The 57,671-nt window shown below is 64.2% G+C and carries 49 protein-coding genes (1 of these 49 running past the window's edge); 16 read left to right on the top strand and 33 right to left on the bottom strand.

The features are described from left to right. Positions 1-511, bottom strand: partial view of an acyltransferase family protein gene (locus tag NKJ78_RS16005; protein WP_084014270.1) — the 5' end (the start) only. 1,451 nt of this gene lie to the left of the window's left edge; the window shows 511 of its 1,962 coding nt (coding positions 1-511); its start codon is at positions 509-511; its stop codon lies beyond the left edge, outside the window. Positions 512-613: 102 nt separating this feature from the next. Beyond that, positions 614-1,222, bottom strand: a complete 609-nt coding sequence (locus NKJ78_RS16010; protein WP_023737945.1) for a TetR/AcrR family transcriptional regulator — start codon at positions 1,220-1,222, stop codon at positions 614-616. A 107-nt stretch (positions 1,223-1,329) separates the two neighbouring features. On the opposite strand from NKJ78_RS16010, the gene NKJ78_RS16015 reads away from it, so the two are divergent. The 3 genes from NKJ78_RS16015 to NKJ78_RS16025 all read left to right on the top strand — a co-directional run bounded on the left by NKJ78_RS16015 (position 1,330) and on the right by NKJ78_RS16025 (position 5,932). After that, positions 1,330-2,016 (top strand): PspA/IM30 family protein, encoded by a 687-nt coding sequence (locus tag NKJ78_RS16015; protein WP_023737946.1) that lies wholly within the window; start codon positions 1,330-1,332, stop codon positions 2,014-2,016. Between the two features lie 111 nt (positions 2,017-2,127). Then, positions 2,128-2,415 (top strand): YiaA/YiaB family inner membrane protein, encoded by a 288-nt coding sequence (locus NKJ78_RS16020; protein WP_023668598.1) that lies wholly within the window; start codon positions 2,128-2,130, stop codon positions 2,413-2,415. 91 nt (positions 2,416-2,506) lie between these two features. Further along, positions 2,507-5,932, top strand: a complete 3,426-nt coding sequence (locus NKJ78_RS16025; protein ID WP_023737947.1) for an acyl-[ACP]--phospholipid O-acyltransferase — start codon at positions 2,507-2,509, stop codon at positions 5,930-5,932. A gap of 48 nt (positions 5,933-5,980) precedes the next feature. Here the strand turns inward: NKJ78_RS16025 and NKJ78_RS16030 are convergent, their stop codons facing one another. The 12 genes from NKJ78_RS16030 to exbB all read right to left on the bottom strand — a co-directional run bounded on the left by NKJ78_RS16030 (position 5,981) and on the right by exbB (position 18,979). Continuing rightward, positions 5,981-7,192, bottom strand: coding sequence for a hypothetical protein (locus NKJ78_RS16030; RefSeq protein WP_023730197.1), 1,212 nt, complete (start codon positions 7,190-7,192; stop codon positions 5,981-5,983). A 49-nt stretch (positions 7,193-7,241) separates the two neighbouring features. Further along, positions 7,242-8,192: a hypothetical protein gene (locus tag NKJ78_RS16035; RefSeq protein ID WP_027050529.1), complete on the bottom strand. Its 951-nt coding sequence runs from the start codon at positions 8,190-8,192 to the stop codon at positions 7,242-7,244. A 128-nt stretch (positions 8,193-8,320) separates the two neighbouring features. Then, a complete protein-coding gene (locus NKJ78_RS16040) occupies positions 8,321-10,102 on the bottom strand; it encodes an ABC transporter ATP-binding protein (RefSeq protein ID WP_023698727.1) in 1,782 nt (593 codons plus the stop codon). A gap of 187 nt (positions 10,103-10,289) precedes the next feature. Continuing rightward, entirely contained in the window at positions 10,290-11,234 is a 945-nt protein-coding gene (locus NKJ78_RS16045) for an acetamidase/formamidase family protein (RefSeq protein ID WP_352562505.1), read from the bottom strand. Next, positions 11,224-12,819 carry an ABC transporter substrate-binding protein gene (locus NKJ78_RS16050; RefSeq protein WP_444849001.1) on the bottom strand — a complete coding sequence of 532 codons (1,596 nt, stop codon included), beginning with the start codon at positions 12,817-12,819 and terminating at the stop codon, positions 11,224-11,226. The genes NKJ78_RS16045 and NKJ78_RS16050 overlap by 11 nt, the downstream gene beginning before the upstream one ends. Positions 12,820-12,895: 76 nt before the next feature. Further along, positions 12,896-13,816, bottom strand: a complete 921-nt coding sequence (locus NKJ78_RS16055; RefSeq protein ID WP_023698726.1) for an ABC transporter permease — start codon at positions 13,814-13,816, stop codon at positions 12,896-12,898. Between the two features lie 13 nt (positions 13,817-13,829). Next, positions 13,830-14,732, bottom strand: a complete 903-nt coding sequence (locus tag NKJ78_RS16060; RefSeq protein WP_023693235.1) for an ABC transporter permease — start codon at positions 14,730-14,732, stop codon at positions 13,830-13,832. Next, on the bottom strand, positions 14,710-15,309 hold the full coding sequence (locus NKJ78_RS16065) for an ANTAR domain-containing response regulator (RefSeq protein WP_023737949.1): 600 nt from the start codon (positions 15,307-15,309) through the stop codon (positions 14,710-14,712). The genes NKJ78_RS16060 and NKJ78_RS16065 overlap by 23 nt, the downstream gene beginning before the upstream one ends. Next, on the bottom strand, positions 15,306-16,400 hold the full coding sequence (locus NKJ78_RS16070; RefSeq protein WP_023732923.1) for a transporter substrate-binding protein: 1,095 nt from the start codon (positions 16,398-16,400) through the stop codon (positions 15,306-15,308). Before NKJ78_RS16070 ends, NKJ78_RS16065 begins: the two co-directional genes overlap by 4 nt. A 171-nt stretch (positions 16,401-16,571) precedes the next feature. Beyond that, positions 16,572-17,540: an energy transducer TonB gene (locus NKJ78_RS16075; RefSeq protein WP_023737950.1), complete on the bottom strand. Its 969-nt coding sequence runs from the start codon at positions 17,538-17,540 to the stop codon at positions 16,572-16,574. After that, on the bottom strand, positions 17,537-17,995 hold the full coding sequence (gene exbD / locus NKJ78_RS16080) for a TonB system transport protein ExbD (protein ID WP_023737951.1): 459 nt from the start codon (positions 17,993-17,995) through the stop codon (positions 17,537-17,539). The genes NKJ78_RS16075 and exbD overlap by 4 nt, the downstream gene beginning before the upstream one ends. Before the next feature lie 6 nt (positions 17,996-18,001). Further along, positions 18,002-18,979, bottom strand: a complete 978-nt coding sequence (gene exbB / locus NKJ78_RS16085) for a tonB-system energizer ExbB (RefSeq protein ID WP_352460300.1) — start codon at positions 18,977-18,979, stop codon at positions 18,002-18,004. A 344-nt stretch (positions 18,980-19,323) separates the two neighbouring features. On the opposite strand from exbB, the gene NKJ78_RS16090 reads away from it, so the two are divergent. Then, entirely contained in the window at positions 19,324-19,992 is a 669-nt protein-coding gene (locus NKJ78_RS16090; protein WP_023686098.1) for a cysteine hydrolase family protein, read from the top strand. Positions 19,993-20,187: 195 nt separating this feature from the next. On the opposite strand, the gene NKJ78_RS16095 is transcribed toward NKJ78_RS16090, so the two are convergent. Together NKJ78_RS16095 and NKJ78_RS16100 are read right to left on the bottom strand one after the other, a co-directional pair. Then, positions 20,188-21,147 carry an LLM class flavin-dependent oxidoreductase gene (locus tag NKJ78_RS16095; protein ID WP_023732922.1) on the bottom strand — a complete coding sequence of 320 codons (960 nt, stop codon included), beginning with the start codon at positions 21,145-21,147 and terminating at the stop codon, positions 20,188-20,190. Positions 21,148-21,317: 170 nt separating this feature from the next. After that, positions 21,318-21,473, bottom strand: a complete 156-nt coding sequence (locus NKJ78_RS16100; protein WP_023670454.1) for a hypothetical protein — start codon at positions 21,471-21,473, stop codon at positions 21,318-21,320. 232 nt (positions 21,474-21,705) lie between these two features. Here NKJ78_RS16100 and NKJ78_RS16105 point away from each other — a divergent pair, with 232 nt between their 5' ends. Continuing rightward, positions 21,706-22,473, top strand: coding sequence for an SDR family NAD(P)-dependent oxidoreductase (locus tag NKJ78_RS16105; RefSeq protein ID WP_023686096.1), 768 nt, complete (start codon positions 21,706-21,708; stop codon positions 22,471-22,473). Between the two features lie 72 nt (positions 22,474-22,545). On the opposite strand, the gene NKJ78_RS16110 is transcribed toward NKJ78_RS16105, so the two are convergent. From NKJ78_RS16110 to NKJ78_RS16145, 8 genes are all read right to left on the bottom strand, one after another. Beyond that, positions 22,546-23,490, bottom strand: a complete 945-nt coding sequence (locus NKJ78_RS16110) for an ABC transporter permease (protein ID WP_023747355.1) — start codon at positions 23,488-23,490, stop codon at positions 22,546-22,548. After that, positions 23,487-24,542, bottom strand: coding sequence for an ABC transporter permease (locus NKJ78_RS16115; RefSeq protein WP_023683937.1), 1,056 nt, complete (start codon positions 24,540-24,542; stop codon positions 23,487-23,489). Before NKJ78_RS16115 ends, NKJ78_RS16110 begins: the two co-directional genes overlap by 4 nt. A 281-nt stretch (positions 24,543-24,823) precedes the next feature. Continuing rightward, positions 24,824-26,335, bottom strand: a complete 1,512-nt coding sequence (locus NKJ78_RS16120; RefSeq protein ID WP_023747356.1) for an ABC transporter ATP-binding protein — start codon at positions 26,333-26,335, stop codon at positions 24,824-24,826. A gap of 173 nt (positions 26,336-26,508) precedes the next feature. Next, positions 26,509-27,534, bottom strand: coding sequence for a BMP family protein (locus NKJ78_RS16125; RefSeq protein WP_023694458.1), 1,026 nt, complete (start codon positions 27,532-27,534; stop codon positions 26,509-26,511). Positions 27,535-27,662: 128 nt separating this feature from the next. Further along, on the bottom strand, positions 27,663-28,610 hold the full coding sequence (locus NKJ78_RS16130) for an ABC transporter permease (protein WP_352460301.1): 948 nt from the start codon (positions 28,608-28,610) through the stop codon (positions 27,663-27,665). Positions 28,611-28,612: 2 nt separating this feature from the next. Then, the gene (locus NKJ78_RS16135; protein ID WP_352460302.1) at positions 28,613-29,584 is read right to left on the bottom strand and encodes an ABC transporter permease; all 972 of its coding nucleotides are present in this window, start codon (positions 29,582-29,584) and stop codon (positions 28,613-28,615) included. 1 nt (position 29,585) lies between these two features. Continuing rightward, positions 29,586-31,103 carry a sugar ABC transporter ATP-binding protein gene (locus NKJ78_RS16140; RefSeq protein ID WP_023732918.1) on the bottom strand — a complete coding sequence of 506 codons (1,518 nt, stop codon included), beginning with the start codon at positions 31,101-31,103 and terminating at the stop codon, positions 29,586-29,588. Positions 31,104-31,151: 48 nt separating this feature from the next. Next, positions 31,152-32,165 carry an ABC transporter substrate-binding protein gene (locus tag NKJ78_RS16145; protein WP_023670464.1) on the bottom strand — a complete coding sequence of 338 codons (1,014 nt, stop codon included), beginning with the start codon at positions 32,163-32,165 and terminating at the stop codon, positions 31,152-31,154. Positions 32,166-32,369: 204 nt separating this feature from the next. Here NKJ78_RS16145 and NKJ78_RS16150 point away from each other — a divergent pair, with 204 nt between their 5' ends. The 9 genes from NKJ78_RS16150 (at position 32,370) to NKJ78_RS16190 (ending at position 46,039) form a co-directional block, all read left to right on the top strand. Continuing rightward, positions 32,370-34,790 (top strand): glucan 1,4-alpha-glucosidase, encoded by a 2,421-nt coding sequence (locus NKJ78_RS16150; protein WP_031242798.1) that lies wholly within the window; start codon positions 32,370-32,372, stop codon positions 34,788-34,790. A 42-nt stretch (positions 34,791-34,832) separates the two neighbouring features. Continuing rightward, positions 34,833-35,846 carry a phosphogluconate dehydrogenase (NAD(+)-dependent, decarboxylating) gene (gene gnd, locus NKJ78_RS16155; RefSeq protein ID WP_023694463.1) on the top strand — a complete coding sequence of 338 codons (1,014 nt, stop codon included), beginning with the start codon at positions 34,833-34,835 and terminating at the stop codon, positions 35,844-35,846. Between the two features lie 23 nt (positions 35,847-35,869). Next, positions 35,870-37,243, top strand: a complete 1,374-nt coding sequence (zwf, locus tag NKJ78_RS16160; protein ID WP_352562506.1) for a glucose-6-phosphate dehydrogenase — start codon at positions 35,870-35,872, stop codon at positions 37,241-37,243. 117 nt (positions 37,244-37,360) lie between these two features. After that, positions 37,361-38,065, top strand: coding sequence for an ROK family protein (locus tag NKJ78_RS16165; protein WP_023737961.1), 705 nt, complete (start codon positions 37,361-37,363; stop codon positions 38,063-38,065). Positions 38,066-38,279: 214 nt separating this feature from the next. Then, positions 38,280-38,744 (top strand): Ros/MucR family transcriptional regulator, encoded by a 465-nt coding sequence (locus NKJ78_RS16170; RefSeq protein WP_023687743.1) that lies wholly within the window; start codon positions 38,280-38,282, stop codon positions 38,742-38,744. A 133-nt stretch (positions 38,745-38,877) separates the two neighbouring features. After that, the gene (locus NKJ78_RS16175; RefSeq protein ID WP_023736801.1) at positions 38,878-39,978 is read left to right on the top strand and encodes an aminotransferase class I/II-fold pyridoxal phosphate-dependent enzyme; all 1,101 of its coding nucleotides are present in this window, start codon (positions 38,878-38,880) and stop codon (positions 39,976-39,978) included. A gap of 158 nt (positions 39,979-40,136) precedes the next feature. Continuing rightward, on the top strand, positions 40,137-41,378 hold the full coding sequence (locus tag NKJ78_RS16180) for an MFS transporter (protein ID WP_023730214.1): 1,242 nt from the start codon (positions 40,137-40,139) through the stop codon (positions 41,376-41,378). A gap of 354 nt (positions 41,379-41,732) precedes the next feature. Next, the gene (locus NKJ78_RS16185) at positions 41,733-42,839 is read left to right on the top strand and encodes an efflux RND transporter periplasmic adaptor subunit (RefSeq protein WP_352460334.1); all 1,107 of its coding nucleotides are present in this window, start codon (positions 41,733-41,735) and stop codon (positions 42,837-42,839) included. Further along, on the top strand, positions 42,836-46,039 hold the full coding sequence (locus NKJ78_RS16190) for an efflux RND transporter permease subunit (protein WP_023745388.1): 3,204 nt from the start codon (positions 42,836-42,838) through the stop codon (positions 46,037-46,039). The genes NKJ78_RS16185 and NKJ78_RS16190 overlap by 4 nt, the downstream gene beginning before the upstream one ends. Before the next feature lie 30 nt (positions 46,040-46,069). Here the strand turns inward: NKJ78_RS16190 and NKJ78_RS16195 are convergent, their stop codons facing one another. From NKJ78_RS16195 to hemC, 8 genes are all read right to left on the bottom strand, one after another. After that, positions 46,070-46,705: a LolA family protein gene (locus tag NKJ78_RS16195; protein ID WP_023705001.1), complete on the bottom strand. Its 636-nt coding sequence runs from the start codon at positions 46,703-46,705 to the stop codon at positions 46,070-46,072. 57 nt (positions 46,706-46,762) lie between these two features. Beyond that, positions 46,763-47,026, bottom strand: a complete 264-nt coding sequence (locus NKJ78_RS16200) for a YMGG-like glycine zipper-containing protein (protein WP_023670477.1) — start codon at positions 47,024-47,026, stop codon at positions 46,763-46,765. A gap of 187 nt (positions 47,027-47,213) precedes the next feature. After that, positions 47,214-47,930 carry a glutamine amidotransferase gene (locus NKJ78_RS16205; protein WP_352562507.1) on the bottom strand — a complete coding sequence of 239 codons (717 nt, stop codon included), beginning with the start codon at positions 47,928-47,930 and terminating at the stop codon, positions 47,214-47,216. 14 nt (positions 47,931-47,944) lie between these two features. Then, positions 47,945-48,424: a tellurite resistance TerB family protein gene (locus tag NKJ78_RS16210; protein WP_023702389.1), complete on the bottom strand. Its 480-nt coding sequence runs from the start codon at positions 48,422-48,424 to the stop codon at positions 47,945-47,947. 76 nt (positions 48,425-48,500) lie between these two features. Beyond that, on the bottom strand, positions 48,501-50,102 hold the full coding sequence (locus tag NKJ78_RS16215) for a heme biosynthesis protein HemY (protein WP_023705002.1): 1,602 nt from the start codon (positions 50,100-50,102) through the stop codon (positions 48,501-48,503). A 10-nt stretch (positions 50,103-50,112) separates the two neighbouring features. Further along, on the bottom strand, positions 50,113-51,603 hold the full coding sequence (locus tag NKJ78_RS16220; RefSeq protein ID WP_023705003.1) for a COG4223 family protein: 1,491 nt from the start codon (positions 51,601-51,603) through the stop codon (positions 50,113-50,115). A gap of 112 nt (positions 51,604-51,715) precedes the next feature. Further along, positions 51,716-52,429 (bottom strand): uroporphyrinogen-III synthase, encoded by a 714-nt coding sequence (locus tag NKJ78_RS16225; protein ID WP_023705004.1) that lies wholly within the window; start codon positions 52,427-52,429, stop codon positions 51,716-51,718. 1 nt (position 52,430) lies between these two features. Beyond that, positions 52,431-53,354, bottom strand: coding sequence for a hydroxymethylbilane synthase (gene hemC / locus NKJ78_RS16230; protein WP_023705005.1), 924 nt, complete (start codon positions 53,352-53,354; stop codon positions 52,431-52,433). A gap of 120 nt (positions 53,355-53,474) precedes the next feature. On the opposite strand from hemC, the gene tsaD reads away from it, so the two are divergent. Together tsaD and NKJ78_RS16240 are read left to right on the top strand one after the other, a co-directional pair. After that, positions 53,475-54,560, top strand: a complete 1,086-nt coding sequence (tsaD, locus tag NKJ78_RS16235) for a tRNA (adenosine(37)-N6)-threonylcarbamoyltransferase complex transferase subunit TsaD (RefSeq protein ID WP_352460335.1) — start codon at positions 53,475-53,477, stop codon at positions 54,558-54,560. Next, a complete protein-coding gene (locus tag NKJ78_RS16240; RefSeq protein ID WP_023705007.1) occupies positions 54,557-55,573 on the top strand; it encodes an NAD(P)H-dependent glycerol-3-phosphate dehydrogenase in 1,017 nt (338 codons plus the stop codon). Before tsaD ends, NKJ78_RS16240 begins: the two co-directional genes overlap by 4 nt. Here the strand turns inward: NKJ78_RS16240 and NKJ78_RS16245 are convergent. Continuing rightward, on the bottom strand, positions 55,570-57,336 hold the full coding sequence (locus tag NKJ78_RS16245; protein ID WP_352460303.1) for a DUF7056 domain-containing protein: 1,767 nt from the start codon (positions 57,334-57,336) through the stop codon (positions 55,570-55,572). The genes NKJ78_RS16240 and NKJ78_RS16245 overlap by 4 nt on opposite strands. Between the last annotated feature and the right edge of the window lie 335 nt (positions 57,337-57,671).

Below are 57,671 nucleotides of genomic sequence, written 5' to 3' on the forward strand. Positions count from 1 at the left end.
GGTCACGGCGGCGCGCCAGCCAGATCACGCCGATCATCACCAACGGCCAGGCGATGTAGAACTGCTCTTCGATGGAAAGCGACCAGTAGTGTTGCACCGGGCTCGGCAAGGTGTCGGCCTCGAGATAGCTGACCGCAATCGAGGCCAGCCGCCAGTTCTCGACATAAAGAGCGCTCGCCACGATCTGGTTGCCCATTTCCTCCCAGCGCGCCTTTGAGATGAAAAGCAGCGTGCCCAGCAATGCCACCAGCAGCACCAGGGTTGCTGCCGGCAACAACCGTCGCACCCGTCGCGAGTAGAATTCGATCAGTGAAATCCGGCCGCCGCGCAGCGCCATCTGCGCCAGCAGGCCCGTGATCAGATAGCCAGAGATGACGAAAAAGACGTCGACGCCGACATATCCGCCAGGCAGCACATCCGGCCATATGTGATAGACCACGACAAGCGCGACCGCCAAGCCGCGCAGCCCCTGTATTTCGGGTCGAAACCGACGGTTCTGATCGATTGTCACCGGATATCCCCAACAGTCTCAGCCGGCCTGGATCAACCGGCAGTCCGCGCCACGATCTTCATAAGGGCAGAGTGCCGTGAGGCAAGAGCCGATCGCAGCAGTTCATTCCCTTTCCGTCTCCAGTCCGCTCACCAGCGTGTCGACGAAACCCAGCAGCTCACTTTCGAGGTCGGTGGACGCCAGGCCAATGAAACGGTCTTCGAGCGAGATGGCGACGATCCCATGCACGGCGGAGAACAGCGTGCGCGCGCGGGCCAAAAGCTCCGGCGTTGCCGCCGCCGGGAGCAGCTGGGCCAGCGGCTCAACCAGATGCTGGACCAGCACCGCATGTTCGGCCAGATGCCATTCGGGCACCGCCACGCCTGGCGCCATACGGTGCTCGAACAGCGCCTTCCACGCCATGCGGTTGTCGCGGGCGAAGCCGAGATAGGCCTTGGCCAGCGCCTTCAGCCTTGCCCTAGGCTCGGCGACGCCGGTCGCCTCTTGCTGCAGGGCCGCCCCCAGCCTGGCCAATGTGATCGAATTGACGTGCAGGATGAGCTCGTCCAGGTCGGCGAAGGCGGTGTAGAGCGCGCCCAGCGCGCAGCCGGCATCGGCCGTGATGTCGCGCGCACGCAGACCGGCGAGCCCCGAGGACTGGATGCGCGCTTGCGCGGCCTCGATCAGCCTGCCTTTGAGGTCCTCGCGTTTGGCGTCCCGTTTTGCGGTCATTAACCTTCTCTTATGCGCAATCATGAACACCGTTCATTTTCTCCTTGAACGCCGTTCACAATGTGCTACTTTGCCTCATGAACAACGTTCATAGAGGAGAAACGGAAATGTTGAAACAGTTTTTTGCTCTCGTTCGCGGCCGAAGCTACGAAGCCGCCGAGGCGGTCGTCGACCGCAACGCGCTGATAATCCTGCGCCAGCAGATCCGCGATTGCGCCGACGCTATCGCGGCCGCCCGCCGGGCGGTTGCAATTGCCATCGCCCAGAACGAACAGGAAGTCGCGCAGTACAAGAAGCTTGTCCTCCGCATCGACGATTTGGAGAAGCGCACGATCGCCGCGATCGAGCAGGGACAGAATGAACTGGCCCGCGAAGCCGCCGAAACCATCGCCATGCTGGAAGCCGAACGCGACGCCTCCGCCGAGGCGCAGAAAAGCTTCGGCACCGAGATTGAGCGTCTCAAGCGGATTATCCGCGTCTCCGAAATGCGCCTGCGCGAATTGCAGCGCGGCCAGCGCATCGTTGCCGCGGTCGACTCGACCCAGCGCCTGCGAGAAAGCGCGCCCGGCTCCAGCCTGTCGGCGCTCAGGGACGCCGAGGAGACGCTGCTGCGCCTGCGCACCAGGCAAAAGCAGATGGACGACACCGCGGCCGCCATGGCCGAGATGGAACAGTCGGGCGATCCTGCCGCGGTCTCAGAGAAGCTTGCGGCCGCCGGCTGCGGTGCGCCGCTGAGAAGCAGCGCCGACGCCGTGCTCGAACGGCTCACGAAGACCATGACCAAGCCGGCCTGATCGTACCCGGCCTGATTGTTATCCAGTCTGATTGTATCCAGCCTGATTGTATCCAGCCTGAAACAGACCCACGCCCAACCAACCTAACCTTGAAACGAAAGGACCATATCGATGACCCCGAACACCTATTCCCCCAAGGACTCAAGCGCCTGGAAGACCTTCACCATGGCCAGTTTCGCCGTTGCCGCCACAATGATGGCCGGCGGCATCTACTTCATGGAGGCGAGCTTCGCCGCCAAGGGGTTTTATGCCATGGCCGCCATCATGCTCGTGCACACCTCGATCACCATCACCAAGACACTGCGCGACTCGGAAGAGGCAAGCCGCTTCATCAACCGGCTGGAAGACGCCAAGACCGAGAAGTTGCTGATGGAAGTCAGCCGCAGTAACGAAGTGTAACCGGGTTCCCGCTAAACAAGGCTCAACGCGCAAGACCGCTGATCAATCCAGTCAGGATTTTCACCGGTCTTGCCCAATGGAAGTCGCCGCTATGGAAATCGCCCCGATCAATCGTCCCACAGCTCATCTGATGACATCCAGGCGCTTTGCGCCCTTGTTCTGGACGCAGTTCCTGTCCGCCTTCAACGATAATTTCCTCAAGAACACGCTGGTGTTCCTTATTCTGTTCACGCTGGCGGCGGACCAGGCGGCATCACTGGTCACCTTGGCGGGCGCCGTCTTCATGGCTCCCTTCCTGCTCTTGTCGGCGCTCGGCGGCGAGCTCGCCGACCGCTTCGACAAGGCTCTCATAGCCAAGCGTCTGAAATTCGCCGAGATCGCCGCGGCGGGTGTCTCCGTCGTCGGCATCGCCCTGTCGTCCATTCCCGTGCTGATGACGGCGCTGTTGATGTTCGGCATCATCTCGGCGCTGTTCGGACCGATCAAATACGGAATCCTGCCCGATCACCTCGAACGCAAGGAACTGCCCAAGGCCAACGCCTGGATCGAGTCAGCCACGTTTGCCGCGATTCTCGGCGGCACCATAGCCGGCGGCGTCGTTTCCGCCGATGGTATCGGCGTCGCGGTGTTCGGACCGATCATGATGGCGCTCGCCGTCGGTTGCTGGCTCGTCAGCCGCTATATCCCGTCCACCGGTTCGGCGGCGCCCGACCTTGTCATCGACAAGAACATCTTCCGCTCGACCTGGCGCCAGGTCACCGAATTGCGCACCGACACGCGCATCTGGCGCGCCGGCCTGATGACGTCTTGGTTCTGGCTGATCGGCGCCATCGTGCTCTCGCTCCTGCCGGTCCTGATCAAGGATTCGCTCGGCGGCAACGAAATGGCCGTCACCGTCTACCTCGCCGTGTTCGCCGTCTCGATCGCCATCGGTTCGGCCATCGCCGCCTGGATGTCGCAGGGCCGCATCGTGCTGTTGCCGGCACCGGTCGGCACGGCGCTGCTCGCCCTGTTCGGCCTGCATCTCGCCTGGACCATCTCCGGCATGACGCCGTCGCCCCAGGCGGAAACCCTTGGCGCATTCTTCGCCGGCCCAAACACGATCCGCGTCGCCATCGACCTCGCCGGCATGGCCATTGCAGCCGCTTTCCTGGTGGTGCCGACCTTCGCCGCCGTGCAGGCCTGGTCGCCCGAAGCGCGGCGCGCCCGGGTCGTCGCCGCCGTCAGTATCGTCAATGCCGGTTTCATGACTGGCGGCGGCATCATCATGGCCCTGATCCAGACGAAGGTCTCGACCGGCGGCATCCTGTTCGGCCTCGTCGCGGCCAATGCGATTGCCGCCTGGCTGATGCTGAAATATTTGCCGACGAACCCCTTCCGTGACTTCGTCTCCATCCTGTTCCGCGCTTTCCTGCGCCTCGAAGTCGAGGGTATGGAAAACCTCAAGGCGGCCGGCAAGGCGCCGATCCTGGCGCTCAACCATGTCAGCTTCCTCGACGGTCCGCTCGCCTTGACGCTGACCGATGAGGAGCCGGTCTTCGCCATCGACTACACCATTGCCCAGGCCTGGTGGATGAAGCCGTTCATGAAACTTGCCCGCGCTTTGCCGCTCAACCCGGCCAAGCCGATGTCGACCCGCACGCTGATCAAGATCGTGCAGGGCGGCGATCCGCTGGTGATCTTCCCGGAGGGACGCATCACGGTGACCGGCGGCCTGATGAAGGTCTATGACGGCGCCGCCATGGTTGCCGACAAGACCGGCTCGATGGTTGTGCCGGTGCGCATCGACGGGCTGGAGAAGACCTACTTCTCGCGGTTGAGCTCGCAGCATGTGCGCCGCCGCCTGTTCCCGAAGGTCAAAGTGACCATTCTGGAACCGGTCAAGCTCGAGGTGCCGCAAGAGCTGAAGGGCCGCAAGCGCCGCGCCGCGGCGGGTTCCGCGCTCTACCAGGTGATGTCGGATCTCGTTTTCCGCACCCAGGACATCGACAAGACCGTACTGGAAAAGATCATCGAGACGGCGAACGAACGCGGCATGAATCAGCTCGCAGTTCAGGATCCGATCACCGGTTCTCTCAGCTACAGCAAGCTGCTCACGGCTGCCGCCGTGCTTGGTGAGAAGTTCCAGAACCTTTATGCCGACCAGCAGACGCTGGGCATCATGCTGCCCAACGCCAACGGCTCTTGCGCGACGCTGCTCGGCGTCATGTCCGCCGGCAAGGTTCCGGCGATGATGAACTTCACCGCAGGTGCTGCCAATATTCTGTCCGCCTGCAAGGCCGCCGAAGTCCGCACCGTGCTGACGTCCCGCGCGTTCGTCGAACAGGCAAAGCTCGGCGCTGTAGTCGAGGAACTCGGTCGCTCGGTCGACATCGTGTGGCTCGACGATCTCAGAAAGACCATCAGTCTCAAGGATAAGCTGCTCGGCTTGCTGCGCAAGTCGACGCCGCGCGCGAAACGCAAGCCCGGCGATGCGGCGGTGATCTTGTTCACCTCGGGTTCGGAAGGCACGCCGAAGGGCGTCGTTCTGACCCACCGCAACATCCTGGCCAACGCCGCCCAGGCGGCGTCGCGTATCGACTTCCATTCGGGCGACAAGGTGTTCAACGTGCTGCCGATCTTCCACTCCTTCGGCATGACCGCGGGCACGGTGCTGCCGTTGATCTCCGGCGTGCCGGTCTATTTCTACCCCTCGCCGCTGCACTACCGCCTCGTGCCGGAACTGATCTACGGCTCGAACGCGACGATCATCTTCGGCACCGACACCTTCCTCTCCGGCTATGCCCGCACCGCGCACCCCTACGACTTCCGCTCGATACGCTATTGTTTTGCCGGCGCGGAGCCGGTCAAGACAGCGACGCGCATGACCTATATGGAGAAGTTCGGCGTCCGCATACTCGAGGGCTATGGCGTCACCGAGACGGCGCCGGTGATCTCCATCAACACGCCGATGTACAATCGCTCTGGAACCGTCGGCAAGATCATGCCCGGCATGGAATACCGCCTCGATCCGGTCCCCGGCGTCGACGAAGGCGGCCGGCTGTTCGTGCGCGGCCCCAATGTCATGGCCGGTTATCTCCGGGCCGAGAAGCCCGGCGTGCTCGAACCGCTGGAGGACGGCTGGCATGATACGGGCGACGTCGTCGCTATCGACGAAGGCGGCTTCATCACCATTCGCGGCCGCGCCAAGCGCTTCGCCAAGATCGGCGGCGAGATGATCTCGCTCGCCGCTGTCGAAGCGCTGGCCGGCGAATTGTGGAAGGGCTCGCTGTCGGCGGTCGCCACGGTGCCCGACGCGCGCAAGGGCGAAAAGCTGATCCTCATCACTGAGGCATCCGGCGCCACACGAGCGGAATTCCTCGCCTACGCCAAGGCCAACGGCGCCATGGACCTGATGGTCCCGGCCGAAGTGCGGGTGGTCTCAAAGGTACCGGTCCTTGGCTCCGGCAAGCTCGACTTCGCCGCCGTGACAAAAATGGTGCGCGACGAAGAGGCCTTGAAGACCAAGGCCGCCTGACCCGGCTACGGCAACGGGCCGACGCAAGAGCCGGCCCGTTCAGTATGATCAACCCTTCGCATGCCGCTGCGAGATCAGCATCGCCATGCGCTGGACTGCCCGCAGCTCCATTTCCACGCCCGGCGACGATGCCAGCGCCGGCATGTTGAGCGCCACCACGGTCAACGGCTCGAGCGTCGCCAGCAGCACATGGGTCGCCTCAAATTTCTCGAACAGCCAGGCCAGCTGCTCGCGTATATCCTGGTCGACTGGCGCCCCCGGCTGCGTATCGGCGAGCGAGCGCACGGGCTCCTGCTCTAGTGCACGGGCCAGCACCTTCAGGTCGAAATCACCGAGGTCGGCTGCCGGCAGGATCAGCGCACCGTCGACAAGAATATGGCTCTGCAGGCCGCGCAGGAAGCGCGCCGAATCGGTGAGGTCGCCCTCGGCCATATGCTTCAGCAACGAGTCGCGGCGCTTCTCCGCGGTGAGGCTGACGCTGTCATTGTAGATGACTGCCAGCAGCGTCGCCGACAGCACGATCACCACGCCCTGCACACTGCCGCGCCAGCCGAGATCGTCGATGCCGCCCAGCGCCAGCCCGGCGAAAACCGAGCTCAGCGTAATCACGGTAAAGGCGCCGATCGTGTCGCGATGGCCGAGGCTCGCGCGTCCAAGGCCGATCGTCAGCCAACACAGGAACAGGATGGCGATGCCGCCAAGCCGAACCGGCACTTCGAACAGGCCGGGCCGGTAGTCGGTGACCATGAACGGAATGATCAACAGCAGCGACAGCGCCATGCGCTCGACCGTGCGGTTTTCGGCCGCCGACAGGCTGTCGCGATCGCGCGTCATCACCAGCCAGCCGATGGCGAGAAAACCTCCGAACTGGAAGGCAAGTAGTACCGCCATCCGCCATGGCTCGGCAAAGCGTTCCGGGATCGGCGCCAGCAGTAGAAACAGCAGGGCGCCGCCGGCGGCAAAGAACTTTAGCGCAAACGGCGCATGCCGGCGCAACAGCCCCTCGGTCAGCAGCAGTGCGGCCAGCGGCAGCAGGCCCGCCGCCGCGATGGTGACGAAGCGGAAGAGTGCGAGGCCGGTAGTCCAGTCGAGGATGCGGCAGGCGAGCAGAACCGTCAGCACCCGCAAACCGAACAGAAAACGCCGCGACAGCGGATCGCCGGTGTCGCGCCCGCCGACGACCGATATCACGATCAGCAGCCCGAACAGCGCCGCCAGCGAGGTGATGGTGTCGGCCACGAGCGTGTCGTCGAGGTTCATCGGTCAGCGCCCATCAGCTCACACCCAGGCATCATCACGGATGAAGCCATCAGCGTGTCCATGGTCTCAGCACATTCCATTGGCGGCTGCTATCCGCCCAGTGTACCACCGGCAAAACCAGCCGCTGCAGCGTGGCCGCCGCACCTGCTACCGCAAGGGCGGCAAGCGAGCCGCGCGGAACCGCGTCGGCGAGATAGGTGCGCGCCGACTGAAAGCTCATCTGTCCGATCTGCAGCACATCATCGCCGCGCGTGTAGTCGAGTTCCTTGCGGCAGAACTCGTTAAAGGTCTCGACGCGGTGCTTGGCCGCCTCGTCGAAGGTCTTCTTCAGATCGTCCGAGCCGCCCGTATAGGCGTTGGTGATGACGAAGCGCTCTTCGTCGAAACCAGCTTCGGGGCCGACACCGAAGACATGGCGATGGCGCGCCATGATCTGCCGCGCCAGAAGCACATGGGTAAGCGAGCGGCGCGCGCCGGCATGCGGTCCTGGGAACACATTGCTGAACGCCTCCGCGACCATGCCGACGACAGCGGGTACCTGGGTGACATTGGAAATCCAGATCGGCCGCAGTTGATTGCGCAAAAACATCAGGAAGCAGGTCAGGCCGTAGAGGATCCAGCTCAGCCCGCGGCTGCGCTCGTCGGGATCGATCATGACCAGACCGAGGTGCAAGACTTCATAGGGCTTGCCGGCGAGCGATATCTCCATCAGCGCCAGCGAGTTGAAGGCGATCGGCTGCCGGTCGCTGCGCCGGTAGACAATGGTGATGATGGAATGTTCCAGCCGGCTGCGGTCGCCGGAAAACACGCCATAGGTCAGGCTGCCGAACTTCAGTGTCTTGGACGCTACCAGCCGCAGATCGCTGCTCAGCTGCTCCAGTTCGGCAGCCTTCATCCAGCGCCCGGGCCGCTCCACGACGCGCGTCTCGTAGTCGGCGGATACGCGCATGCGCACATCCATGAACCGACCCGGCAGCAGCTGCAGAACCGCCTTGAGCACTATTTTTCCCCTTGGCAAGAACTCCGACCGTATAGTGGCCGCCGTCCACCTAAGACGCGGTAAACCCGAGACGGCAGTTCTTGGTTGTACTCAACAAAGTAAAAGAACAGCTGCCAGCCAGTGCGGGCTCAGCTTTCCGCAGCAACCAGATGGCCGCCGCCGACATCGTTCAGCGCCAGCTTCAGCGGCGCCTCCCCGATCCTGCGGGTGGCGCTCGGGATTTCCTGGTCGAGGCGCGCGAAGCGCGTTCTGCGCTGCGCCGGATCGGGCACCGGCACGGCGTCGATCAGCCGCCTGGTGTAGGGATGGCGCGGGTTGGAAAACACCTGGTCGCGCGTGCCCATCTCGACGATCTGGCCGAGATACATGACGGCAACGCGGTCGGAAATGTTCTCGACCACCGCCATGTCGTGCGAGATGAAGAGATAGGCGACGCCGAATTCGCGCTGCAATTCCTTCAGCAAATCGAGCACACGCGCCTGCACCGAGACGTCGAGCGCGGAGACGCTTTCGTCAGCGATGATCAGTTTTGGTCGTAGCGCCAGCGCTCGGGCGATGCAGACGCGCTGGCGCTGGCCACCGGAGAATTCGTGCGGGTAAAGCTCCATCTGGTCGGCCGACAGGCCGACGCGCTCGAACAGCGCCCCCACCCGTTCGCGGCGCTCGTCCTTGGAGGCGATGCCATGGATCACCAGCGGCTCGGCGACGAGCTCGCCGACGCGCATGCGCGGATCGAGCGAAGCGAAGGGATCCTGGAAAATCATCTGGACGTCACGGCGCACCGCCTTGCGCTCGTCGCGGCCAAGACCGGAGAGATTGCGCCCGCCAATGACGATGTCGCCGCTATACGGCGCCAGTCCGGCCAGCGCCTTGGCGGTCGTCGACTTGCCGCAGCCGGATTCGCCGACCAGAGCAAGCGTTTCGTTGGGCGCGATCGAGAAGCTGACGCCCTCGACGGCGTGGACGCGGCGGGTGACCCGGCCAAAGATGCCGCCACGCAGATCGAAGCGGACATGCAGGTCGTTGACCTCGGCGACATTGGCCGGTTTCAAGACGTCAATCGCATCCCTGGATTTCTGTCGACCGACACCACTGCCGATGCGCGGCACGGCAGCCAGCAGTTCGCGCGTATAGTCGGCCTGCGGGCGGGCAAAAATATCCGATGTCGTGCCTTCTTCGACCATGCGGCCGTCGCGCATGACGATGACCCGGTCGGCCATTTCGGCAACCACGCCCATATCGTGGGTGATCAGGATGACGCTGGTGCCATGCTGGCGCTGCAGGTCGCGCAACAGCTCCAGCACTTCGCCTTGCACGGTGACGTCGAGCGCCGTCGTCGGCTCATCGGCGATCAGCACGTCGGGCTCGAGCGCCAGCGCCATGGCGATCATCACCCGCTGGCGCATGCCGCCGGAGAGTTCGTGCGGAAACTGCTTTAGCCGGCTTTCCGCCTCCGAAATGCGCACCGCCTTCAACGCCTCGATCGCGCGCTGGCGGGCTTGCGCCGACGACAGGCTGGTATGCGCTTCGATGGATTCGGTCAGTTGCCGGCCGATCGACAGCACCGGATTGAGCGAGGTCATCGGCTCCTGGAAGATCATGGCGATGCGGTCGCCGCGAATGCGCCGCATCTGGCGTTCGTCGAGGGTTGCTAGGTCGGTGTCGCCCCGATTCCCATCCCGAAGACGGATCATGCCTGACGATATGCGCGCGGCCGGCTGCGGCAAAAGCTGCATGATCGCCAGCGCGGTCATCGACTTGCCGGAGCCGGATTCGCCGGCAATGCAAAGCGTCTCACCGCGCGCCAGCGTCAGCGACAGGTTGGAGACTACATTGCGCTCGCCGTCCTCGCCGCGCACGCTGACGGAGAGGTTGGCGATGGAGAGGACGGGGGTGTCGGCGAGGGTCATTGTGGGTGGAGCCCTGCGACGGATTGGTTCCGTCGCACCATTCGCACAAACCTTGGCGCTGCCCCCCACCCGGACCTCCGGTCCGACCTCCCCACAAGGGGGAGGTAGGGTGGCAGCGCTTTACCCTCCCCCTTGTGGGGAGGGTCGCTGCGAAGCAGCGGGGTGGGGGTGCGGCGCCGACGTACCGTCATTCAAACACGCAACGCGGAAAATAGAACGACACCACCCAGTTCGGCATGTCGACGATCTCGCTGATGCGCAGGTCCCCGCACACCGAGGCCAGTATATAGGCCTCGACCGGATCGATCTGGTAACGCCCAGCGAGCAGATCGACCATCTGCGCCACCGCCTCCTTCGCGCCCGCCATCAGATCCGGCCCAATCCCCGTCGTCACCTCGTAACCCTTGGCGTCGAGATGGCGCGTCACCGGGCCCGGCGTGGTGAAGCGCGGCGTCTTCAGCCTGGCGTCCTTGACAAGGTCGAGCTTGAGCACGACGTCCATCGGGCTCTCGATCGCCGTGCCGCAGACCTCGCCATCGCCTTGTGCGGCGTGCGTATCGCCGACCGAGAACAGCGCGCCGGCCACCTCAACCGGCAGATAGAGCGTCGTGCCGGCAGCGAGATCGCGGATGTCGAGATTGCCGCCGACCCGCCGTGGCGGCACCACCGAGTGAAGCCCCATCTCAGCCGGCGCATTGCCGATGGTGCCGGCGAACGGCTTCAGTGGCACGCGCGCGTTTTTCCCGAACAGCGCCGGTTCGAGCGCGGCTGCATCGTATTTCCAGATGTTCAGCGCCGGTTCCGTGAAGTCGTCGGCGAGCAGGCCGAAACCGGGAATGTTCGCCGTCCAACCGAAGCCGGACGGTTTGAACATCTCGATCGTCACCTTGAGCGCGTCACCCGGCTCGGCGCCCTCGACGAAGATCGGCCCGGTCACCGGGTTGACCCCGGCGAAGTCGAGCTTGACGATTTCGGCGACCGTGCTGTCGGCGTTCAGCTGGCCGCCGGCGGCATCGAGGCACTGGAACTCGATGGTCGCGCCGGGCGCCACCCGCTCGGCCGGGACAAAGGAATTGTCCCAGCCGAAATGGTGATGGCGCCCATGGATGGTGTAGTCGCAGCTATTGCACATCTTTTACGTACACATTGTCATAGTTGATCGGGATATGGACCGGGTCGACATAGAGGTTGTCGGCGCCGCCCATTCGGGCGGATTTCATGGTGAAGCGCTGTTCGTTGAAGACCGGCGCCCAGGGCGCGTCTTCCATCACCTTGTCGTAGATGGCGCTCCACATCTTGTCGCGTTCGCCGGCCTTTGCCGGGTCGACCACAGAATCCGCCTCGGCCGCCTTGGCGTCGAGGTCCTTATTGCAGTACCACGACCAGTTCCAGCCGCCCGGCACCGCGCCGGCGCAGCCGAGGATCGGGCCGTAGAAATTCGACGGATCGGGGAAGTCGGCGATCCAGGCCATGCCGCCCGACCAGATCATTGGCGCGCCGGCCTTGTCACCGCCGGCGGCGATGACATTGGCCTGCGCCAGCGACTGGATGCTGGCCTTGATGCCGATGGCCGCCAGGTCCTGCTGGATCGCCTGGGCAATGCGCGGGTTGGGATCGGTGTTCATGGCGAACAGCTGCGTGTCGAAACCATCGGGATGACCGGCCTCGGCCAGCAGCGCCTTGGCCTTGGCTACGTCATAGGGATAACCTTTGTATTCCTTGTCGTAGCCTGGCATCGACGGTGGCAGCGGCTGGTTGGCCGGCACGGCGCGGCCGTTAATGATCTGGATGATGCGCGCCTTGTTGAGCGCCATGTTGACGGCCTGACGCACCTTCACATTGTCGAACGGCGCCATGGTGGTGTTCATGGTGACGTAGCCGGTGTGCAGCTGACCGCCTTCGACGACACGCGCCTTCTGCTCGGGATCGGCCATCACCTCCTGGAACTTGGCCGGCGGAATGCCGTCGCCGGGCACATCGATCTCGCCCTTCTGCAAGCGCAGCAGCGCCACGATCGGCTCTTGGCCGATCTCGAAGGTGATCTTGTCGAGATGCGGCAGGCCCTTGTGCCAGTAATCCGCATTGCGCTCGAAGACGATGCGTTGGCCGAGTGTCCACTCGGCGAGCTTGAAGGCGCCGGTGCCCACCGGATGCTTGCCGAAATCGGCGCCATATTTCTCGACCTCTTCCTTCGGCACGACATGGGCGAAATTGATGGCCATGACATGCAGGAAGGTGGCGTCGGGCCGGGTCAGCTCGAACTTCACCGTGTAGGGATCGACGACGGTGACGCCGGAAAGGCCTTCGGCCTTGCCGGCAGCGACATCGTCATAGCCCTTGATCGAGCCGAAGAAGCCGGCGCCGGGGCTCTGCGTCTTCGGATTGGTGACGCGGTCGAGCGAATATTTCACGTCGTCGGCCGTCATCTCGCGGCCATTGTGGAATTTCACGCCATGGCGCAGCTTGAAGGTAAAGGTCTGGCCGTCGGGCGAAATCTCGTAGCTTTCTGCCAGATCGGGTTTCAGGTTGGTGGTGCCTGGCTCGTAATCCATCAGCCCATCGAACAGGCTCTTGATCATCGACCAGTTCTGCCAGTCATAGCCGATCGCCGGATCGAGGGTCGCAACATCGTCCTTGTAGGTGATGGTGATGGCGCCGCCTTGCTTGGCGTTGGGATCGACCGTGTCTTCGGCGCGGACGCTTGTCATGCCGAGCATGAGGGCCAAGGCGGATGCCGCGACTGTGGATGCGAGAAACTTTTTCATTGTTGTGTTCCCTTTCTCTGTTTCATTTTCATCTGAGCTTGATGCGGGGATCGATGAACGGCGCGATGATGTCGGCGAGCAGATTGCCGAGCACGATGGCGAAGGCCGACACCAGCGTGACGCCCATGATGATCGGAATGTCGACGCGCTGGATCGCCTGCCACGCCAGCTGACCGATGCCGGGCCAGCCGAACACGCTTTCGACGACGACGATGCCGCCCATGAAGATGCCGATGTCGATGCCGATCATGGCGATGACCGGCAGGATGGCATTCGGCAGTGCGTGGCGGAATATGATGGCGCTGCGCGCCAGGCCCTTGGCCCGCGCCGTGCGGACATAATCCTGGCGCAGGACGTCTATCATCGACGAGCGCATCATGCGCGCATACCAGCCGGCGCCGAGTACACCCATGGTCAACGACGGCAGCACCAGATGGCGCCATGTGCCGTAGCCGCCGATCGGAAACCAGCTTAGCCGCACGGCAAAGACGTAGAGCAGCAACAGGCCAACCACGAATTGCGGCGCCGAGACGCCGACGAAGGAGGCGACCATCAGCGTCTGGTCGGTGGCGGTGCCGCGCTTGACGGCCGCGATCAGGCCCATCGAGAGCCCGATCAGCAATTCGCAAAGGATGGCGCCGACCATCAAAAGCAGGCTGGCCGGCAGCCGCGAGACGATGAGTTCGGTGACCTCCGAGCGCTGGATGTAGGAGCGGCCGAGATCGCCGCTGAGTAGCTTCGTCAGATAGTGCCAGTACTGGACCACGAAAGGCTGGTCGAGGCCGAGTTGCTGGCGGATGTTTTCCACCGTCTGCGGCGTGGCACTGCGGCCGGCGATCTGCCGCACCGGGTCGGCCGGCAAGAGGTAGAGCAGCGCAAAAGTGATCAGCGAGACGCCAAGCAGGATGAGCAGCGACTGGATCAGCCGGCGGCCGAGATAGGCGATCATGACCGGCCCCCCATTATTCCCGGCCCCTTTGCGTCGGATCGAGGATGTCGCGCAACGCGTCGCCGATCAGATTGAAGGCCAGCGCCAACGCGAGGATTGCGGCGCCGGGGAAGAACACCAGCCAGGGCGCGGCCTGGAAATAGGTCTGGTTCTCGAAAATGATGTTGCCCCACGACGCGGTCGGCGGCTGCACACCGATGCCGAGGAAGGAAAGCGTCGCCTCGAGCAGAACCGTGGTCGAGATGCCGAGCGTGCCCCAGACGATGATGGTCGGCAGCAGATGCGGCAGGATGTGGCGAAATAGGATGCGCGGCGCACTCGCCCCGATGCTGCGCTCGGCATCGATGAACTCGCGCTCGGCCAGCGATGAGGTCTCGGTGTAGATGACACGCGCCGTCTGCACCCAGTTGACCAGCGCGATGACCATGGCGACGATCCACAGACTCGGCTGAAACACTGCCGCCAGGCAGATGGCGAGCAGCAGCGCCGGGAACGCCATCATCAGATCGGTGAAGCGCATCAGCGCACTGCCGATCCAGCCGCGGAAATAGCCTGCGGTGACGCCCACCAAAGTGCCGATCAAAAGCGCCACGCCATTGGCGACGATGCCGATGATCAGCGAGGTGCGGGCGCCGTAGAGGATGCGGGTCAAGAGGTCACGTCCGAGCAGGTCGGTGCCGAGCCAATACTGGGCGCTGGGCGGCAGCGGCGAGCCCTCGATGGTCAGGCCGTCGAACATCTGCTCGTTGGGATCGTAGCCGGTCAGCCGGGGCGCCAGCACAGCGCCGGCGACAACAATGGCGACGATGACCAGCCCGAGCAGCGCCAGGCGGCGTTTGACCAGCCGACGCCAGACGCCGGCGCGCGGTTTTGCCGGCATGCGTACCGGGAGATCAGGCGCGATGGGACTGGTCATCGCCGCCTTCCTCATCCGTCATTGCCACGATCCTGCGCGCGGCATCCTCGACGCTGATCTGCCAGCTCATCGCCAGCGATCGCAGTTGTGCATAGGCACGCTCGTCATCGCTGCCTTTCGACAGCGCCGTCACCGCGCGCACAATGGTCTGGCGCTCGGCGACGCGCTGGCGCAGCGACGCTATCTCGCCGGCTAAATGCTTGCGTGCCTCGAAGCTCTGCCTTGCGATCAGCAATGCGCTGTACACACCGGCATTGCCGACCGGCTTCAGCAGCTGCGCATCGGCCTTGTGCGACAGCGCCCATTCGATACGCCCCGGCGCCTCGGAACCGATCAGCGCCACCAGCGGCATCGGCCCCTCGCCCGGCTTCCACGGGAATTGCTCGTCAAAGCCGAGATCGGCATCGAAGAAAACGAAATCGGCGGCGAGAGCTTCCGGCGGCAATTCCGGCCAGCAGTCGATCGTAGCCAGGCCGATGGCCGACAATTGCCTGGTGATGGCCTGCACCGTCGGATGCGGGCGATGCAGGATGAAAGCCCGCGCGCCGCCGAGATTGGGGATGCGCGTCCGGGTCATGACACCACCCTCAGGCGCGGACGGCCGAATGTCTTGGCGGGGTCGTAGCGCGACAGATAGGGATCCGGCGCGACCTCATCCTCCTGGCTGACGACCTCGAAGAAGCCATCGGCGATCCGGCCGATGATCACCGGCAGCGTCGCGTGCTGGGAGTGGGCGTCGATGGCGATCGGCCCGAGCCGGGTGGAGAAGCGTCGCTCGGCGAAGGCTTTGGAAAATTCCGCCGGGCCGGCATCAGTGTCGCGCGACAGCACGTCGGCCATCACCTGCACCGAGGCATAGGCGGAGGCCTCGAAGGACGAAGCGAAGGCAGCCGGCCGGGGCGCGAAATAGGGCCCGACCGACAGATGCCCTTTCCCTGTCTCGCCGATCGCCGGCAACTCGCCTTCGGTGAGGTTGCAGGAGATGACGGGGCAGTTTTCCGGCCTGAATGCCGCATCCTCATCGCCCAGCTCGCGGTAAGCCGCCAGGAAGGCGTAGGATGAGGTGCCGATCAGATTGTTGAGGATGAAGCTCGGCCGCGTCGCCCGGACCTCGGCGATCAGCCGCGACACGTCGGTCTCGCCGATGCGCAGATAGCGCTCGCCCAGCACTTTGCCGCCGGCATCCGCGATCAGGTCGCGCGCCACGCGGTTCATCTCCCAGCCCCAAATGTAGTTCGAGCCGAGCAGGAAGCCGTTGGCGCCGAAACGCGGCACGACATGCGCCATCAGCGGAACCAGATGCTGGTTGGGGCAGGCGTGCATGTAGACGACATGCTCGTTGGCCTCGAACCCTTCATAGGGGCAGGCATACCAGAGCATGCCGCCGGCCTTCTCCAGCACTGGGATGGTTTCCTTGCGGCTCCACGAGGTGACGCAACCGACGACATGGCGCGCGCTGCTGGTCCTGAAAATGTCCTCGCACAAAGTCGCGTAGCGATCGGCATTACTTTGCGGATCGCGCTCGACCGGAACCACTTCGATGCCATAGCTCCGATCGGCATTGATGTCGGCGATGGCGCGCATGGCGCCCATCCGGCACGCATCGGAGACCAGCTGGTAGCTGCCCGAGCGGGAATACAGGATGCCGATCTCGATACGCCGTTTCAAACCGATCCTCAGAAATGACAATGCCCCGCAGCCAGCGCCGGAGGGCGAGGCATGCGAGGCATATTTGCCGCCCGGCGACCAAGGCCGGTATTTTGCGCTAGCGTATTCGGTCCGGCGGGTCAGTCAAGCGGGAAAGTACGTGGTCATGGGATCGGCCTTGTCCGGCTGCTTCTAGTTCCGCAGCGTGAACATCAAAGGCGCCACGACAGCCGTACCGGCCTTCTCAGGCGGTGGCGCGGGCACCGTCGCACCCTGCAGAATGCCGAGCGCGGCGCGATCGAGATCGGCGTCCCCCGAAGATCGTGTCAGCCGGACGGAGGTCACCTTGCCCGAAGCGCTGACGACGAAGGTCACATTTGCGGTACCCACGGCGCGCCGCGACCTTGCCGCGCTCGGGTAGCGCTTGTGCCGATTGATCCATCCGATCAGCTGGGAGTTCCATTTGCTTGCATTGACTGATGATCCACTCGATTGCGAAGCCTTCGGCGCCGACGCCTTCGCCGCTGCCTTTTGATCGACACTGGCGGTCACGACCGCTTTCGCCGGCGCGGCCTTTTCCTTCTTCTCTTTCTTTGCTTTCGGCTTGGGTTTTTCGGCAGCCTTCTTCGCCTTCTCGATCGGCTTGTCCTCCACCGGCTTGTCCTCCGTCGGCTTGGTCTCCACCGGCCTGGTCTGCAGCGGAATGACCACATCCGGCGCTATGGTCGGGACGATGTCGGGCACCACCTCATCCAGCGGCGGCGATTGATCGGGCTGCTCGGCCGCTGCCGTCTCGATCGGAGCGGCGGGTTGAACCGCTTCCGTCTTCTCGGTGACCGGCTCCGGCTGACCGGGCTCGGGCTCCACGACCGGCTTGAGTTCGGCAACCGCCTCCTCGATCTGGTTCGGCGGCTCGGGCGTCACCACGTCGGCCGCTGAGTCCACCCGCACCGCCGGCGCCACCATCATCGGCGACAGCTCGATAGCCACAGCCGGCGGGCCGCCATCGGCCATGTTGGCTAGGCTGAAGCTCTGCACGGCATAGGCGATCGCGACATGCGCGCCGACAATGACAATGGCCGCAGCCGCCCACAAACCGATCTCGCGCGCGCCGGCGCCCGGCGGGTCGGCGGTGGGAACGGCCGCGGCCAGTTGCGTCATGGGGCGGCGCCCGGGTGCGGCGGGGATGCGTCCGCTGGCACCCTCTCCAGCCCGACCAGCGCGATCTTCAGATAACCGGCGCCGCGCAGCAGGTTCATCACCTCCATCAACTCGCCATAGCCGACCGCCTTGTCGGCACGCAGGAAGATGCGGGTCTGCTTGTCGTCCTTGGTTCTGCCGTCGAGCACGGAGGCAAAAGCCTGGCGCGGCACGCTGTCATTGCCGATCGCCAGCGTCAGATCGTCCTTCAGCGTCAGGAACAGCGGCGTTTCCGGCCGCGGCGCCGGTGTCGCGGTCGAACCCGGCAGATCGACATTGACGTCGACTGTCGCCAACGGGGCAGCGACCATGAAGATGATCAGCAGCACCAGGATGACGTCGATGAACGGCGTCACGTTGATCTCGTAGCTTTCCTCGAGATCGCCGTCGATAGTCTCGCGAATTCTAGCCGCCATGGCCCATCACTCCGCCGCCAGCGCGGGCGCCTGCGGCACCGTGCGGAAATCGAGATCGCGGCTGACCAGCCGTTCGACCCCGGCCGAGGCATCGGCAAGGAGCTGCCGGTAGCCGGCTATCGACCGCGCAAAGACGTTGTAGATGACCACCGCGGGAATGGCCGCGACCAGGCCCATCGCCGTGGCGAGCAGCGCCTCGGCGATGCCGGGCGCGACGACCGCGAGGTTGGTGGTCTGCGCCTGCGAGATGCCGATGAAGGCGTTCATGATGCCCCAGACGGTGCCGAACAAGCCCACGAAGGGCGCCGTCGAGCCGATCGTCGCCAGCACGCCGGTGCCGCGCGACATGCGCCGCGCCGCCGCCGCTTCGATGCGCGACAGGCGCGACGTCACGCGTTCCTTCAGCCCGTCGCCGGTGACATGGCCGAGCGCACCGGCCGAAAGGGCAGTCTCTTCCTCGGCCGCCCGCACCAAAAGCGCACCGGGGCCGCCACTGTTGCCAAGCGCGCGCCCGGCCTGGCGCAGCGTGGCGGCATTGCCGATGGCGCGCGCAGCGCGACGGGCGCCGAGCTTGCCGAAGAGAATCTCCAGCGATTTGGCCAGCCACACCGTCCAGGTGACGAGCGAGGCGAAGGCCAACCCGATCATCACCGCCTTGACGATGATGTCGGCGGCCATGAACATGCCCCAGGGCGACAGATCGTGCGGCAGCGTCAGCCATATTGCCGAAGGCTCGGCCTGCGCGGATGCACCGGGCTGGGTTGCCGGCCGTAGCGCGGTCGGCGCCGCCTGCCCGGCAGCTGGCGAAGCCGGCGCGACAGGCGCAGCCGGTGCGGGCTGTTCGACTACGGTTCGCGCCGACTGGGGAGCTGCAGCGGGCACCGTCGTCACCCTGGGCTGCGTGTTTGGCTGCTCTTGCGCAGCAGCGCTGCCGGCCGACAGCATGACCGCGGCCAGCGCCGCCAACAAACCATTTCTGGACACGCTTCGTCCTCGCTTCGTCATTGCACGTACCGATCGGCTGGTCGGTGACGGGATGCGGGAACACCCCGATCTCGACCCCGAAAACTCCAGCCACGGATTCTGGCTTCTCTCAAACGCGGCACAGCCGCTGGAAACAATTCAGGCGGCCGAGTGCCCCTGCTTGACTATAAAACATGAGTTTAGTAGTCAACAAACAAGATGGCTTTTTTGGCCAACGATTGTGGGCGCGATGTCTCAACGGCACATCGTCCTGGCATCGGTCTACCTGGTGTCGTCGCACTGAGGGATGGACGGCCGCAGGGTTGCTGGGCCACGATACCGGGCAGCAATTGAGGCAGGCTGCGATGATCAAGGCGATACCGTTCGATTTCCCCTATGACGGCCGGCTGGTGCCGGCAAACACCGCGTTGCTGGTCATCGACCTGCAGGAGGATTTCCTCTCGCCGACCGGCTATTTCGCCAGGAAGGGTTATGACCCCGCGCCGCTCCGCGCCATCCTGCCGACAGTCAACCGACTGATATCAGCGGCACGCGCGGCCGGCCTCACCATCATTCACACCAGGCAGGGATATCGCGGCGACATGGCCGACATGACGCCGTACGAGAGATGGCGCCGCAAGCGGGCGGGTCTCGAAGGCACCGACGTGCTGCTGCGCTCCGGCCCCGGCTTTCAGATCGTCGCCGACATCGACGTCGCGCCGCACGACATCATCGTCGACAAGACCTGCAACAGCGCCTTCACCTACACCGACCTGGAACTTGTGCTGCGCGCACGCGGCATCACCCATCTGATCTTTTCCGGCTGCACGACCGATGTCTGCGTGCACACGACGCTGCGCGAGGCCTGCGACCGCAATTTCCAGTGCCTGACCATCGCCGATGCCTGCGCCAGCGGCGACCAATACGCGCATGACGCGGCGCTGCATATGGTGACGGTGGAGGACGGGGTATTTGGTACGCTGACGGAATCTGACGCGGTGTTGGAGGCGCTGGCAGTGCTGAGTGGTGATTAGACGCTGGCGGGACAGCACCCCTCTGCCCTGCCGGGCATCCCCCGCAAGGAGGGCGATCAGACATCACGTCGGCTTTCGCCAATTACCAACGTTGAGAGCCGGCGCTCAAGCTGCCAATCTTCCCCTTTGAGGGGGAGATGTCCGGCAGGACAGAGGGGGGTGCTGTCCCCGCCGGCGTTCCCGATCGCGATCTCGCTACCCAGCTGCGTGAATATCCGACCCGCCCCGCGAGGCAAACGCGCCGGGCTGCGGCACCTCCGCCTCACGGCGTGCCAGCGAATTACGCAAGAGCGCGATCGTCTCGCGGCCGACGCCGGCGATCTCGCGCGGCCTGTCGACGCCAACGATCATGAACTCGCTGATGCCCAGCGCCGCATAGGACAGCAGCGACAGGGCGATCTGCGCCGGTGGTCCGGAAAGTTCGACCGCCTTGTGTCCGACGGTAGAGGCGCCACCCTCCGAGCGGACCCGGACCGGAAGCGCAAAACGCAGCTTGCCGGCGCGGCCATGCTCGGCGGCGGCGCTGCGCGCCCGTTCCATCAGCTGGCGGATCTCGTCGGGCGAACCAGGCGCCAGCTCGAAGACGTCGGCATGGCGGCCGGCGACCTTCAGCGCCGTGCCGGACTGGCCACCCATGCGGATGGTGATATCGACGCCATGCGGCCCCTTGCGCGGCACATAGCCACCCTTGATGCTGTAGAACGCACCTTCATGGTCGAAGGGCCGGTCGTTCGACCACAGCCGCTTCAGCAGCACCAGATATTCGTCGATGCGCTGCCAGACCACGGTGTGGCCGACCGGACGCGTCTCGGCATCGTCGTCATCCAGCGGCTCGCTCAGCATCCTCAGCGCCAGCCGGCCGCCGCTCCTGGCGTCGAGCGCCGCCAGTTGCCGCGCCGCAACCGCAGGCGCGATCACGCCGGCCCAGTGCGTCAGCACCACTTCCAGCGACGAGGTGCGGTCCAGCGCCTGGGCGGCGATGTCCATATTGGTCAACAGCCCGGCCGGGTCGTCGACGACGATGTTCTGGAAGCCGGAATCCTCGATCAGCGACAGCTTTGTCGCCGTCTCGACGAAATCATAGAAGAACGGAACGGCCGAACCGGCGTCGGCGGCATGCGTTTTACCGGGAACATGCGTGAACTCGATCGGCATTGCCATCTCCTCCATCACGTTGGATGTATGTCGCCCAAAAGTGGCCCCGGTTTTTGAGACGACGACATGCGTAAAAACAAGCGGTCAGCGCCAAAGCGCATCCGCATTCGGTTCATCAACTCCGGTCACTCACTGAAAGCGATAGGTCGCCACCCTTCGGCCTGAACGGGTCAGGGAATCAAGCCGAGCACGACTGCCCCGGTGAACACGAACGCAAGGGCAAAGACGAGATAGGCGAAGGCGCCGGCATAGGCCGGGCGGAAAGCCTGGCTATTGGCCAGCCTCTGGCTGGTGCGGTCCGTCTCGGCGTTCTGGATATAGGACATATCGACCTCCGTCTTGCGGATTAATCTATAAAATCAGTAGACTTTGTCGAGTGCTATTTTTTGGCGATATGTAGAACGATTTTCTCAGTATGCCTTATTATTTGGTTTTGGATTGCTGGGGGACCCCTGCTGGCGACAAGCGAGCGACAAGCTTGGCCGACGTCTGCATAGGCGATAGCATCGCCATTCCGGCATAAATGCGGATCATTTCGATCGGGAACGGGAACAGAACATGGGTACAAGACTAGCCGGCAAGATTGCAATCATCTCGGGCGGCGCGACCGGAATGGGCGGAGCGGCCTCGGAATTGTTCGCCGCCGAAGGCGCCAAGGTGGCGATCATCGACCGCAATGGCGAGGCGGCGGCAGCCACTGCGGCGGCGATACGCGCGCGGGGACATATCGCCGAACACTGGGTGGCCGACGTCTCGGACGAGGCGCAGGTCGAGGCCGCAGTGAAGGCGGCGACTGCCAGGCTCGGCCCGGCCACGGTGTTGTTCAACCATGCCGGCACCATCGTGATAAAGCCGTTCCTGGAGACGACAGTGCAGGAATGGGACTGGCTGCATGCGGTCAATGTCCGCTCGATGTTCCTGATGACGCGCGCCGTGTTGCCGGGCATGATCGCTGCCGGTGGCGGTTCGATCGTCTGCACCTCGTCGATCTCGGCTGTGGCGGCCACACCCATGGAGGTGCTCTACGACACCACCAAGGGCGCCTGCCACATGTTCGCGCGCGCCATCGCAGTCGAATTCCGCGACCGCAACATACGCTGCAACGCCGTCTGTCCCGGCTTCATCCGCACGCCGCACGGCCTGCGCGAGGTCGCCGATCTCGGCAAGCTCGGCGTCGACGTGTCGGACGCCGCATTGGCCGCACAGCAGGGCCGCATCGGTGAGCCGGAGGAAGTGGCCAAGGCAGCGCTGTACCTCGCCAGCGATGAGTCCAGCTTCGTTAACGGGACGCATCTGTTTGTCGATAATGGTTTTACGGCGATGTGAGTATCCCAGGCTTGGCGCCCTTCCTCTCCCCCGTCGATCGGGGGAGAGGAAGGGCGCCAAGTCCTACTCGCCTTACCGCTCTTCTCGTCGAAACGGCTTCAGCAGCGCCGACGGCGCAACCGCGTTGCGTGACATCACGGCCATCGCGACGATGGTGAAAATGAAGGGCAGCATCAAGAACGCCTCATAGGGAATATGCCCGAGGCCGCTCGCCTGCATGCGCAATTGTAGCGCATCGACGAAGGCGAACAGCAGCGCCGCGCCCGCAGAGCGCCACGGGTCCCAGCGGCCGAACACGACCAGCGCGATCGCCACCCAGCCACGGCCCGACACGACACCAAAGGTGAAGGCGTTGAACTGTGCCATGGTGAGGAAGGCGCCCGCAAGCCCCATCAGCGCACCGCCGAGGATGACCGCCTGGAAGCGCGTGGCGATGACGCTGACCCCAGCGGAATCAGCGGCGCGCGGGTTCTCGCCGACCATCCGCACCGACAGCCCCCAAGGCGTGCGGTAGAGCACGAAAGCAGCGACCGGGATGGCAATGATTGCCAAGTAGACCAGCGCAAACTGGTTGAAAACCGCTGACCCCAGAACCGGAATATCCGACAGCAGCGGGATCGGCAGCGTCTGAAAACCCTTGATGCTGGGCGGCACCGATTGCTGGCCGAAGGTCAGACGGTAGAGGAAATAGGCAAGGCCCGACGAGAACAGGGTGACGCCGATGCCGCAGACATGCTGGCTGAGGCCGAGCGCCACCGTGAACAGCGCATGCAGCGCGCTCATCGCCATGCCGGTCAACACCGCGGCCAGCACCCCGAGCCACAGGCTGCCGCTGAGGCTGGCGGCGGTAAAGCCGGTCATCGCGCAGAGCAGCATGATGCCTTCGATACCGAGATTGAGCACGCCGGCCCGCTCGGAGAACATCTCGCCCAGCGTGGCAAATGCCAGCGGCGTGGCGATGCGGATAATGGCGGCGAGGAAGCCGACCTGAAAAATCTGTTCGAACACCGCGCTCATAAGGCGGCACCGACGCGGCGGATGCGATAGGCCGTGAACAGCAGCGCCACCAGCATGGCGAGCAGCGCCGTGCCCTGGATGACATCGCTGAGGAACGCCGGCACGCCGGTGGCGCGCGACATCGCTTCGGCGCCGGTCATCACGGCGGCCAGGAAGATCGCCGCCGGTACGACGCCGAGCGGATTGAGCCTGGCCAGCATGGCAACGACGATGCCGGAATAGCCATAGCCCGGCGAAATGTCGCTCATCACCTGGAAATGCACGCCGCCGACCTCGCCGACGCCGGCAAGCCCGGCCAGCGCGCCCGACAGCAGCGCCGTCGAGATCAGCACCCGCTCGACATGTATGCCGCCATAGCGGGCGGCTTCCGGGCTTTCGCCGGTGACCCTGATCCGGAAGCCGAGCGTGGTGCGCACGATCAGGAACCAGATCAACGGGGCCGCGATCAACGCGGCGATGACACCCAGATGCAGCCTTGTGCCTTCGAGCAGCACCGGGAAATTCGCCGAATCCTCGATCGGCGGCGAGATCGGATAGCCGCTGAACGAGTCCTTCCACGGCCCCTCGATCAGCGCCATCAGCGCATAGTAGATGACCGAGTTGAGCAGCAGCGAGCTGACGACGTCATCCACCTTGAATTTGACCCTGAGCGTCGCGGGCACCAGCGCTACCGCGGCACCGGCAGCAGCGCCCGCCAGCGCCATCGACAGGATCGCCAGCGCGCCCGGCATTGGGATGGCGCCGACGAAGCAGCTGGCCACGGCGCCGGCCAGCAATTGGCCCTCGGCGCCGATGTTCCAGAATTTGGCCCGGAAGGCGACGGCCACAGCCAGCCCGGTGAAGATCATCGGGGCGGCGCGCACCAGCGTTTCGGTGATGGCATAGCTGTCGCCGAACGAGGCCGACAGCATCACGCCATAGGCCTCAAGCACGCCGGCGCCTGCCAGCGCGATGAGGCCGCTGCACAGGACCAGCGCTGCGCCGATGGCCAGCAGCGGCAAAGCGAGATTGAACCAGGCGGGGGTGGAACTGCGGGCTTCGAGGCGGAACATCAGCTATGCCCCTCCGCCGCCCAGACGGTCGCGCCGCCCTTCATCCGCCTGCCGGCACCTTCTCCCCGAATAGACACGGGGAGAAGGGATCCGGGCCCTATGCAACTCCCCTCTTGCAGCTGTGGTGATTGGCGAAACCATGGGTGAGAGCCCCTCTCCCCGTCTCTATACGGGGAGAGGATGCCGGCAGGCAGGTGAGGGGCAGCGCTGACGCTTAAAGTCAGCCAAAAGCGGGCAGTATTATTTGAGGTTTCTGCGAGGAACCGAGTGAGAAAGTCCATCTAGGCTCTGCCCTCCGCCCCGGTCATCAGCAGCCCAAGCCGCGCGATGGTCGCATCGGCGCTGTCCAGCGTGCCGGCGATGCGGCCCTCATACATCACCGCGATGCGGTCGCAGAGCACCAGCAGCTCTTCGAGATCCTCGCCGATGACGATGATCCCGCAGCCCTTGGCACGCATGTCGAGGAATTTTTCGTGGATGAAGCGGGCGGCACCGATGTCGAGGCCGCGCGTCGGCTGCGAGACGATCAGCACCTTCGGGTCGAAAGCCAGTTCGCGCGCCAGCAGCGCCTTCTGCAGATTGCCGCCCGACAGCGCGCCGGCGCGGGTCATCGGCCCGGGGCACCTGATGTCATAGGCCTTGATCTGTTCTTCGGCGAAGGCGCGGATCGCATCTGGCTTGAGCAGGCCCCGGCTGCTGAAAGCCGCAGTACCAATGCGCGGCAACACCATGGAATCGGCGAGCGGCAGATTGGTGACCAGCCCGGTCGTCATACGGTCTTCCGGGATGCGGCCAAGGCCGAGCGCCTGCACCTCGCGCGGGGAGAACCGCGTCACAGGTTTGCCGGCTATCGTCATCACGCCGGCGTCGGGCGCGCGCGTGCCGGAAATCACCTCGGCCAGTGCCCGCTGGCCATTGCCGGAGACCCCGGCAATGCCGAGGATTTCGCCCGCGCGAACGGCAAGCGATACATCGCGCAGCGGCGTCCCCGAATGCCGTGAGGTGGAAATACCGTCGAGCGTCAGCACCGCCGCGCCTGGGGTCGAAGGTCCTCTTGCCGGCGGCACGATCTCATGGCCGCACATCAGCTGCGCCATTTCTGCCGATGTCGTGTTCGCCGGATCGTCGACACGGCCGGCGACGCGGCCGTGCCGCAACACGGTGCAGCGATGGGTGAGCGCCCGCACCTCGTTCAATTTATGCGAGATGAAGATGATGCCGAGCCCCTGCGCCGCCATCGAGCGCAGCGCCGAAAACAGCCCGTCGACCTCGCTCGGCGCCAACACCGCCGTCGGCTCGTCGAGGATCAACAGCCTGGCGCCGCGAAACAGCGCCTTGACGATTTCGAGCCGCTGCTGCTCGCCGACCGACAGCGCGGAGACAGGCAGGTTGGGGTCCAGCGTCAGCCCATACTGACGGCTGATGTCGGACAACCGGGCAAGTCCGCCGGCGCGGTCGATGCGGCCGGATTTGCCGGGAATGCCAATCAGAAGGTTTTCCAGGACCGTCAGCCTTGGCGCCAAATGAAAATGCTGGTGCACCATGCCGATGCCGGCGGCCAGCGCATCGGCCGAACTGGTGATCCGCACGGTCTTGCCCTGGATAAGAATTTCGCCGGCATCGGGCGCATAGGCGCCGAACAGCACATTCATCAGCGTCGTCTTGCCGGCGCCGTTTTCGCCCAGCAGGCCGAGGATCTCACCTGGGGCGACGCTTAGATCGACAGCCTCATTCGCCTTGACGGCGCCGAAGCTCTTGGTGATGCCGCGCATTTCGATGAGAGGGGCGGACAAGGATGCTCCTGCGGAGATACCCCTCCCCCTCGAGGGGAGGGTGCCGAGCGAAGCGAGGCGGGTGGGGTCACCTCAACTGCCTCAACCCATGACTTAGCAGGATGGAGCACTTCGCGGAGGACCCCACCCGGCCCTGCGGGCCACCCTCCCCTCAAGGGGGAGGGTACGCCGAGCTAATCCGAAACCGGCGTGTTCTCATCCACATCCACCCGGAAATTGCCTTCCAGGATCTCGGCCTTCTTCTTCTCGACCAGATCCTTCACATCCGCCGGCAGCGTCTTGTCGAATTTATGGTAGGGCGCCAGGAACGACCCGCCCTTGGCCATGCGCGAGAAATCGCCATAATCCTGCGCGGTGAAGACACCGGCCTTGACCAGCTTGATCGCCTGCTCGACCGTCGGATACATGTCCCAGACCGGCCCGGTTATGACCGTGTCGGGGCCGAGGCTCGACTGGTCGGACATGTTGGAGATGGCGAGGATCTTCTTGTCCACCGCCGCCTCGATGACGCCGAAGCGCTCGGCATAGATGACATCGACGCCGGCATCGATCTGGGCGACCGCCGCTTCCTTGGCCTTGGGCGGATCGAAGAACGAGCCAATGAAGGCGACCTTCTTCTTGATGTTGGGATTGACCTCCTTGGCGCCGGCAAAGAAGGCGTTGACCAGCCGGTTCACTTCCGGAATGCCCATGGCCGCCACCGCGCCGATCGTGCCCGACTTCGACATCTTGCCGGCGATCATGCCGGACAGATAGGCCGGCTCGTGGATCCAGTTGTCGAAGACGCCGAAATTGGGCTCGGCCGGGCCGGCGCCCGAGCCGAACAGCCATGCCGTCTTCGGGAACTGCTTTGCCGTGCGGCGCGATTCACGCTCGGCGGCGAAGGCGTCGCCCAGCACCAGCTGGTACCCGCCTTGCGCATATTCGCGCATGACGCGGCTGAAATCGGCGGTCTGCACCTTTTCCGACCATTTGTATTCGATGCCGAGTTCCTTCTCGGCCTTCTGCAGGGCGACGTGGATCTGGTTGTCCCACGGCTCCTCGATCGGCGTGGCGAAGATCGCCGCCACCTTCAGCTTCTTGTCCTTGGCGAGGGCTGCACCCGGCAGCATGGCTGCGGCCAGGCCAAGTGCGCCGAGTTCCAGCACGTCGCGCCGCGACAGGCCGGTCGATTGCGATTTGTTTTTCCGGTTTTCCATCTAGTGCCCCTCTGTTTGACAGCCGTGTCGAGCCGACTGTTCCGAAATCAGACGCGGAACTATGGAACGGGTGCGGACTTTTGTCCACATGGTCAAATTTGGCGGGACTGCTGCCGGGCTCACGCCTTTTAGCGCAGCGCTTTCTCGCCGCCGGCTACGGTGATGACGCCGACGATGATCAGCCCGGTCAGCAACAGCCGAACGCCGGCGCTGACGCCGAACGTGTTGAGCATGGTCAGAAGCAGCACCAGGAACAGCGCCGCGCCCCAGACACCGGGAACATTGGCCTTGCCACCGGCGACCGAGGTGCCGCCGATGACGACGACGGCGATCGAGGCCAGCAGGTACTCGTTGCCGATATCGACATTGGCGCCGCGGAAATAGCCGGCGAGCAGCGCCCCGTCCATGCCGCCGAGCGCGCCCGACAGCGTGTAAGTCAGGAAGCGGGTGCGGCCGACATTGACGCCGGCAAGCCACGCGGCGCGGATGTTCTGGCCGATCGCCAGCACCGAGCGGCCATAGATCATGCGCTGCAAGGCGATGGCCGCACCGATGCTGAACAATACGGTAAGGATCGCCAGCACTGGAATGCCCAGGATTTGCCAGTTCGCAAAATCGGCAAAGCCGGGCGGCGGCTTGATCTGCAGGCCACGCCCATAGCTGATGTCGATCGACTGGATGATGAAGCTGGCCGACAGAGTGGCGATGATCGGCGGGATCCTCAGCGCCCAGATCAGGAGATAGTTGACGGCACCGATGGCGGCGCCGCAGGCGAGCGCGGCGAGCAGCCCGACCACGATCATGGAATCGCTGCCGCCCATGACCTTCATGGCGACGGCACTGGCGAGCCCGATATTGGCCGGCAGCGACAGGTCGACATTGCCTGGCCCGAGCGTGATGACGAACATTTGGCCGACTCCGACGATGACGGTGAACACCGCCAGCGACAGTGCCGCCGTGACCATGCCACCGCCGCCATAGCCGCCGGTGAAAGCGATGGTCGCCAGCCAGACGAACATCGCGCCGATGAACGACCTTATCCAGGGTTTGGCGGCCAGCGATTTAACCAGCGTCATCGCTACCTCTCCCTGCGGCTGATCAGGACGCGGGCTGCCAGCACGATCATCAGGATGGCGCCGTTGGCGGCGACCTGCCAATCCGGCGGAATGTGCATGAAGGTGAGCAGAGGCGATGCCGCCAGCGCCAGTGTCAGCGCGCCGAGCACGGCGCCGATCGGCGACACCCGGCCGCCGACGAACTCGCCGCCGCCGAGAATGACGCCGGCGATCGCCAGCAGCGTGTAGCCATTGCCGATATTGGCGTCGGCCGAGGTGGTGATGCCGATCAGCGCCATGCCGGACAGAACGCCGAATAGGCCGGTCAGCGCAAACAGCACGATCTTGGTTCGAAGCAGCGACCAGCCAGCGCGCCTGAGCGCCGCCGGATTACCGCCGGATCCCCGCAGGATGACGCCATAGGAGGTGCGCATCAGCCCAAAATGCACCACCGCTGCGATCGCCAGCGCGGCGATGATAGGGAACGGAATGAAGGGCGGCTTGAAGGCCATCAGCGACAAGAGCCAGTCCGGCGCCTTGCCACCGGGCTTGGGCAGCACCAGAATGGCAAGCCCCTGCCAGACGAAGCTCATGCCCAGCGTCACCACGATCGACGGCAGATTGCGCAGATGGATCAGTGCGCCGAGCAGCGCATAAACGCCTATGGAGCCGAGCAGGATGATCACGCCGAGCAGCGGCGCGTCCTTCAGCCAGGTCGCGGTGACGCAGCCGACAAAGCCGACAAAGGTGCCGATCGACAGATCGAGCTCATTGCCGGCGATGACGAACATCTGGGCGATCGTCGCCAGCGCGATCGGAATAGCGAGGTTCAACATCAGGCTGAAGCCGAAATAGCTGATGGCGCGTGGGTTGAGCCAGGCGATGGCGATAACCACCAGCGCCAGCGACAGCGCCGGCAACAGGCTGCGCAGCAGGCGCGCGCGGGCCGCGCTGCTGCGCGGCGAGGACGTAGGGCCGGGAGCGACTGCCGTCATCTCAGGCCGCGTCGCCGAATGAGGACTGGATGATCTTTTCCTCGGTCAGCTCGTCGCGCGTGAGATTGGCGACGATGCGGCCGTTCTTGAAGACATGGATGTGGTCGCAATTGTCGAGCTCTTCGGTCTCGGTGGTGTACCAGAGGAAGGTCCGGCCCTTGGCCGCCTCCTCGCGCACGAGATCGTAGACCTCAAGCTTGGTGCCGATGTCCACGCCGCGCATCGGATCGTCCATCAGCACGATCTGCGCATCGGAACCCAGTGCGCGGGCAAACAGCGCCTTCTGCTGGTTGCCGCCGGACAGCGAGAAGATGTTGTTGGTCATGTCAGGCGTGCGGATGCCGATCTTCTGCTTCCAAAACTCAGCAAGCTCGGCCTCGCGCTGCGGCGAGATCAGCAACCCTTTGCGCAGCCGCGCCAGCGAGCGGATGCCGATGTTTTCGGCAATAGACCATTGCGGGAAAATGCCGTCCGATTGGCGGTCTCCGGCCACCAGCGCCACCGGGGCGGTCACCTCGATATCAAGCCTTCTACGCGTCGCGGCGGCAAAGATCGCCAGCAACAGGTCGGTCTGGCCATGGCCGGCAAGCCCGGCAAGCCCGATGATCTCGCCGGCGCGAGCGACAAGCTCCTTGCCGTCCTGCTGCCGCTCGGGCCGCGCCCGCACCCTGAGCGGGCCCGCCGCCGGCCTGGCGGCGATCTCCGCCGCGATCTTCTCGCGCGCTTCCGCGCCGCCCATGGTGGCCACCAGCCGGTCGCGGTCGAACGCTTTTGCAACGTCCGTGGCGACCACCTTGCCGTCGCGCATGACCACGATGCGGTCGGCATTCTGCAGCACCTCGCCCAGCACATGCGAGATCAGGATGCAGCTGCCCCCGGTGGCTACGAAACGGCGCACGAAGGCAAGCAGCTGGCCCGCAGTATGCGCGTCCAGCGAAGAGGTCGGCTCGTCGAGAATGACCAAGTCGAGCGGATCGCGCGTCACCGTGAAGGCGCGCGCCACCTCGACCATCTGCCGCCGGCCGATGGAGAGATCGCCGGCAATGTCGTCTGCCGAGATGCCGTGATCCGGAAAGATTTCGTCCAGCTTGGCGGCAATGAGAGCAGCCGCCTTGCGTCGCCAGCCGAAGCCGGTGAGCGCCGGATGGTTGATGCGCGTATTCTCCGCGATACTGAGGTTAGGGCAGAGCGACAGTTCCTGGAACACGCAGCGTATGCCGAGTTTCAGCGCGCGCGCCACCGAGTAGTCGGTTTCGGCATTGCCACGCACCGCGATCTCACCGCCATCGGGCTGCAGCGTACCGGCCACCATATGCATCAGCGTCGATTTGCCGGCTCCGTTGTGGCCGACCAGCCCGACGCATTCGCCTGATACAACATGGAAGTCGACGCCGTTAAGCGCCCGAACGGCGCCGAAATGTTTTTCGGCGCCGTTCAGCCTGATGATGTCCAAATGGGCGGCGCCGAAATGTTTTTCGGCGCCGCCCAGTCTGATGATGTCCGTATTGGCCTCAGGCATGCTCAACGATATCCGGTCGGTCATGCCGCTGGCAATGAATGCAATGCATCACTTGATATTGGCTTTGATCGCCGCGATTGCGTCTTCCTGGCTGTATTCGTGGGTGGCGACGCCGCCCTCCTTGATTTTCGGCAGCTCGGTCTCGAAATTGTCCTGGGTAAAGGCGAGATACGGCACCAAAAGGTCATGCGGAATGTCGGTGCGGCCGTCGAGCACCTGCTGCGCCACCCAGAAGGCCAGCGACGACACGCCGGGCGCGATCGAGGCCGACCAGGTCTGGTAGCCATCCTTGTCCTTCTGCTCCTTCCACCATTTCAGCTCGTCCTGGCGGTTGCCCATGATGATGGTCGGACGCGGCTTGCCTGCGGCGGCAAAGGCTTGTGCCGCGCCATAACCGTCACCGCCCTGGTCGACGATGCCGACGATGTCGGGCAACGAAGGCAGGATCGTCGCGACCGCCTTCTGCGCCGTCGTCTGGTCCCAGTCGCCGGTCACCGAACCGACGATCTTGAACTCGGGATGGGCGGCGACGCCTTCCAAGATACCGGCATGGATGGCATCGTCGATCGAGGTGCCGGCAAGGCCGCGGATTTCCAGCAAATTGCCGCCCTTGGGCTGGAACTTGGCCATCTGCTCGACTTCCTGCTTGCCCATGTCCTTGAAGTCGACGACGACGCGGTAGGCGCAAGGTTCGGTGACGGTCCCGTCGAAGGAGACGACGACGATGCCGGCATCGCAGGCCTGCTTGATGGCGCCGTTCAGCGCATCCGGCGATGCGGCATTGATGACGATGGCGTCATAACCCTGCAGGATCAGGTTCTGCACCTGGGCAGCCTGGGTCGGCACTTCCTTGTCGGCGGTGGTGAAGATGTCGGCGGCGCCGACGATCTTATCCTCCACCGCCTTCTTGGTGACGATGCCGTAGCTGTCGAGCATCGCCTGGCGCCACGAATTGCCGGCGTAATTGTTGGAGAAGGCGATCTTCTTGCCGCTGGTGTCGGCAAGCGCCGTGCCCGAGGCGAGCATCGCCGCCAGAGCGCTCAGGACGAGCAGTGTCTTCATGTCATAATCCTCCCATAGATTGTCGGCCCCGCCGACTGTTGCAGATGGTTTTGGCGTTGTCTGCCTGTTTTTTATCTATTGTCAGACAAATTCAGATACGCCCGCTTGTCAACTGCGATCGATCACGCTTGGACGATCAACTTCAGGTGCGGCGGTTGAAAAGCCTTCGCGTGCTGGTCTAGGGAAGGGTCCAGGAGACCATGCATGGCAGCGATGCCGCCGACCCTTCCCCCCAGTGCACCCAAAAGAATGGGCGCCCCCGGAATTCCGGCGCGCTGGACGTCAAGCGCCAAGAGCGGCGTAGGTGCCGCGCTTTCGCCGGCGAGCCGCGTCTGGTTCACGCTCAGCCATGGCATCGTCAACGAGGTCTATTATCCCGGCCTCGACAGCGCCTGCACGCGCGACATGGGACTGCTGGTCACCGGTCCCGGCGGCTGGTTCTCCGAGGAGAAGCGTGACGCCACGCATGCCATCGAGCCGTTCGAGGACGGCGTGCCCGCCTACCGGCTGATCAACGCGACGGCGCGTTACCAGATCGAAAAGCGCATCCTGGCGGATCCGGCGCGCCCGGCCTTGCTGCAGGAAACCAGCTTCACGGCACTCGAGGGCGTGGCCACGGACTACCGCGTCTACGCCCTGCTGGCGCCGCATCTGGTCAGTGCCGGCATGGGCAACACCGCCTGGACCGACGAGCACAAGGGGAGGCCGATGCTGTTCGCGTCCGGGCGCGGCACCTGCCTGGCGCTTGCATCCTCGCTGCCCTGGGGTGATTGCTCGGCCGGCTATGCAGGCTTTTCCGACGGCTGGCAGCAACTCAGCCGCGCCGGCCGGCTCGATCCGGCCTGCCAAAGGGCGGAGGACGGCAATGTCGCGCTGACCGGCGAGATCGGCTTTTCCTTACGCAACAGCAAAGCCTTGCTTGCGCTTGGGTTTGGGGCAACGCCGGATGAAGCGGCCGAAAACGCCGCCGCCAGCCTGAAACGCGGTTTTGAGCCGGCGGCAAAGGCCTATGTCGCGAAATGGCGGAAATGGCAGGCAGGCCTGACGGCGCTCGACCACCATGATGCATCCGGCCTCAACACCTACCGCGTCAGCACAGCGGTGCTGGCGACACACCTGTCGCTGGCGAGGCCCGGTGCGGCCGTCGCCAGCCTGTCGATCCCCTGGGGGTTCAGCAAGGGCGACGACGACCTTGGCGGCTATCATCTGGTCTGGCCGCGCGACCTTGTGGAAACCGCGGGCGGCTTCCTCGCCGCCGGCGATCCGGCGCAGGCGCTTGAGATCCTTGCCTATCTCCGTTCCATCCAGCAGCCGGACGGCCACTGGCCACAAAATGTGTGGCTCGACGGCTCGCTCTATTGGCCGGGCATCCAGATGGACGAATGCGCCTTCCCGCTGCTGCTTGCCGATGCGCTGCACCGCGCCGGCCACCTGCCGCGCGCCAAGCTCGCCGCCTTCATGCCGATGATCGAGAAGGCCGCGTCCTATGTCGTGCGCAATGGTCCCGTCACCGGGCAGGACCGCTGGGAAGAGGATGCCGGCTACAGCCCATTCACGCTCGCCGTCGAAATATCGGCACTGCTTGGCGCCGCCGATCTGTTCGACGTTGACGGCAAACCGGAACCGGCTAACTATTTGCGCGAGGTCGCGGATTGCTGGAACGACCAGATCGAGCGCTGGACCTATGTCAACGGCACACCGCAGTGCCACGAGGCTGGCGTCGACGGCTACTACATCCGCATCGCGCCGGCCGACGGTTCAGGCGCCGCATCGCCGAAGGACGGCTTCGTACCGATCAAGAACCGTCCGCCGGGCGATACCGACAAGCCGGCCGAAGCGATTGTCAGCCCGGACGCGCTGGCGCTGGTCCGCTTCGGCCTCAGGGCCGCGGACGATCCGCGCATCGTCGGCACGGTCAAGATCATAGACGCGCAACTGCGCTGCGACCTGCCGCAAGGGCCTCTCTGGTATCGCTACACCAGCGACGGTTATGGCGAACACGCCGACGGCGCGCCCTTCGACGGCAACGGCCAGGGCCGGCCCTGGCCGTTGCTGGCCGGCGAACGCGCCCACTACGAGCTGGCCGCCGGTAACAAGGACAAGGCGGCAAGCCTGCTCAGGACATTCGAGGCTTCGGCTGGCGTGGGCGGTCTGCTGCCGGAACAGGTCTGGGACCGCGCCGACATACCGGAGCGCGAATTGTGGCTGGGCAGGCCGTCGGGCAGCGCCATGCCGCTGGTCTGGGCGCATTCGGAACACATCAAGCTGTTGCGCTCGCTCCGCGACGGCGCCGTCTTCGACATGCCGCCGCAAGGCGTCAAGCGCTATGTCAGGGACAAGACCGGCTCGCCGCTGAGGATATGGCGCTTCAACAACAGGCTGCGCACCATGGAAGCCGGCAAGACGCTGCGGGTTGAACTGCTGCAGCCGGCACTGATCCGCTGGAGCGGCGACCAGTGGCAGACCAGCCATGAAATCAACACTTCCGTGAATGTCTTTTGCGTCCATCTGGCGGATCTGCCGGTGGCCGATATTCCGCGAGGTAATACGATCGTCTTCACTTTTTTCTGGCCCGACGGCGACCGTTGGGAGAATGTCGACTTCACCGTCGGCATTGAGAACTAACTCGCCAGCAATTTTCTTTCCTCAAGCGACTAGGACAAGACCATGCAGATCGGAATGATGGGACTAGGCAGGATGGGCGCCAACATGGTGCGCCGCCTGATGCGCGACGGCCATGAATGCGTCGTCTACGACATCAACCCGGCAAGCGTTGCCGGCCTGGTTGCCGATGGCGCCATCGGCGCCGCATCGATGGAGGAGTTCGTCGGCAAGCTTTCCAAGCCGCGCAGCGCCTGGCTGATGCTGCCAGCGGCGATCACCGGCAAGATCGCCGACCAGGTGGCGGCGCTGATGGAACCCGGCGACATCATCATCGACGGCGGCAATTCCTATTATCACGACGCGGTCGACCAGGCGGCCGAACTCGCGGCCAAGGGCCTGCACTATGTCGATGTCGGCACCAGCGGCGGCGTTTGGGGCTTGGAGCGCGGCTACTGCCTGATGATCGGCGGCCCCGATACGGCGGTCAAACACCTCGATCCGATCTTCGCCACGCTGGCGCCCGGCGCCGATGCCGGCGCCACGCCCGACAAGGCGGGCGGGACCGCACCCTTTGGCTACCTGCATTGCGGACCGAGCGGCGCCGGCCATTTCGTCAAGATGATCCACAACGGCATCGAATATGGTGTCATGGCCGCCTACGCCGAAGGCATGAACATCCTGAAATCGGCCAATGCCGGCAAAAGACAGCGCACTGCCGACGCCGAGACCAGCCCTTTGGAAAACCCGCAATACTATCAGTTCGACATCGACCTGCCGCAGGTGGCCGAGGTCTGGCGCCATGGCAGTGTGATCGGCTCCTGGCTGCTCGACCTCACCGCCGGCGCTCTGAAGAGCGACCCGGCATTGGCCCAGTTCGGCGGCCGCGTCTCCGATTCCGGTGAAGGCCGCTGGACGCTGAAGGCGGCGATCGACACCGGCGTGCCGGCGCCGGTTCTGTCCTCGGCTTTGTTCGACCGCTTCTCCTCGCAGGGCGAATCCGAATTCGCCGACAAGCTGCTGTCGGCCATGCGCTATGCCTTTGGCGGCCATGTCGAAAAGCCGAAGGCCGGCAAGTGAAGGCCGCAGGGGAGACGCGCAAGATGAGCCCGGAACGGTCCGACACGCTGGTGCTCTTCGGAGCAACCGGCGACCTTGCCCACAAGAAGATATTTCCGGCCCTCTACCAGATGGTAGCCAAGGGGACGCTGACCGAGCCGGTGATCGGCGTCGCCTTCGATGCATGGGACATCAACCAATTGCAGGCGCGGGCCCGCGACGGCATCGTCAACGATGTCGGCAAGATCGACGAAAAGATCTTCGCCAAATTCGCCAGTCTGCTGCGCTATGTCAGCGGCGACTACCGCGACGGCGCGACCTTCGAGAAGCTGAAGACGGCGCTCGGCTCGGCGCAGCGGCCGCTGCACTATATGGCGGTGCCGCCGACCATGTTCGAGACCGTCGTCCAGGGGCTGGAGCAATCCGGTACCGCGCATGGCGCGCGGCTGATGGTGGAAAAGCCGTTCGGCCACGATCTCCAATCGGCGCGCTGGCTGAACCGCGTGCTGCATCTGGTGTTCGAAGAGCAGTCGATCTTCCGCATCGACCACTATCTCGGCAAGGAGGCGATCCAGAACCTGCTCTATTTCCGCTTTGCCAATTCCTTTCTCGAGCCGATCTGGAACCGCAACTTCGTCGAAAGCGTACAGATCACCATGGCCGAGGACTTCGGCGTCGAAGGCCGTGGCAAATTCTATGACGATGTCGGCGCTATCCGCGATGTGATCGAGAACCATCTGCTCAACATCCTTTTGCTGCTCGCCATGGAACTGCCGGTCGGCCGCTCGGCCGACGATCTGATCGACGAGAAGGTGCAGGTGCTGCGCGCCATCCGCACGCTGACCAAGGACGACGTCGTGCGCGGCCAGTTCACCGGCTACCTCGCTGAACCCGGCGTGAAGCCGAACTCGCCGGTCGAAACCTTTGCTGCCGTGCGCTTCATGGTCGACACCTGGCGCTGGCAGGACGTGCCGTTCTTCATCCGCACCGGCAAGAACATGCCGGTGCATGTGACCGAAGTGATCGTGCGGCTGAAGCGGCCGCCGCTCGACGTCTTCGATCCGATCAAGCCCAGCGACGCAAATTACGTGCGCTTCCGCATCGACCCGCAGGTGGCGATCTCGATCGGCGCGCAACGCAAGGCGCCCGGCGACGACATGGTCGGCGAGCAGGTCGAGCTCACCGCGCTCGACGATTCGAAGGGCGACATGCCGCCCTATGAGCGGCTGATCGGCGATGCCATGAACGGCAATGGCCAATTGTTCACCCGCCAGGATGCCAGCGAGCTTGCCTGGCGCATTGTCGGCCCGGTGCTGGGCGACACCACGCCGCCGCATATGTATGAGCCGAAGACCTGGGGGCCTGCCGACGCCATGGCCAGCTTCGGGCCGCCCAACGGCTGGATCAATCCGACTTGAGCAATTCCAGGAAAGTGCGAGCGGTTTTTCCGTCCGGAATTGCGTAAAAACAAAGAGTTGGAGCATTCCCCCGTTTCCCTGAAACGGGGAACGCGCCAAGTGAGCGGAGGAAACGACATGGCCAAGGCAGCCAGGCCCGCGAAGGCCAAGGCGGAACCGATCGTGCTGACGATCGATGTCGGCGGCTCGCACGTAAAAATCCTCACCAGCGCAGGCGGCGAGATGCGCCGGGCCGATTCCGGACCGGATCTGACGCCGCAGCAGATGGTCGCCACGGTGAAGACGCTGGCCGAAGGGCTGCCCTATGACGTGATCTCGATGGGCTATCCCGGCCCGGTCAGGCACAACAGGCCTTCGCTCGATCCCGCCAATCTCGGCAAGGGCTGGGACGGCTACGATTTTGCCGCCGCCTTCGGCAAGCCGGTCAAGGTCGTCAACGACGCGCTGCTGCAGGCGATCGGCAGCTACGATGGCGGGCGCATGCTGTTCCTCGGCCTCGGCACCGGCCTGGGCGCGGCGATGATCCTCAACAATGTCGGCCAGCCGATGGAACTGGCGCATCTGCCGTACCGCAAGGGCGGCAGTTTCGAAGATTATGTCGGCGAGCGCGGCCTGGAGAAATACGGCAAGAAGAAATGGCGCAAATACGTTTTCGACGTCGTCGGGCGGCTGCGTGCGGCGCTGCAGCCGGATTATGTCGTGATCGGCGGCGGCAATGTCGACAGACTGGATGAATTGCCCGCCACATCCAGGCGCGGCGACAATACGCGCGCTTTCGAGGGCGGTTTTCGACTATGGCGCGACAGGGCGCTCATCGTCTGATAGTATTAAAATTCAGTATAGTTGTTCAAAATGACGTGTGGCGCGATACGAAGTCATTGCGTTACGCAGATTTGGCGATTAGATCGGTGGCACCGGATGGAATCATCTGGCGCAACCGCACATATGCGGCAAGACAAATGACTAGAGCGGATTTCCGGCTCCGCTGGGACCACTCTGGGAGTTTCCGCCACCCCCCTAGCGACGGAGAGATAAATTGGCCGACGACAGCAACGACTCTGACAAGGACATCGACCTGCTCGAGCTTACCGCCCATATCGTGTCCGCTTACGTCGAGAAGAACCGCTTGCCCGTTGCCGGCCTGAGCGATCTCATCGCCAGCGTTGCGGCGTCGATCGGCGGGCTCAGCCAGCCGCCGGCCCCAGTGGCGGCGCCGCAGATCCCGGCCGTCAATCCCAAGCGGTCGGTGACGCCGGACTACATCATCTGCCTCGAGGACGGCAAAAAATTCAAATCGCTGAAGCGCCATCTCGGCGTCCATTTCAACCTGACGCCGGAAGCCTATCGTACCAAATGGGGCCTGCCGGCCGACTATCCGATGGTCGCCCCCAACTACGCGGCGTCGCGCTCCGAGCTGGCCAAGTCGATCGGCCTCGGCCGCAAGGCTGCAGTGGCCGCGCCGGCGAAAGCCAAGGGTCGGAAGGCCAAAGTTCCGGCCTGAGTGGGATCAGCGCCTCGGCCCTGAGCCAATCGTTTGGACGACTGGAACAGAAGCCTGCCGGCGAATGAGCCTTGGCAGGCTTCGTGCTTTTGTGGCTTGGATACACCACAGAGATTGCTTTGGGGGAGCAGCGATGAACTACGCCAGAATGGTGATCGAGAAAGAGGCGCCGGAGGAATACGGCTACGATCGCATTCGGTTCAATCTCTCCGAAAGCTCGATCGCCGATCAGAAACTCTCCGACGTCGGCCTGTCGCTGCCGGATCTCACGCTGTTCTACGGCGAGCATCGCGGCGACAAGGAGTTGCGGGCGCTGATCGCGGCGCAAGACAAAGGCATCTCCGCTGACGATGTTCTGGTGACCGCCGGTGCGGCGGGCGCGCTCTTCATCATTTCGACCTCGCTTCTGTCGGAGCGCGACCATCTTGTCGTCGTCCGGCCGAACTACGCCACCAACATCGAGACCCCCAAGGCGATCGGCTGCGCCATCTCCTATGTCGATCTCGATTTCGACGCAGGCTTTGCCATCGATTTCGGCCGCGTCGCCGCCAGCATGCAACCGAACACCAAGCTGATCAGCGTCACCTGCCCGCACAACCCGACCGGCACGATGATGGGCCGGGCCGATCTCGACGCGCTGATTGCGCTGGCCGAAGCGAGCGGCTGCCATCTGCTGGTCGACGAGACCTATCGCGACCTCTCCTATGGACAGCGCCTGCCGGCGGCGGCTTCTCTCAGCCCCAAAGCGATCAGCGTCTCGTCGCTGTCGAAAGCCTTCGGCATTCCCGGCATCCGCATTGGCTGGCTGATCACCAGCGATGCCGAACTGCAGGAGCGCTTCCTCGCCGCCAAGGAGCAGATCGGCATTTGCGGCAGCGTCATCGACGAAGGCATTGCGCGCGGCATGCTGGGGCGCCGCGACGCTTTCTTGGGCGCGCTGCTGCCCGAGATGGCGAAACGCCGCGACATCGTGCAAGACTGGATCGACCGCGAGCCGCTGGTCGACTGGGTGCGGCCACAAGGCGGCGTCGTCGGATTTCCAAGGCTCAATGTCAGTCCAGACTTCGACCTCGACCGTTTCTACGTCAATCTCTTGGAAAACCACGGCACCTATGTCGGTCCCGGCCACTGGTTCGATATGCCCAAGCGCTTCTTCCGCGTCGGTTTCGGCTGGCCGAAAGAGGCGGAATTACAGGGCGGCCTCGACGCCATCACCGCCGCGCTGAGGCAGTAACGTCCGCGTGCAATCGGGCGAGCGGCTGGAAAACCACTTGATCCAGGCCCGATTTTCACGCATACGCGCCCCGAACTTTGATAAGTTTCATTGGCCGGAACAGCGCCCATTTCCGGGAAGTGCCCCGCCGGCCAATGCAAGCAACGGGGCCTGTATCCATGACATCCCATTCCCATACACCGCCTGACCGGCGTTACGCCGCCTTCCGCCATCGCTCCTTCCTGAGCTATTGGGCGGCGCGTTTCCTGACCACCTTCGCCACCATGATCGTGTCCGTCGCCGTCGGCTGGCAGATCTATGATCTGACGCGCGATCCCTTCGATCTCGGCATTGTCGGCATCGTCCAGTTCCTGCCGTCGCTGCTGCTGGTGCTGGTCACCGGCGTTGTCGCCGACCGTTTCGGCCGCCGCCTGATCATGGCGCTGGCGACGGTAGTCGAGGCAGGTTGTGCGCTTGTCCTGTTGTACTTCACGCTGCGCGGTCTCGTCAGCCCGCTGCCGATCTTCATCGTGCTGGCTATGTTCGGCCTGGCGCGCGCTTTTTATGGGCCGGCCTCGTCGTCGCTGTTCGCCAACCTTGTTCCGCCGGAAGATTTCGGCAATGCGATCGCCTGGAACTCGTCCGCCTGGCAAACGGCGACCATTGTCGGCCCGGTCGCCGGCGGCCTGCTCTATGGCGTCTCGGCCGAAGCCGCTTACGCCGTTGCCTCCGTGCTGATGCTGGTGGCCGGTCTGCTGATCTTCACCATTCCGAAACCGGCCCAGCAGAGCGCCACCGACAAGCCGACGATGGAGACGCTGTTTGCCGGCTTCCGATACATCTGGAGCGAGAAGATCGTCCTGGGCGCCATCTCGCTCGACCTCTTCGCCGTGCTTCTGTCCGGTGCCTCGGCGCTGCTGCCGGTCTATGCCCGCGATATTCTGGAACTCGGCCCGTGGGGCCTCGGCCTGCTGCGCTCGGCGCCCGGCATCGGCGCCATCTGTGTCGCGGTCTGGCTTGCCGGGCATCCGCTGCGCGACAATGCCGGCAAGATCATGCTCGGCTTCGTCGCCGGGTTCGGCGCCTTCACCGTGCTGTTCGGCGTCTCGACCATCACCTGGCTGTCGATCCTGGCCCTTGCCGGCCTCGGCGCCACCGACATGTTCAGCGTCTATATCCGGGAGACGCTGATCCAGCTGTGGACACCCGACGAGGTTCGCGGCCGCGTCAACGCCGTCAACCAGGTCTTCGTCGGCGCCTCCAACGAAGTCGGCGAGTTCCGCGCCGGCACCATGGCGGCGCTGATCGGCACCGTGCCGGCGGTGGTGATCGGCGGCGTCGGTGCGATTGCCGTCGCCGGACTGTGGGCGGTGCTGTTTCCGCAACTCCGAAGGGTGCGGCATCTCAACAGCCGCAACTGATCGAGTAAGCCGCTGGATCCGGTCCAAATCAGCTTGCGCCGATGACGGCTGAGATGGGTCGGAAGCGGACGGGCCGGTTCTGGGCGAACTAGCCAGATGGCGGGGCAGCCACAGGGTGGACATTTCAACACATATGGAAAATGATCATGTTGCCATGCACAATACTGCAGTGCTCTGGTCTCGACGAGAAACCTTAAATATAGAAGAGAACCACCCGACCTCCGGGTCCAGCTAGCGGGGACGCAAATGGACACTTCAGGGAATCGGCAATCGCATCGCGACGCAAGCGGGCGACCCAGCCGATCGGCCGGCTGGCTGGCCCGCTCCGCCGTCCCAGTGGCACTCCTGCTCGGCATGGCTTTCAGCAGCAACGCGTTTGCGCAGGACCAGCAGCTGCCCGTGGTGACGGCGGCCAAGCCGGTGGTGCGTGAAATCGTCGAAGACGACGAGTTCGTCGGGCGCTTCGAAGCCGTCGACGAGGTCGCCATCCGTTCGCGCGTCAGCGGCTATCTGGACAAGATCAGCTTCCAGGACGGCGCACTGGTCAACAAGGGCGACCTGCTCTTCACCATCGACCAGCGTCCGTACCAGGCGGCCTACGATGCCGCCAAGTCGCAAGTGGACGTCGCCAAGTCCCTGCTCGAATTCTCCAAGATGCAGCTGGATCGCGCCGATGCGCTCGCCAAGACCGGCAATATCTCGGCCGCGACGGTCGACGACCGCCGGCGGGAATACCTTTCGGCGCAGGCGCAGATGCAGGGCGCGACGGCGGCGCTGACGACGGCCAACCTGAACCTGGAGTTCACCGAGATCAAGGCGCCCTTGTCCGGCCGCATCGACCGCCGGCTGGTGTCGGTCGGCAACCTCGTGCAGCCGGATTCCACCTTGCTGACGACCATCGTCACGCGCGATCCGATCGACTTCTATTTCGACGTCGATGAGCGCCTGTATTTCAGCTACGCCCGCGACGCGAAGGAGCGCGGCGGCAGCATGCAGGAAGGCGCCGGCGGGCTCGAGGTGGTGGTTCGCGTCGCCGACCGCGCGGAGGCGGTATTCAAGGGCAAGCTCGATTTTGCCGAGAACCGGATCGACAACGCGACCGGCACCATGCGGGTGCGTGCAAGGTTTGCCAACGCCGACGGCGTTCTCCAGCCAGGCATGTTCGGGCGCATCAACGTGCCGGGGTCGCTGCCGCATAGCGGCGTCCTGGTGCCCGACGAGGCGGTCGGCGCCGATCAGGATCGCCGCATCGTGTACCTGGTGGATGAGGCTGGGATGGTGTCGGCGAAGCCCGTGCGCACCGGCCCGCTTCTCGACGGCTACCGGGTGATCCGCGCGGGCCTGACCGGCGACGAGACGATCATCGTCAACGGGCTGATGCACGCCAGGCCCGGCACCAAGGTGAAGGTCGAGATGGTGACGTTGCCGCCCAAGGTCGACACCGCCGGGTTGCAGCAATGAGGTTCGCCCATTTCTTCGTCGACCGTCCGATCTTCGCATCGGTGGTTTCGATCGTCCTCCTGATCCTCGGCGGGATTGCCTATACCCAGCTGCCGATCGCGCAATATCCCGAGATCGCGCCGCCGACCATCGTCGTTCGCGCCCAGTACCCGGGCGCCGACGCCGAGACAGTGGCAGCGACGGTGGCAACGCCGATCGAGCAGGAGATCAACGGCGTCGAGGGCATGCTTTACATGTCGTCCTATTCGTCGGGCGACGGAGCGATGGCGCTGACCATCACCTTCAAGCTGGGCACCGATCTCGACCAGGCGCAGGTGCTGGTGCAGAACCGCGTGTCGGTCGCCGAGCCGCGCCTGCCCGAAGAAGTCCGCCGCCTCGGCATCACCACCATCAAGAGCTCGCCCGACCTGATGATGGTCGTGCACATGCTGTCGCCCGACAATACCTACGACCAGCTCTACGTCTCGAACTACGCCCGCTCGCGGGTGCGCGACATACTGCTCAGGTTGGACGGCGTCGGCGACCTCATCATCTTTGGCGAACGCGAATATTCGCTGCGCATCTGGCTCGATCCGGAAAAACTGTCCGCCCTGGGGATGACCTCGGGCGATGTGGTGCAGGCGCTGCGCGACCAGAACGTCCAGGTGTCGGGCGGCTCCATCGGCGCGCCGCCGACCAATACCGGCACGGCGTTCCAGTACACGGTCACCACGCAAGGCCGCTTCAACGACGCACGGGACTTCCGATACGTGATCGTCAAATCGGCCGAAGACGGCCGCCTGATCCAGCTGCAGGACGTGGCGCGCATCGAGCTCGGCGCCAAGGATTACGTCACCAACTCCTATCTCAACGGCAAACCGGCGGTGGCGCTCGCCATCTTCCAGCGGCCAGGCACCAATGCGCTCGCCGCAGCCGCGGAGATCCAGGACAAGATGAAGGAGCTTTCCCAGGACTTCCCGAAGGGATTGAGCTACGACATCGTCTACAATCCGACCGAGTTCGTCGCCGAGTCGATCCAGGAGGTCTACAAGACGATCCTCGAGGCGATGGTTCTGGTCATCATCGTCATCATCGTCTTCCTGCAATCGTGGCGCATGGCGATCGTGCCGATCGTGGCGATCCCCGTGTCGCTGATCGGCACGCTGGCGGTGCTTTACGCCGCCGGCTTCTCCCTCAACATGCTGACGCTGTTCGGCCTCGTGCTGGCCATCGGCATCGTCGTCGACGATGCGATCGTCGTGGTCGAGAACGTCGAGCGCAATATCGCCAGCGGGCTGGCGCCCAATCCGGCGTCGCATCTGACCATGGACGAAGTCGGAACGGCGGTCATCGCGATCTCGCTGGTGCTGATAGCGGTGTTCGTGCCGACAGCCTTCATTCCCGGCATTTCCGGGCAGTTCTACCTGCAGTTTGCGATCACCATCGCGGTGTCGACGGCGATCTCGGCATTCAATTCGCTGACGCTCTCGCCGGCCTTGGCCGCGCTGCTGTTCAAGCCGCACCACACTGCTGCGGCGCCGCCGCGCTTTTTCCTGGCGCGGTTCGGACGGGCGCTCGCCGACGGCTTCAATCGCGGCTTCGACAAGGTCGCCCATTGGTATTCGAGCATCGTGCGCGTGTTGGTCGGCTCGCGGATAGCGATCGCCGCCACGCTGGCCGTTTTCGCGGCCCTCATCTACGCCACGGTCTATATGGTTCAGACGGTGCCGCGCGGTTTCATTCCGTCGCTCGACCAGGGCTATGCGATCGTCGTCGTCCAGTTGCCGGACGGCGCCTCGCTATCGCGGACCGATGCCGTCATCCAGCAGGCGTCGCAGATCATCCAGAAAACGCCGGGCGTCGACTACGCGGTCGCCTTCGCCGGCTTCTCCGGCGCCACCTTTACCAATGCCAGCAACGCGGGCGTGATCTTCGCCAGGTTCAAGCCGTTTGACGAGCGACTGGAAGCCGGCCAGTCCGCGACCCAGGTCATCGGCAATCTGTTCGGCAGCCTGCAAAGCATCAAGGAAGCCTTCATTATCGCACTGCCGCCGCCGCCGATCCGCGGCGTCGGCAATGCCGGCGGCTTCAAGCTGCAGATCCAGGAGCGCAACAGCGCCGACATGCGGCAGATCCTGGCGCTTGCCTATGAAATTGCCGGCAAGGCCAACAAGACGGCGGGGCTGACCGGCGTGTTCACCACCTTCTCCGCGTCCAGCCCGCAATTCTTCCTGGCGATCGATCGCGACAAGGCGCGCATCCTGAACGTGCCGATCCCCAACATCTTCGAGACGCTGTCTATCAATCTGGGCACCGCCTACGTCAACGACTTCAACGCTTTCGGGCGCGTCTACCAGGTGCGCGCGCAGGCCGACCAGGCGTTCCGCCTCGATCGCGCCGACATCTTGAAACTGAAGGTGCGCTCGGCGACCGGCGCGCTGGTTCCGCTGGGCACGTTGATCGAGATCCGCGACGTCACCGGCCCGGCGCTGGTCCAGCGCTACAACATGTACGTCTCGGTGCCGCTGCAGGGCAACGCCGCGCCCGGCGTTTCCACCGGCGATGCGCTTGCCAAGATGGAAGCGATCACGGCACAGACGTTGCCGGCCGGTACCTCCTACGAATGGACCGAACTCGCCTATCAGGAGCGCAACACCGGCAATGCCGCTGTCTATATCTTCGGACTTTCGGTGCTGTTCGTGTTCCTGGCGCTGGCGGCGCAATATGAAAGCTGGGTGCTGCCGTTCGCCATCGTGCTGGTGGTGCCGCTCGGCGTGCTCGCGGCGTTGCTCGGCGTGTCGTTCCGAGGGCTGGACAACAACATCCTCGTGCAGATCGGCCTCATCGTGCTGATCGGACTTGCCGCCAAGAACGCGATCCTCATCGTCGAGTTCGCGCGGCAGGCCCAGGAACGCGGCCTGTCGGCGGCCGAGGCTGCCGTCGAAGCCTGCCGGCTCAGGCTGCGGCCGATCCTGATGACCGCCTTCTCGTTCATCCTCGGCGTCGTGCCGCTGATGATCGCGACGGGCCCGGGCGCGGAAATGCGCCAGTCGCTTGGCACCGCGGTGTTCTCCGGCATGCTGGGCGTCACTTTCGTCGGCCTGTTCCTGACGCCGGTGTTCTACGTCACGCTCAGGTCACTGTTCTCACGGCGCAAGCCGCATGCCGAGGCCGAGTCTTCGGCACCGGCAGAGGTGCCGTCCGAGACGGCCGCCGAGTAGTGTTACACGGGCAGTTCGTGGCGCTGCCGACTATTTCGTTTTGGTGTTGAATTCACGGTTTGCAGCATAGTCGATAGTGAAGGTGCCCGCAGGAGCGCGAACGCCCTGCTTCACGTTGGATATGGTGACTGTCGAGGTAAGGCCCCTCTCGTCAGTCAGGGTCCATCTGCGTAGATCGAGCGATTCCCTGTCAAACACCATAGTGATATTCGAATTGCCGAAGGCCGACTTGTCGGCCAGCCTGATGATCACCTGGGCGCCATCGTCCCTGATACTTTTGAGGCGATTGCCGGAAAAGTTGACCTGATTGTCGAGGAGCAGCTTGAGCGGCGTCTTCGAGAGAGCATAAAGCCGCGATGTCTTGAGCTTCTTGTTATAGACCACCAAGGATTTTCCATCTGCAATTACGCTGACCCCTGATTGGCCTGCATAGTTGAACCGGATCTTGCCCGGCCGCTGGAGGAAAAATTTCCCTTTGGTCCTTTCCGCTCTTGGGCCCGACTGGACAAAGTCCCCGGACATGGACTTTACCGATGAGAAGTGATCGGCAATCGTCTTCGCTTCTACAGGTGCGGCCAAGGCCGCAGTCGAAAGTTCGGCGTTTATCGCGACAGCGCTGACAACGGCTAACCAGAAAGCCAGCAGTCTTTTGCTGTCATATGCCATTCAAGTTATCCTACCCCGAGCAGGCGCGTGATCGAAAGAGATCACGCGCCTTTGAGATCAGTAGCCGTCCGGGCACTGAGCAACGTAAACTCGACCGTTCCGACCGCGATATCTGCACTGGCCGGCTTCGCTGGCGTGCCCGATGACCGCCCCGGCCAGCGCTCCGACCGCACCGCCAACAACCGCCCCTTTTACCGGGTCGCCGGCCACTGCTGCGCCTACAGCTGCGCCACCCAAACCACCGACGGCAGCGCCTTGTTCAGTGCGGGAGCATGCCGCGAGCGGAATGAGTAGGCTTAAAATGAGCAGCGTCTTCTTCATTGGTTCTCTCCTGGGGCCGTTATTAGCCGAAGCTCAAATGCGCCACGGAGTTTTTCGATCCATCGGAGTGTTTGGGGCGCAATCCAAATCTGCGGGAACGGGCTAAGGTCACGGATCCATCGTACACGCCTCCCATAGGTAAGTCGTCTTTGGGCAAGCTCGGCCGTTCAGAGTAGTTGGATTTGCTCTATCCCTCAGTAGGCTTGCCGAAGATCAGGCTCAAAAATTCGCTCAGCCAGCGCTTGAGGTGCATATCCCAGATCAGCCGGCCGCCGAGATGGTCGCGGCCGGGCTGCGCGCCGGGCAATTCGAAACGGTGCGCGCCGCGCACCACCCAGCGCTGCATCATCAACCGGGTCAGTTCGCCATGGAACTGGATGCCCCAGGCATTGTCGCCATAGCGAAAAGCCTGGTTGGGGTAGGTTTCCGCCGTCGCCAGCAGCGTCGCATCCCTGGGCAGCGAAAAGCCTTCGCGGTGAAACTGGTAGACCATGTCGGGCCAGGGCAGCAGCTTCTTGCCGGCTTCGGTCGGCTTCAGCGGATACCAGCCGATCTCGACCAGCCCCTCGCCATGCCCCTCGACCTTGCCGCCGAGATGATTGGCCAGCATCTGCGCGCCAAGGCAGATGCCGAGGAAGGGCCGGTTCTCCTTTAGCGGAACATTGAGCCAGTTGGTCTCGCGGCGGACGAACTCATCTTCGTCATTGGCGCTCATCGGCCCGCCGAACACCACGGCGCCGGCGTGTCCCTCCAGCGTCTCCGGCAGGCTGTCGCCAAGAGGCGGCCGGCGGATGTCGAGGTCGAAACCTTCCTCGAGCAGGATGTGGCCAACCCGGCCGGGGCTCGAAGTCTCCTGATGCAGCACGATCAGGATTTTTGGTTTCGAGCTCGGTCTGGGCGGCATGGAAAGGCGGAATCCTATTCGTCGCTCGACGTTCCGCTGGCGCCGGGCGCGGCGGCCGCCGCCTTGCGGCGCGCCTCGACGCGATCCTGGCGCTCGACGCCGATCAGTTCGGCAACGCGCCAGACGGTGTTGTCCTCCAGTTCATGCAGTTCGCCGTCGGCATAGACGATTTCCCACATCAGGCCGATGAAAGCCTTGCGCGCCTCGGCGTCGAGATGGCGCTTCAAGACGCTGGTGAAGGCATAGAGGTCGATCGCCTCATTGTCGGCGCGCTCGCCGGCGGCAGCCAGTGCATCGAGCTCGTCGCCGCTGATCGAATAGCTCTGCGCCAGCACCTGCTTGAACCGCTCCCACTCGACATCCTGGCGTACGCCGTCGGCATTCATCACATGATAGAGCAAAGCCGACGCCGCAACGCGCGGATCGTCCGCATTCGCGCGAGCCCCAGCCCCGGAGGGCAGGTCTTTCAGAAAGGCCAGGACGCGTTCGAACATGGTGCTCACTTCACTTTATTGGAGCATGATCTTTTCCAAAAACCGGTATCCACTTTTTGGGATCATGCTTCAGGGATCAAAACAGGCGGAAGCGGCGCGGTGACTTCTCCGCTTCGTCATCGGGGTCGACGCCGGGGTCGTCGGGCAGCCGCGCCAGTTCCTCGGCAGGTTCGACGGGTTCGGCGTCGGGTGGTATTGCGGCGAAAGCGGCGGAAGTGACCGGCGTGACCTGGTCGTCGCCCACAGCAGGCTTCGGCTCGATCGGCGCCTCGCTGCTCGTCCTGGCGATGGCCGGATGATCGATCACTTCGGCTTCCTTTGCCGGCTTGGCGGGTGCCGCAAGCACCGGCACATCGGCTTCGTCTTCATGGCTGTCGATGAGCTGGCCCAGCCGCTCCATCGGCGCGCGCCAGGCGAAAGCGTCGAGCTTGCCGCTGACCGGCGATACCGGCGCCCAGCGTTCGGAGACGACGCCGTCGGCGACCCAGGCCGGATCGCGCGGCGCGCGGACCGCCTTGGACAGCAATTGCCTGATCTTGCCCTGGTCGCCGGTCTCTGCCTCCTCGATATCGGCCAGCAGCAGGTAAGCGCCTTCCCGGCGATCCATGCGGATCGCCGCTTCCGCCTCGCGGCGGGCGGTGGAAAAATCCTGCGCATCGAGCGCGGCGCGCGCCACCGTCATCGACGATTCGGCATTGTTGCGCTTCAGCTCCTGCAGCTTCTTCGCCCGGTTGAGACGATCGACCACGGCATCTCCCGGCCTTGCGTGGGTGTAGAGCTCGGCGATCTCGGGATGCGGCTCCGCCTTCCAGGCTGCCTCAAGGATCTTCGAGCCTTTGCGCACATCGTTCTGTTTGAACAGAAGATTGGCGGCTGCAACCGCGGCCGGCGCGAAATCGGGCGCGAGCTTGTTTGCCTCGAGTGCCGCTGCCTTGGCTGCATTGGGGTCGCTGTCGGTCAGCGCCTGCGCCTTGGCGGTCAACAGCACGGCGCGGCGGCGATTGGCGGCGTCGCGTTCGATCTGCCTGGTCGACTTCTGCGCCTCCACCAGCTTCAGCGCGCCGTCCCAGTCGCCGCGCCCGGTCAGATCTTCCAGCGTCGATTCGGCGGCCCAAGCCAGTTGCGGCGCGACGGAAGCGGCGCGGCCGGCATAGTGACGCGCCGCGTTGCGGTCGCCGAGCCGTTCGGCTTCGAGATAGAGCCCGCGCAGGCCAAGCAGCCGCATTTCGGGGTCGTCGAGCATGGCCTCGAATTTTTCGCGCGCGCCCTCATGGTCGCCTTCGAGCAGCGAGGCTTGCGCTTCGAGCAGCTGGATCAGCGGCTCCTGGTCGGAGCGGATCAGTTTGGCGGCTTCCTTGGACTTCTTGCGGGCCAGCGCGCCGTCGCCGGCGCCGGCTGCGATCATGCCGGTCGACAGCGCCTGGTAGCCGCGGTCGCGGCGGCGGACGCGGAAATAGCGCGAGATCGTGTATGGGCTGTTCCACAGCGACTTGATCAGCCACCAGACGATCATCACCGCTGCGACGACGGCAACGATCGCCACCGCCGCCACCATCAGGCTGACCTGGTATTGGTAACCGTTGAAGGTAACGACCATCTCGCCGGGACGATCGGCCAGCCAGGCAAAGCCCAGACCGAGGGCGAAGACGGCGGCGAGAAAGATGAGAATGCGGATCATCGTGTCGTCCTCATGCCTTCATCGCTCCTGCAATCAGCGCGTCGACCTGCGTCTCGACGTCGATGCGCGCCTTCAGTTTGCCGGCAAAGTCGGCGCCAGCAGCCTTGACCGCATCCGGCAGCGTTGCGTATTCGCTGAGCGCCTTGGCGTAGTCGCCCTGATTGACCGCCACTTCGATGCGCGCCACGGTTTCCGGCGCGCCGGCGCCTTCGACGGCGCCGATCGGCCGGACCTTGACCAGCGATTCGGCGCTCGACAAAAGGTTCTGGAAGAAGCCGGCATTTTCATCGACCGGCGTCGCCGCCGCGACCATCGCATTGGCCGCGGCGTCGGCCTCGCCGGCGATCTCGGTGCGGGTCGGGACGCCCTTTTCAGCGTAGGGGCGCAGCGCTGCAATCTGCGGTGCATCGGGCGAGATCGCCGCAAAGGTCTCCAACTCGGCGGCGAACGGCGCGCCGCGGTCAAGCGCCGCCTTCAAGGCCGAAGCGGCGATGGCCATCGCGATCTTTGGCTGCGAGGCCTGCGCATCGACCTTGCCGGCGAGCTGCGTCACCGACTGCTCCAGCGCGGCGATCTTGCCTTCCTGCGTCTTGGCTGCCTCACCGGCCGATTTCACCAGTGCGTCGAGGCCCGCCAGTCTTTCATTGAGCGGCGCGAGATCGACGGGCGCTGCACCACCGGCCTGGCCAAGGGCGGCAACCGCCGTCTCGATCTGCTTGACCTTGTCGCCAAGCGCGGCAAGCCCGGCATTGTCGCCGGCGCCGTCCTTTTCGACCGCCGATTTCAGCGATGCGACATCGGCCTTGACCTGATCCAGCGCCGAAGACAGCCCGTCGACCTTGGCCGTTGCGGCGCCATTGCCGCTGGCTTCCCTGAGGTCGGCGATTTCGCGCTTCAGCGAAGCGATCTCGCCATTGACGCCGTCGAGCGAGACCGTGCCCGCCCCTGAGCCCGGAGCGCCAAGCACGCCGGCAAACTGCAGCCCCCCGGCGGCAGCCAGCGCGATGACACCGCCGATGATGCCGGCGGCAATGCCGTTCGTGCGCTTCGGTTGCGCGGCCATGGGCTGGTTCCCGGCTGTCCTTGGGGTTTCCTTGGGTGCACCCGGCTTGGGCGAGGCATCCTCGAAACTGAAGTCGGAGGTTCTGGCGCGCGGTGGCGCATCCGAAGCGGTGGGGTAAGGCTGCTCCGCCTGGGTGGACGCCTTGGCATCGGCGCTTTCGGGAGCGGCCTGCGCCGCGGCGTCGGAGTGCTCCCACGGCTCGAGATCGGCTTGATCGGCATGAACGGGCTCGTCAGGCGTCTCCGGCTGCGCATTGGCCATGGCAGCCGCATCCTCAGCCGCAACCGACCCTGCCGGGGCCTCGACGTCGTCCGAGTTGGCGACATCCGTCTTGGCGGCATCCGCATCGGCAATGCGCGAGACAGCGCCGGGTTCGAGTTCGATGGTCACCGGCTCGCGGCGGCTTTTCGAATGTCGCATCTTCGGCGTCTTGACCATGCCTGGGCTCCGCAATCCTGCTTCGTCTGGGCGCCCGACGGCGCGTGATGGTTTGAAAAATGGTCTAGCACATCATCATCAGGTGAAAAGGGGCGGCGTGATGACACGGGGCTCAGTCGCCGCGGTGCAACAGCTCAAGCAGCGCCTCCTCCTGCGGTTCCCGCGCAATGCGTATTTTTTTGCCGGCGGCATTGTCAAACGCCGCTGCCACGCGCTCGGAGAGCGCAAAAGCCTGCATGTTTTCAAGGAGATCGCGCAGTTCCGCCCGGCTGGCCAAGGCCTGCAACGCTGCCGCCGCCTTGGCTGAATAGAGCAGCACCGCGTCGACCGCCTGATCGGACAGGCGTGTACGGATTTCAGCATCGGAATAATCGAGCGAAATCGTGTCGTAGGTTTCGACGGTGCGGACCTCGACGCCGGCCTTTCGCAGCCGCGCCTCGAATGCCGGAAACCGCACGCGCCCTGTGAGATAGACGACCGCCTTGCCGGAAAGGCCGGCAGCAATCGCCTCGGCCAGCCGCTCGGCGTCGCCCGCCCCTTCGCTGACCGACAAGAACCCTGTCGAACGTGCCGCTTCAGCCGTCCTGCGTCCGACGGCATGGCAAGGCAAGGCGGCGAGCGCACGAATGAGTTCTTTCGGCGCATGCCGCACCGCATTTGCGCTGGTCACAGCGACGGCCACGGCATTGTCGCTCGCAGCATCGGCGCCAACCCGCAGTGTCACCGTTTCGGTCAGCGGCAGAAGGAGCGGCTCAAATCCCAATTCCTGCAGCCGCCGCATGGTTCGCGACGCCCCAGGTTGCGGCCGCGTCACCAGGACACGCATATCAGACCCAGCCGTCGAAGAAGGTTTCGCCCGCTTTGACCCGCACCATCCTGGCCGCGTCCGTGCCGATGTCAGCGGCATCCAGCGCCAAGCCTTCGGCCTTGACCTCATGCGATTGCGTGCCATCGGGCGAAATGATCAGCCCGGCGAAAACCAGCCTGCCGCCCGATATCGTCGCATAGCCGGCGATCGGCGTGCGGCAGGAGCCATCGAGCGCCGCCAGGAAGGCGCGCTCACAGGCCAGCGCCTGGCCTGTCGACACATCATGGATGGCCACCAGCATCTTTTCGACCTCGCTGTCGCCGATGCGGGTTTCGATGCCGATTGCGCCTTGTCCCGGCGCCGGCGGAAAAGCATCGAGCGGCATCAGATCGGTGACGACATGGCCGAGCCCGAGCCGCTTCAGCCCGGCATAAGCGAGGATCGTGCCTTCGGCGACGCCTTCCTCCAGCTTGCGCAGCCTGGTCTGCACATTGCCGCGGAACATGACCACGTCTAGGTCCGGCCGCATGCGCCGGATCAGCGCCTGACGCCTGAGCGAAGACGACCCGACCTTGGCGCCTTGCGGCAAATCAACAATGCGCTCCACCGCCTTGCCGATGAAGGCGTCCCGCGCATCCTCGCGCGGCAGGAAGGCGGACAGCTCCAGCCCGACCGGCAGCACTGTCGGCATGTCCTTGGAGGAATGCACGGCGATATCGATCGTGCCGGCCAGCAGCGCCTCTTCGATTTCCTTGGTGAACAGCCCCTTGCCGCCGGCTTCCGACAGCGGCCGGTCCTGGATGCGGTCGCCGCTGGTCGAAATGACGACGACCTCGAAGGCTTCCGCCGGCATGCCATGCGCTTCCATCAGCCGCGCCTGCGTCTCATGCGCCTGGGCGAGCGCCAGCGGGCTGCCGCGTGTTCCGATTTTCAAAGTTTGCATGGCGCGCGGTCCGTGATAACCCCCGGCTGGCTTTGCGTTTCCGGCGCTCTCCCTAACGAGGCCCGCCTCTACTAACTAGGAAAGTCCGGCGACACAATCTCTGGAGACAGCGACGAATTGATCCGCGTTCTGGGCATTGAGACGAGTTGCGACGAGACCGCCGCCAGCGTGGTGACGCTGGACGGCGATTCCGTGCCGGTGATTGCGTCCAACATCGTGCTCAGCCAGATCGAGGAGCACGCCGCCTTCGGCGGCGTCGTGCCGGAGATCGCCGCGCGTGCCCATGTCGAGGCGCTGGACGGCATTGTCGAGGCCGCTCTTGCGGATTCGGGCGTAGCCCTGGCCGACATCGACGCCATTGCCGCCACTGCGGGCCCCGGCCTGGTCGGCGGGCTGATCGTCGGCCTGATGACGGCCAAGGCGATTGCAGCGGCCGCCGGCAAGCCGCTGATCGCCATCAACCATCTCGAAGGCCACGCACTGACCGCAAGGCTGACCGACGGGCTCGACTTTCCCTATTTGCTGCTGCTGGTTTCCGGCGGCCACACCCAGATCGTCGCCGTGCGCGGCGTCGGCGACTACCAGCGCTGGGCGACGACCATCGACGACGCGCTCGGCGAAGCTTTCGACAAGACGGCCAAAATGCTCGGCCTGCCCTATCCCGGCGGCCCGAACGTCGAAAAGGCGGCAATGTCGGGCGATGCGGCGCGCTTTGCCCTTCCGCGGCCGATGAAGGGCTCGGCGCAGCCCGATTTCTCCTTCTCCGGCCTCAAGACTGCGGTGCGCCAGGCGGCGACCGCCATCCAGCCGCTGACTGAGCAGGATGTCGCCGACATCTGCGCCTCGTTCCAGGCGGCAGTAGCCGATGCGCTGGGCGACCGCGTGGCCCGCGCGCTTGCCCGCTTCCGCGACGAATTTCCGGACAAGGCCAAGCCGGCGCTGGTCGTTGCCGGTGGCGTCGCCGCCAACAGAGCGATCAAGGCGACGCTGCAGAAGCAGTGCGCCGAGGCCGGCTTCGCCTTTGTCGCGCCGCCGCTCAAACTGTGCACCGACAATGCGGCGATGATCGCCTGGGCCGGGATCGAGCGGTTGCGGGCAGGCCTGTCGCAAGAGAACGGCTTCGATTTCGTGCCGCGTTCGCGCTGGCCGCTGGACAGCATTTCGGCGCCGATGGTCGGCTCCGGCCGGCGCGGAGCGAAAGCATGAGCGCCAGCAAGACAAGCGGCAGGGACAGAACCGGCTGGCGCGTCGCCGTGCTTGGCGGCGGCGCCTGGGGCACGGCGCTGGCGCTGGCGATGCTGCGCTCCGGTCACGATGTGCGGCTCTACGCCCGCGACGAAGAGACGGTTTCCGCGATCCGCCGCGGCGAGAACCCGCGTTATCTCCCCGGCATCGCCATTGAAACAGGCATTGCGGCGACCAGCGATATCGGCACTGCCCTGACCGATGCCGATTGCGCGCTGGCCGTGGCACCGGCACAGGCGCTGCGCGCCATGCTGACGACGGCAAAGCCCCATATGCCGAAAGGCATCCCGCTGGTTCTCTGCGCCAAAGGCATTGAGCGCGACACCGGCGCGCTGCTGTCGGCGATCGTTGATGAGATTCTGCCCGAAACTCCGGTTTCGGCCCTGTCCGGTCCCAGCTTTGCCGCCGACGTCGCCAGGGGTCTGCCGACCGCTGTCGTGGTTGCTGCACGCGACGACGCCTTGGCGGCCGAGCTTGCCGCGCGCTTTTCGGCGCAGAATCTGCGCTGCTATTCCAGCGACGATTTGATCGGCGTCGAGATCGGCGGTGCTTTGAAGAATGTGTTCGCCATTGCCGCTGGCGCCGTCACCGGCGCTGGGCTCGGCGCCAGCGCGCAGGCCGCCATGGTGACACGCGGCTTCGTCGAACTGCGCCGCATCGGCGCGTCCTTCGGCGCCAAGCCGGAGACGCTGATGGGGCTTTCCGGCCTCGGCGACCTTTTGCTCACCTGCTCTTCGGCCCAGTCGCGCAATTTCGCCTATGGGCTGGCGCTGGGGCAAGGTAAGCCCTTGTCCGGACTGCCGCTCGCCGAAGGCGTGCCGACGGCGGCGATCGCCGCCCGCATCGCCACCGAGCGCCACATCGACGCGCCGATCATCGCTGCGGTGTCGGCGATACTGGACGGCACGATCACCATTCGGCAGGCTGTCACGGCATTGATGACCCGGCCGCTGAAGACCGAAACCGGTATTTAATTGTAAACTCCCGTGAACAGCTCGGTATTGTCCCCGCCAGGCACGATGCGGTTTTCATAGTGACCTTCCGGCAGCAGCAGTGCCTCGGCTGGACCGTTGCGCAGGACAACGTCGCTGGTACCTGCCTCCAAGGATAGGGGCGAAGAATGCGAGGTGCCGTTTATCTCGACCTCGCCGTCTGCAAGCTCCCCGCTGGTCGTGTACAGGCTGTATCGTCCGGCGACAGGCACCTTGAAAACGACCGGACGACCGGAATAGAGGCGACGACCAGCCATTCTGATGTTGGGAGCGATCTGGACGTAGCTGTCGCGGATGAGAGGCGCGATCACGGTATCGATCAAATCCATGCGATATGACCAGAGGACCATCTTGGGCGGGGAATCCGAGAGAACTTTGTAGGCTTCCGATTGCCTGCCTTCCTGCAATGTTTTCAAGACATAATGCTGGTCGAGCCAGAGTGTGGAGGGCTCCTGTCGATTGGGCAGCATGGCGATGCCGTCGAAATACTTCTCATCCGGTGCGAGCAAAGATTCCGCGCGCGAGACCAGTTCAAGCTGGGCCTGATTGTTGAGGCGTAGGTAAACGACATTGCTCGCGTAGCTCATTGCGATGGCTGTGATCAGCACCGCGAGGACAGGAACCCGGTAGCGCGCGTGGGTTGCGGTGCTGTCGAGAAGCTCCAACGACCAGAGCGCAACGAACGGCAACGCCATGATGAAGACATAAGGCCAGGGCTGGTCGTGCGTGAATACCAGCACCGTGATGACGAGTGAAAAGATCAGCGCAATTCGCCTTCGACCATCGAGTTTCATGATCCGCATCAGTGACAGGGCCATACCGGAGAAACAGATCCCGTAAAGAAGGGCGTTCCGCGCCAGTGTCTGTAACACGAACTGCCTCAGTCCCCCGTAGTCACCGCCTCCACGCGTCGCAATCTCGACCGGGCCAAGTAAAAGGTTTTTGGCCGCGAGAACAGGGGCGCCTCCACCGAAGATCAAGCAATAGACCATTATCGGAACGGCCCATCCAAGCACGAGCCACCCTCCGCGAACCGCCCCTGTTGCGTAGCGTCTCATCAAGGCTGCGTCAGCAACAAGGCCGATGCCGAGCGCAACGTTGAAGTAGACCGATTTCTGAGTGATGACGAAGGCAAGGCCACTTAGCATGCCGGCGGCAACAAGCTGCCTTGCCCTCAACCCAGGTGCGCGCAGGACAACCAGCAACGCCGCCACGGCGAAGAACACTGCCGGCGGTTCGGCGATGGTACGAAAGATGCGCTCCATGAAATTCGAAAAGCACAGGAGAACGAGGACGATCGTCAAAGCGCGCACGCGATCCTCGCCCAGAGCGCGAGCGCATGGGTAGATCAAAGAGATCGTCCCGCAGGCCAGCAACGCAGTCTGCATGCGGCCAGCAAGCAGAATCGACGTGGCATTCCAGCCGATCAGATGAGCAATCTCATAAAAAGCCGCATAGCCGACCGCCTTGGGATGCCAGATCGTATCGAACAGGCCGTTGGAGAAATATTTCGCCCATCCGAGTTGGACGAATTCATCCATGACGAAGCGGATGTTCCAAGCCAGAACGAACAGCAAGATGATCTTGAGTGCGATCAGGATATGCAGAAAAGTTGTTGTTGGGCGCTGCCCGAGAGCGAACAGCTTGTTTGGTCCCGGCTCCTGCGTATTCAAGACAACCCCCGCGATCGTGCCCAGGCAGACCAACGCCAGGCGTGCTGTCTCGCTGGGCGCAACGCCCTTCATCCTCAGACAACAACTTCGAGGCCGGCAGCTCCGCTTGGCGAAGCATGGTTCCACCGCGGTTAATTTTCCGACACTGTGCGGAACTGAAGCCGTCGCGCTTCGGATTCTTGCAGCGCTCCGCTCCAGCCTGTCTATACGCAGCGGACTTTAGCCGCTGTTAGCCTTTTGCTTGTTAAGAAGGTTATGTTCAAACACGGCAGCCAGCCTTCTGCGACAATGCGGAGGCTTGAAAGGACATCGCGTGCTACAACCCAAGATGGCATCGGGCCTCGTCTGCCCAGTCTGCTATTCCAGGCTTGGCACAAGCCCGGTTGCCCTGACCTGCGAATCTTGCC

The sequence above is a fragment of the Mesorhizobium sp. M0037 genome (genome assembly GCF_040323635.1).
Classification (GTDB): Bacteria; Pseudomonadota; Alphaproteobacteria; order Rhizobiales; family Rhizobiaceae; genus Mesorhizobium.

Coding starts and splice junctions, on each gene's coding strand:
- NKJ78_RS16010 (WP_023737945.1), bottom strand. CDS start 1,222: ATGACCGCAAAACGGGACGCCAAACGCGAGGACCTCAAAGGCAGGCTG.
- NKJ78_RS16015 (WP_023737946.1), top strand. CDS start 1,330: ATGTTGAAACAGTTTTTTGCTCTCGTTCGCGGCCGAAGCTACGAAGCC.
- NKJ78_RS16020 (WP_023668598.1), top strand. CDS start 2,128: ATGACCCCGAACACCTATTCCCCCAAGGACTCAAGCGCCTGGAAGACC.
- NKJ78_RS16025 (WP_023737947.1), top strand. CDS start 2,507: ATGGAAATCGCCCCGATCAATCGTCCCACAGCTCATCTGATGACATCC.
- NKJ78_RS16030 (WP_023730197.1), bottom strand. CDS start 7,192: ATGAACCTCGACGACACGCTCGTGGCCGACACCATCACCTCGCTGGCG.
- NKJ78_RS16040 (WP_023698727.1), bottom strand. CDS start 10,102: ATGACCCTCGCCGACACCCCCGTCCTCTCCATCGCCAACCTCTCCGTC.
- NKJ78_RS16045 (WP_352562505.1), bottom strand. CDS start 11,234: ATGTGCAATAGCTGCGACTACACCATCCATGGGCGCCATCACCATTTC.
- NKJ78_RS16050 (WP_444849001.1), bottom strand. CDS start 12,819: ATGCTCGGCATGACAAGCGTCCGCGCCGAAGACACGGTCGATCCCAAC.
- NKJ78_RS16055 (WP_023698726.1), bottom strand. CDS start 13,816: ATGATCGCCTATCTCGGCCGCCGGCTGATCCAGTCGCTGCTCATCCTG.
- NKJ78_RS16060 (WP_023693235.1), bottom strand. CDS start 14,732: ATGACCAGTCCCATCGCGCCTGATCTCCCGGTACGCATGCCGGCAAAA.
- NKJ78_RS16065 (WP_023737949.1), bottom strand. CDS start 15,309: ATGACCCGGACGCGCATCCCCAATCTCGGCGGCGCGCGGGCTTTCATC.
- NKJ78_RS16075 (WP_023737950.1), bottom strand. CDS start 17,540: ATGACGCAACTGGCCGCGGCCGTTCCCACCGCCGACCCGCCGGGCGCC.
- exbD (WP_023737951.1), bottom strand. CDS start 17,995: ATGGCGGCTAGAATTCGCGAGACTATCGACGGCGATCTCGAGGAAAGC.
- NKJ78_RS16090 (WP_023686098.1), top strand. CDS start 19,324: ATGATCAAGGCGATACCGTTCGATTTCCCCTATGACGGCCGGCTGGTG.
- NKJ78_RS16095 (WP_023732922.1), bottom strand. CDS start 21,147: ATGCCGATCGAGTTCACGCATGTTCCCGGTAAAACGCATGCCGCCGAC.
- NKJ78_RS16100 (WP_023670454.1), bottom strand. CDS start 21,473: ATGTCCTATATCCAGAACGCCGAGACGGACCGCACCAGCCAGAGGCTG.
- NKJ78_RS16105 (WP_023686096.1), top strand. CDS start 21,706: ATGGGTACAAGACTAGCCGGCAAGATTGCAATCATCTCGGGCGGCGCG.
- NKJ78_RS16110 (WP_023747355.1), bottom strand. CDS start 23,490: ATGAGCGCGGTGTTCGAACAGATTTTTCAGGTCGGCTTCCTCGCCGCC.
- NKJ78_RS16115 (WP_023683937.1), bottom strand. CDS start 24,542: ATGTTCCGCCTCGAAGCCCGCAGTTCCACCCCCGCCTGGTTCAATCTC.
- NKJ78_RS16125 (WP_023694458.1), bottom strand. CDS start 27,534: ATGGAAAACCGGAAAAACAAATCGCAATCGACCGGCCTGTCGCGGCGC.
- NKJ78_RS16130 (WP_352460301.1), bottom strand. CDS start 28,610: ATGACGCTGGTTAAATCGCTGGCCGCCAAACCCTGGATAAGGTCGTTC.
- NKJ78_RS16135 (WP_352460302.1), bottom strand. CDS start 29,584: ATGACGGCAGTCGCTCCCGGCCCTACGTCCTCGCCGCGCAGCAGCGCG.
- NKJ78_RS16140 (WP_023732918.1), bottom strand. CDS start 31,103: ATGCCTGAGGCCAATACGGACATCATCAGACTGGGCGGCGCCGAAAAA.
- NKJ78_RS16145 (WP_023670464.1), bottom strand. CDS start 32,165: ATGAAGACACTGCTCGTCCTGAGCGCTCTGGCGGCGATGCTCGCCTCG.
- NKJ78_RS16150 (WP_031242798.1), top strand. CDS start 32,370: ATGGCAGCGATGCCGCCGACCCTTCCCCCCAGTGCACCCAAAAGAATG.
- gnd (WP_023694463.1), top strand. CDS start 34,833: ATGCAGATCGGAATGATGGGACTAGGCAGGATGGGCGCCAACATGGTG.
- zwf (WP_352562506.1), top strand. CDS start 35,870: ATGAGCCCGGAACGGTCCGACACGCTGGTGCTCTTCGGAGCAACCGGC.
- NKJ78_RS16165 (WP_023737961.1), top strand. CDS start 37,361: ATGGCCAAGGCAGCCAGGCCCGCGAAGGCCAAGGCGGAACCGATCGTG.
- NKJ78_RS16175 (WP_023736801.1), top strand. CDS start 38,878: ATGAACTACGCCAGAATGGTGATCGAGAAAGAGGCGCCGGAGGAATAC.
- NKJ78_RS16180 (WP_023730214.1), top strand. CDS start 40,137: ATGACATCCCATTCCCATACACCGCCTGACCGGCGTTACGCCGCCTTC.
- NKJ78_RS16185 (WP_352460334.1), top strand. CDS start 41,733: ATGGCTTTCAGCAGCAACGCGTTTGCGCAGGACCAGCAGCTGCCCGTG.
- NKJ78_RS16190 (WP_023745388.1), top strand. CDS start 42,836: ATGAGGTTCGCCCATTTCTTCGTCGACCGTCCGATCTTCGCATCGGTG.
- NKJ78_RS16195 (WP_023705001.1), bottom strand. CDS start 46,705: ATGGCATATGACAGCAAAAGACTGCTGGCTTTCTGGTTAGCCGTTGTC.
- NKJ78_RS16200 (WP_023670477.1), bottom strand. CDS start 47,026: ATGAAGAAGACGCTGCTCATTTTAAGCCTACTCATTCCGCTCGCGGCA.
- NKJ78_RS16205 (WP_352562507.1), bottom strand. CDS start 47,930: ATGCCGCCCAGACCGAGCTCGAAACCAAAAATCCTGATCGTGCTGCAT.
- NKJ78_RS16210 (WP_023702389.1), bottom strand. CDS start 48,424: ATGTTCGAACGCGTCCTGGCCTTTCTGAAAGACCTGCCCTCCGGGGCT.
- NKJ78_RS16215 (WP_023705002.1), bottom strand. CDS start 50,102: ATGATCCGCATTCTCATCTTTCTCGCCGCCGTCTTCGCCCTCGGTCTG.
- NKJ78_RS16220 (WP_023705003.1), bottom strand. CDS start 51,603: ATGGTCAAGACGCCGAAGATGCGACATTCGAAAAGCCGCCGCGAGCCG.
- NKJ78_RS16225 (WP_023705004.1), bottom strand. CDS start 52,429: ATGCGTGTCCTGGTGACGCGGCCGCAACCTGGGGCGTCGCGAACCATG.
- hemC (WP_023705005.1), bottom strand. CDS start 53,354: ATGCAAACTTTGAAAATCGGAACACGCGGCAGCCCGCTGGCGCTCGCC.
- NKJ78_RS16240 (WP_023705007.1), top strand. CDS start 54,557: ATGAGCGCCAGCAAGACAAGCGGCAGGGACAGAACCGGCTGGCGCGTC.
- NKJ78_RS16245 (WP_352460303.1), bottom strand. CDS start 57,336: ATGAAGGGCGTTGCGCCCAGCGAGACAGCACGCCTGGCGTTGGTCTGC.